Annotated in this window: 28 protein-coding genes and 3 pseudogenes; 26 read left to right on the forward strand and 5 right to left on the reverse strand. The window is 52.4% G+C overall.

The genetic code is table 11. The annotated features are described in order from the left end of the window. The 6 genes and pseudogenes from JCM10914_RS31030 to JCM10914_RS26030 form a co-directional block, all read left to right on the forward strand. Positions 1–213, forward strand: a 213-nt coding sequence (locus tag JCM10914_RS31030; protein WP_036720218.1) for a hypothetical protein, incomplete at its 5' end; no start/stop codon positions are given. Between the two features lie 142 nt (positions 214–355). Then, positions 356–1,623 (forward strand): annotated as a pseudogene (gene purD, locus JCM10914_RS26010) (phosphoribosylamine--glycine ligase). 678 nt (positions 1,624–2,301) lie between these two features. Beyond that, positions 2,302–3,612: a maltose ABC transporter substrate-binding protein gene (locus tag JCM10914_RS26015; protein WP_023966636.1), complete on the forward strand. Its 1,311-nt coding sequence runs from the start codon at positions 2,302–2,304 to the stop codon at positions 3,610–3,612. A gap of 106 nt (positions 3,613–3,718) precedes the next feature. Beyond that, entirely contained in the window at positions 3,719–5,032 is a 1,314-nt protein-coding gene (locus tag JCM10914_RS26020; RefSeq protein WP_023966638.1) for a carbohydrate ABC transporter permease, read from the forward strand. Then, the gene (locus JCM10914_RS26025) at positions 5,032–5,874 is read left to right on the forward strand and encodes a sugar ABC transporter permease (RefSeq protein WP_023966640.1); all 843 of its coding nucleotides are present in this window, start codon (positions 5,032–5,034) and stop codon (positions 5,872–5,874) included. The genes JCM10914_RS26020 and JCM10914_RS26025 overlap by 1 nt, the downstream gene beginning before the upstream one ends. 130 nt (positions 5,875–6,004) lie before the next feature. Continuing rightward, a complete protein-coding gene (locus JCM10914_RS26030) occupies positions 6,005–8,044 on the forward strand; it encodes a methyl-accepting chemotaxis protein (protein WP_023966642.1) in 2,040 nt (679 codons plus the stop codon). 106 nt (positions 8,045–8,150) lie between these two features. Here the strand turns inward: JCM10914_RS26030 and JCM10914_RS26035 are convergent. Further along, positions 8,151–10,291 (reverse strand): annotated as a pseudogene (locus JCM10914_RS26035) (alpha-amylase family glycosyl hydrolase). A 495-nt stretch (positions 10,292–10,786) separates the two neighbouring features. Between JCM10914_RS26035 and JCM10914_RS26040 the strand changes: the two are divergent. The 18 genes and pseudogenes from JCM10914_RS26040 to ilvA all read left to right on the forward strand — a co-directional run bounded on the left by JCM10914_RS26040 (position 10,787) and on the right by ilvA (position 36,177). After that, entirely contained in the window at positions 10,787–11,881 is a 1,095-nt protein-coding gene (locus JCM10914_RS26040) for a serine hydrolase (RefSeq protein WP_023966648.1), read from the forward strand. 57 nt (positions 11,882–11,938) lie between these two features. Next, the gene (locus JCM10914_RS26045; protein ID WP_036720225.1) at positions 11,939–12,892 is read left to right on the forward strand and encodes a GNAT family N-acetyltransferase; all 954 of its coding nucleotides are present in this window, start codon (positions 11,939–11,941) and stop codon (positions 12,890–12,892) included. Positions 12,893–12,942: 50 nt separating this feature from the next. Continuing rightward, entirely contained in the window at positions 12,943–13,647 is a 705-nt protein-coding gene (locus JCM10914_RS26050) for a PIG-L deacetylase family protein (protein ID WP_023966652.1), read from the forward strand. 556 nt (positions 13,648–14,203) lie between these two features. Next, complete coding sequence (locus tag JCM10914_RS26060; protein WP_023966655.1) at positions 14,204–15,445, forward strand: sugar ABC transporter substrate-binding protein; 1,242 nt, start codon at positions 14,204–14,206, stop codon at positions 15,443–15,445. A gap of 103 nt (positions 15,446–15,548) precedes the next feature. Beyond that, complete coding sequence (locus JCM10914_RS26065; protein WP_023966658.1) at positions 15,549–16,454, forward strand: carbohydrate ABC transporter permease; 906 nt, start codon at positions 15,549–15,551, stop codon at positions 16,452–16,454. A 45-nt stretch (positions 16,455–16,499) separates the two neighbouring features. Further along, positions 16,500–17,318, forward strand: coding sequence for a carbohydrate ABC transporter permease (locus JCM10914_RS26070; RefSeq protein WP_023966659.1), 819 nt, complete (start codon positions 16,500–16,502; stop codon positions 17,316–17,318). 41 nt (positions 17,319–17,359) lie between these two features. Then, complete coding sequence (locus JCM10914_RS26075) at positions 17,360–18,367, forward strand: LacI family DNA-binding transcriptional regulator (protein WP_023966661.1); 1,008 nt, start codon at positions 17,360–17,362, stop codon at positions 18,365–18,367. Positions 18,368–18,578: 211 nt separating this feature from the next. Beyond that, complete coding sequence (locus tag JCM10914_RS26080; RefSeq protein ID WP_023966664.1) at positions 18,579–21,962, forward strand: GH36-type glycosyl hydrolase domain-containing protein; 3,384 nt, start codon at positions 18,579–18,581, stop codon at positions 21,960–21,962. A 262-nt stretch (positions 21,963–22,224) separates the two neighbouring features. Continuing rightward, positions 22,225–22,860 (forward strand): alpha/beta hydrolase, encoded by a 636-nt coding sequence (locus JCM10914_RS26085; protein ID WP_023966666.1) that lies wholly within the window; start codon positions 22,225–22,227, stop codon positions 22,858–22,860. Between the two features lie 85 nt (positions 22,861–22,945). Next, positions 22,946–23,893, forward strand: coding sequence for a carbohydrate ABC transporter permease (locus JCM10914_RS26090; protein WP_023966667.1), 948 nt, complete (start codon positions 22,946–22,948; stop codon positions 23,891–23,893). 69 nt (positions 23,894–23,962) lie between these two features. Then, positions 23,963–24,751: a carbohydrate ABC transporter permease gene (locus JCM10914_RS26095; RefSeq protein WP_052019929.1), complete on the forward strand. Its 789-nt coding sequence runs from the start codon at positions 23,963–23,965 to the stop codon at positions 24,749–24,751. A 69-nt stretch (positions 24,752–24,820) separates the two neighbouring features. Continuing rightward, complete coding sequence (locus JCM10914_RS26100; RefSeq protein WP_036720230.1) at positions 24,821–26,197, forward strand: ABC transporter substrate-binding protein; 1,377 nt, start codon at positions 24,821–24,823, stop codon at positions 26,195–26,197. A 102-nt stretch (positions 26,198–26,299) separates the two neighbouring features. After that, positions 26,300–28,111, forward strand: a complete 1,812-nt coding sequence (locus JCM10914_RS26105) for a sensor histidine kinase (RefSeq protein ID WP_023966673.1) — start codon at positions 26,300–26,302, stop codon at positions 28,109–28,111. Continuing rightward, positions 28,104–29,723 (forward strand): helix-turn-helix domain-containing protein, encoded by a 1,620-nt coding sequence (locus tag JCM10914_RS26110; RefSeq protein WP_023966675.1) that lies wholly within the window; start codon positions 28,104–28,106, stop codon positions 29,721–29,723. The genes JCM10914_RS26105 and JCM10914_RS26110 overlap by 8 nt, the downstream gene beginning before the upstream one ends. Positions 29,724–29,745: 22 nt before the next feature. Further along, positions 29,746–31,584, forward strand: a complete 1,839-nt coding sequence (locus JCM10914_RS26115) for a heparinase II/III family protein (protein WP_023966677.1) — start codon at positions 29,746–29,748, stop codon at positions 31,582–31,584. After that, a complete protein-coding gene (locus JCM10914_RS26120) occupies positions 31,581–32,717 on the forward strand; it encodes a glycoside hydrolase family 88 protein (protein ID WP_023966679.1) in 1,137 nt (378 codons plus the stop codon). Before JCM10914_RS26115 ends, JCM10914_RS26120 begins: the two co-directional genes overlap by 4 nt. 73 nt (positions 32,718–32,790) lie before the next feature. Beyond that, positions 32,791–34,646 (forward strand): annotated as a pseudogene (locus tag JCM10914_RS26125) (DUF2264 domain-containing protein). Between the two features lie 262 nt (positions 34,647–34,908). Continuing rightward, a complete protein-coding gene (ilvA, locus tag JCM10914_RS26130) occupies positions 34,909–36,177 on the forward strand; it encodes a threonine ammonia-lyase IlvA (protein ID WP_036720234.1) in 1,269 nt (422 codons plus the stop codon). 74 nt (positions 36,178–36,251) lie between these two features. Here the strand turns inward: ilvA and JCM10914_RS26135 are convergent, their stop codons facing one another. The 4 genes from JCM10914_RS26135 to JCM10914_RS26145 all read right to left on the reverse strand — a co-directional run bounded on the left by JCM10914_RS26135 (position 36,252) and on the right by JCM10914_RS26145 (position 38,281). After that, a complete protein-coding gene (locus tag JCM10914_RS26135) occupies positions 36,252–37,205 on the reverse strand; it encodes a hypothetical protein (protein ID WP_023966685.1) in 954 nt (317 codons plus the stop codon). Between the two features lie 76 nt (positions 37,206–37,281). Continuing rightward, positions 37,282–37,692, reverse strand: a complete 411-nt coding sequence (locus JCM10914_RS31035) for a hypothetical protein (RefSeq protein ID WP_023966687.1) — start codon at positions 37,690–37,692, stop codon at positions 37,282–37,284. 14 nt (positions 37,693–37,706) lie between these two features. After that, a complete protein-coding gene (locus JCM10914_RS31040) occupies positions 37,707–37,943 on the reverse strand; it encodes a hypothetical protein (RefSeq protein ID WP_023966690.1) in 237 nt (78 codons plus the stop codon). Between the two features lie 5 nt (positions 37,944–37,948). Then, a complete protein-coding gene (locus JCM10914_RS26145) occupies positions 37,949–38,281 on the reverse strand; it encodes a PadR family transcriptional regulator (RefSeq protein ID WP_023966692.1) in 333 nt (110 codons plus the stop codon). Positions 38,282–38,695: 414 nt separating this feature from the next. On the opposite strand from JCM10914_RS26145, the gene JCM10914_RS26150 reads away from it, so the two are divergent. Continuing rightward, positions 38,696–39,523 carry a S9 family peptidase gene (locus JCM10914_RS26150; RefSeq protein ID WP_023966694.1) on the forward strand — a complete coding sequence of 276 codons (828 nt, stop codon included), beginning with the start codon at positions 38,696–38,698 and terminating at the stop codon, positions 39,521–39,523. A gap of 76 nt (positions 39,524–39,599) precedes the next feature. Then, positions 39,600–40,376: a class III extradiol ring-cleavage dioxygenase gene (locus JCM10914_RS26155; protein ID WP_023966696.1), complete on the forward strand. Its 777-nt coding sequence runs from the start codon at positions 39,600–39,602 to the stop codon at positions 40,374–40,376. Positions 40,377–40,525 lie beyond the last annotated feature (149 nt).

A 40,525-nucleotide genomic window follows, 5' to 3' on the forward strand; every position in this document is an offset into this window, starting at 1 on the left:
TGGAGCGTGAGCAAGTCCTCAGAGGGACTTATGGAGCGCGAAAGCGCCGCTCGGAGCGTAGCAAGTCCCTCAGAGGGACTTATGGAGCGCGAAAGCACCGCCCGGAGCGTAGCAAGTCCCTCAGAGGGACTTATGGAGCGCGAAAGCGATGCTCGGAGCGTAGCAAGTCCCTCAGAGGGACTTACGGTGAGCAAAAGCGCTGCTCGGAGCTGAGCGAGTCCCTCACAGGGACTTATGGAGCGCAAAAGCGCTGCTGGGAGCGTAGCAAGTCCCTCAGAGGGACTTGTGCCTCATCATTTACACTGTGAAAGATAAATGAGATAAACCAACTTTATATGAACAGGGAGGGAATACCATGGATATATTGGTGATCGGAGGCGGCGGCAGAGAGCATGCTATCGTGTGGGCGCTGTCGAAGAGTCCGAAGACAGGGAAGATTTACTGTGCACCCGGCAACGCGGGATTGGACAGCTGGCGGAATGCGTGCCTATCGCTGTATCGGAATTTGAGAAGCTGGCCGCATTCGCGCAAGAGAAGCAAGTGGGGCTGATCGTCGTCGGTCCGGACGACCCGTTGGCTGACGGAATCGTGGATGCGTTCGATGTGACAGGCATTCCTGTCTTTGGTCCACGCAAAAATGCTGCCGAAATCGAGGGAAGCAAAACCTTCATGAAGGATTTGCTCCAGAAGTACAGCATTCCGACCGCTACCTATGCGAAGTTCGACAACTACGAAGATGCGCTTGCCTATCTGCGCCAGCAAGGCGCGCCGATCGTCGTGAAAGCGGACGGGCTTGCGGCAGGCAAAGGCGTTACCGTTGCACGCACGCTGGAAGAAGCGGAGCAAGCGCTCAGCGACATTATGCAATCGAAGGTATTCGGCGACGCCGGAAGCCGGGTTGTGATCGAAGAATTCATGGAAGGCCAGGAAATGTCGATTCTCGCCTTTGTTGACGGGGAGACCGTGAAGCCGATGTCAGCCGCGCAGGATCATAAACCAGCCTATGATGGGGATCTCGGCCCGAATACGGGGGGGATGGGAACCTATTCGCCGTTGCCGCACATCCCGTCGTCCATTATCGATGAGGCGATCGAGACGATCATCAAACCGACGGCGAAAGCCATGGTAGCTGAAGGGCGTCCATTCCGCGGCGTACTGTTTGCCGGATTGATGATTACGCCGGATGGCAGACCGAAGACGATCGAATTCAATGCTAGATTCGGTGACCCGGAAGCCCAGGTCGTGCTGCCACGACTGAAAACCGACCTGCTGGAGGTATTCCTGGCTGCGGTGGATGGCACCCTGGCTGAGCTTGAGCTGGAATGGAGCGATGAGGCAGCGGTCTGCGTTATTCTTGCTTCCGGCGGCTATCCGGCCTCCTATCCGAAGGGGATTGCGATCTCCGGCCTGGAAGACGAGCAGGACGGAACGGTTGTATTCCATGCCGGAACCGCACGCGATGCGGATGGAACGTGGAGAACGAACGGCGGACGCGTGCTTGGGGTTGTCGGACTTGGCCCAGATATCGCATCTGCGAGGGACAAGGCCTATGAACGTGCGGCGGGCATAACTTTTGAAGGGAAGCAGAACCGTACGGATATTGCGCTGAAGGCGCTCTTATAGTTCGACAGATAGTGGTGGAGCTATGCTCCGCGTTGCACACTCTTCTTCAAACAGACGGCTCCTCCCACCAGGAATGGTGGGGGGAGCCGTCTTTGTCTGTCCGCCAAAAACGAAAGGAGTCGAACAGAATAAGCAGAATTCGGCTGTGCAGCGTTGCCGCCGTGATATTTTATCATGCAAAAGTGGTTTGATTATATGCGCAAACGTTTGTTCAACATTTCACTATTTCGGATGAAATAACAGTGCGCTTTTGCCATAAAACAGCTGTACGGCACAAGAAATATATAGCAATTTTTAAGATATTATGTGAAATAACACGAAAATAAGAGAGAATACTGGATTATATGCATATTCTGAGGAAAAATGATCTGTGCAAACGTTTTTACATTCGCAATGGAATGTTGTATGATGTTTTCAGTGAATGAAGCGCTTTCTCTACGAATATTTTCCACGGTGACGGCTTGATTGTTACATAGAAAGAGATAAGTTGAAAATTTTCTGAAATCGTTTGCGCAGAGTTCCAATTGTAATGTGCGATATCCAGGCTTTTGGTTAATTGGGGAACGAAATCGGCTCGCTGGTCTCGCTATTTGATCGACCGCGAATGCGGACTGGTTTCAAGGGAAACTCGTTCATCGGCGTTTTCTTATTATTTATTTTGAGAGGGGTAATCACGGAATGAAGATCAAAAAGTTCCTTACGCTAGCTGCAACTTTTACGTTGGCTCTTTCCATTACGGCGTGCGGAGGTAATACAGCTGCTCCTCCTGCGGAGGCACCTGCTGAACAACCACCTGCACAGGAAACTCCGGCAGAAAATACAGAAACACAGGAACTCAAGCCTGAAGACGGGGCTAAGTTGATCGTATGGGAGAGCAGAGACGAAAGAGCCTATACGGATGCTGTTATCAAGGAATTCACGGAGAAATATGGCGTGGAAGTAACGGTAGAAGAAATGTCCCCGACGGATCAAGTAACCAAGCTGGCACAAGATGGCCCATCCGGACTGGGTGCTGACGTTGTACTGTTCCCGCATGATAACCTGGGCAAAGCAGTAGCGACGAACCTGGTATTCCCGAACGACTTCTATGAAGAGAAAACAAGAAGCAGCAATACAGAAGCAGCAATCCAGGGCGTAAGCTACGATGGCGTATTGTACGGATACCCGCGTGCTGCCGAGACGTACTTGATGTACTACAACAAGGACCTGGTGAAAGAAGTTCCAACCACGATGGAAGAAGTGATTGAGTTCAGCAAGACCTTCACGGACAAGGCGAACAACAAATACGGTTTCATGTTCGAGACAGGCAACCTGTACTTCGCTTATCCGTTCCTCGCTTCCAATGGCGGATATATCTTCGGTGACGGCGGTGCAGATATCAATGACATCGGCTTGAATAACGAAGGGGCCATCAAGAGTATGGAAGTGTTCGCAAGCTTGAAAGAGATCCTGCCTGTTAATTCCGGCGACATTACACCGGATATCAAGCGCGGATTGTTCACAGCCGGTGATCTGGCAATGGATATTAACGGACCTTGGGAATTGGGCGGATACAAGGAAGCACTTGGCGACAAGCTCGGTGTAGCTCCAATCCCGTCGATTGGCGGTCAGCCTGCGGTATCATTCTCCGGTATCAAGGCATGGTATGTCAGCTCGTTCACGCAGTACCCGCAAGCGGCTCGCTTGTTCGCTGATTTCGCAACCTCCAAGGAAGCGCAACTGCAATTGAGTGCACTCGTCGGTTCCGTACCAACGAATAACGAAGCGCAAGAAGATGCACAAATTAAGGATGACGAGTATGTATCTGCATTCACGGAGCAGTTCAAATCTTCCCAGCCGATGCCTTCCGTTCCAGAGATGGGTAACGTGTGGTCTCCTGTAGGCGCTGCACTCGCTGAGATTTGGGATAATGGCAAAGACGTTAAGGAAACGCTGGATAAAGCTGTAACTCAAGTGAAAGACTTGAACGGCGGCGGAGACGGCAAGTAATCGTTATAAATGAACCATAGCTGTAATCATACGAGAACGAAGATATTCACCCGCCGTTTAGGCGGGTGATTCCTCGATTGTACGAATAGAGGAGAACGGAGGGAGCATGCGTCAACATCGTACGACAGCGGCCGTATTATCAGCCATCTGCATGGGTCTGGGTCAGTTATATAACCGGCAATGGATCAAAGGCACTCTTTTACTTATCGTAGGCATATCCAGTTTATATTACTTCATCAACAACCTTGGAGATGCCATCTGGGGCATGACAACGTTGGGCGAGCAAGGAAGCCGGATGGAGAAAGTGAACGGCTTGACCCAAATGGTAGCTGGTGACCATTCCATCAACCTGTTGATTGAAGGATTAATCACCATGATTCTGCTTGTACTCTTCTTGATTGCTTATTATGCCAATATCAAAAACGCATATAACGCTGGAAAACAGAGGGAACAGGGGATTACCCCCAACAATTTCAGACAAACCCTTTACTATATGTTTGAGTGGAAGTTTGCGCAGTCTTTCCTGGTCTTGCCTGCCATCGGGATTTTATTCTTTACGGTAATGCCAATTATCTTCATGATCATGCTGGCATTTACCAACTATTCTGCACCGAACAACTTACCGCCGGCCAACCTGGTTAACTGGGTAGGATTCCAGACCTTTACCAATCTGGTGGCGCTCAAGACATGGAGCCATACGTTCTTCGGCGTTCTGACGTGGACGATCATCTGGGCCGTGCTTGCAACGGTTACGACTTATTTCGGCGGCGTTCTCGTAGCTCTGCTGATTCAGCAAAAAGGAATTCGTTTCAAAGGCGTGTGGCGCGTCATCCTGATCATCCCTTACGCTATTCCGCAGTTGATCTCTTTGCTTGTAATGCGCAATATGTTTAACGGCCAATTCGGACCGATCAACCAATATTTAAGATACTTTGGACTAGACGGGTTGCCGTGGCTAACGGATCCAATCTGGGCGAAAGTCACCGTTATCATCGTCAATATGTGGGTCGGCATTCCGGTCTCCATGCTGCTTGTGATGAGCGTGCTGACCACGATACCGAAGGATCTTTACGAGGCGGCAGAGGTGGATGGAGCGACAGGCTATCAGAAATTCAGAATCATTACGCTGCCGATGATCCTGTTCTCCACCGCACCGGTTCTGATTACGCAATTTGCCGGTAACATCAACAACTTCAACCTGATCTTCCTGCTGACGAACGGTAACCCGGTTGTAGGAGATTATCAATACGCCGGCGCTACCGACTTGCTGGTAACGTGGTTGTATAAACTTACGCTCGACCAGCAGCGGTATAGTATGGCATCGGCGATCGGGATTATTATTTTCATGATTATTGCGACCTTCTCCATCTACAATTATCGCCGCACCAGATCCTTTAAAGAGGAGGATATGATCCAATAATGGGAATGAAAACGAGAAATGCGATTCGATTGACGCTAAGTTATATTATGCTGGTTATCATCGCGATTTGCTGTATTTACCCGGCGCTCTGGATTGTTCTGGCTTCTTTCCGTCCCGGAAAGTCGCTGTACAGCAAAAGCCTGATTCCTGAAAGCTTTACGCTTAGTCACTATCAAGAGTTATTTACGTCTCAAAGCTTTCTGTTTACGACATGGTACATGAACACGTTGAAAATCGCGGTATTCTCGATGATTCTTGGCACGATTCTTGTGCTACTTACGAGTTATGCCGTATCCCGGTTCCGCTTCAAGGGCCGTCAGAATGCCCTTTCGGTTATTCTGATCCTGGGCATGTTCCCGGGGTTCATGAGTATGATCGCGCTATACATTCTGCTTCACTCCCTTGATCTGCTCAATACGCATGCAGCGATGATTATCGTATATGCCGCGGGGGCGCCACTTGGCGGAACGCTGATTATGAAGGGCTTCCTCGATACGATACCGCGAAGCCTGGATGAAGCGGCCAAGATTGATGGCGCGACGAATTTCCAGATTTTTCGCAAAATCATTCTGCCATTATCCAAACCGATGATCACTTATATGGGACTTACGATGTTCGTGGGTCCATGGGTTGACTTCATCTTCGCAAGACTGGTGCTGCGTACGAAGGAAAACTGGACGCTAGCCGTGGGCTTGTGGGATCTGGTTAACTCCACCCAGGACAGTAACTTCACCTTGTTTGCTGCCGCATCGGTGCTGATCGCCTTGCCGATCACGCTCCTGTTCATCTTCCTTCAGCGATTGCTGGTGGACGGCATGACGGCAGGGGCAAGCAAAGGATGACCGGTAGTTCACGAACGTAAGCCAACGTAAAACATACGGCCAATCGCACACGATCCATGACGACATCCAAGAGACACAGCCCATGATTTGCGGCTGTGTCTCTTTGTTATTTTAATAGGGGGATCTTTATATGAACATTAGCAGGCGTCTTCACATCAAAACGGTTGGCATGAAGCTATTTCTTATTTTCTGTGCCGCGATTCTTGGTTTATCCGCAGGTCTTGGCTTCATATCGTATTTCATATCCAAGGATACGGTGATGGACCAGGTGTCGGAAGCGACATCGGGGCAGATGATTCAGGCGGCGGATAAGCTGGACTATCTGCTCTCCCAATATGAATCGGTATCGAGGCAATGGGCGTTGGATACGGTGCTTCGCGAAGATTTAGTCACGGTGAGTAGGGCGAAGAGCGATATCCGGAATAAAACACAGGCCGAGAACCGTATTCGTGAGAAGCTCAATGGCATAACCTCATCGGATAAGAGGCTCCAAGGCATGCGGCTTATATCACCGGGTCTTAGCGCACAGAGCTCATATAATTCTAGCGGAAGCAGCGGGCCATCATCATCGGAGCAGGTGAAGCAGAAGATTGATCAGATCGTGAAGGCGGATGGAGAGCCGATCTGGTTCCCTACCGAAGCGCGGGGATTCATGGAGAACGAGAAGGCTGCAACCATGACGATGGGCAGACTGCTGAAGAATCTGAATGAACCGCAAGCAGCATATATCCTCTTAATTGATATCAAGGACACCGCGATTCTGGATGTGCTGTCCAATCTGAAGATCGGCCAACACGGTCAGATGCGGATCGTAACTGCTGACCAGCGTATCGTTCACGATTCCGATCCGGTCCAGTTGATGCAGGTATCCGCCATTACGGTGCCAGAGCAAACGGAAGAGGCAAGCGGAAGCTACATTAGCGATGATGGGCAGATGGTGGTCTATACGCCGCTGCATACGGCGCCCTGGTATATGATCGGCTTTGCGCCGGTGAGTGATTTTGTCCAGGCGACGGACAAGCTGTTAACGCTGACAATTGTCGTAATCGTGACTGCGATCGTCATTGCCGCATTAATCGGTTTATACATTATGCGCAGCGTAGCCAGACCTCTGAACGATATCTGCATCTTAATGGAGGAAGGCGAGAAGGGGAACCTGGCGGTACGGACAAGTTATCACCGTACGGACGAGATCGGCCGCTTGGGTGAGAGCTTCAATGCCATGATGGGGCAGATTTCAGAGTTGGTAGAGTCCAGTCATGCCTCGGCAAGACAGGTGCTTGCCACCGCGGAGGAATTAACGGAAGCCTCACGCGGCACCTCACAGTCTGCGGGCGAATTGGCGGCGGCGATGGAGCAGATTGCACAAGGCAGCGGAAGTTTGGCGCTGGAGATGGAACGGGAGAACCAGTTGACCGAGCATATTGGGCGTCAGATGAGTACCGTCTCCGCGTCCAATACATTGATGGAAGCGGCGGCAGACCGTGTGCTGCATGTTACGGGGCAAGGAACGCGTCACATGGATCGGATGGTGGAGAAGACAACTCGAATCAATCAGGTCAATCGCAGCATCGTCCGTAACGCAGAGAAATTGAAAGAGAATACGGCATCGATACATAAAATACTGGAGTTAATGTCAGAGATTACGCACCAGACGAATGTGCTATCGATTAACGCAACCATCGAGGCTGCGAGGGCCGGCTCCGCAGGCAGCGGCTTCATGGTAGTAGCTAACGAAGTCCGAAGCCTTGCTGATCGTTCCAAGGAGTCGATCCAGACGGTAGGCTCCATGATTCAGGATATCCGAAGTGAAGTGCAGCATTCCGTCGATGCTTTGCAATCCGCTTCTCCGCTCTTCGATGAACAGCTTGATTCGGTAGAGGAAGCGCAAGGGGTGTTCCGGAATGTACGGCAAGAGATGGATGCACTCTTGAACGTGATCAGCGGTTCAACACAAGCCGTATCCAAGCTGATTGAGACGCAGCTTACGTTGACGGAATCGATCTCCGAAGCAGGAGCCGTCGTGCAAGAGACGAGTGCAGCCACAGAGGAAGTATCCTCGATGTCAGAAGAGCAACTGAAGGTGAGCGAGAAAATGGTGGCGCTGGCAGCGCAGTTGGAGGGGCTATCGGATACGCTGAATAAGTCGTTGATCAAATTTAGAACGTGAATGTACATTAATCAACAAACAACTCTTTCATAAGATAAACAAACAAGCCGATGCTGAGGTTGCCCACAGCATCGGCTTTATGCATGTCGATTAGGTCAGATTTGCATTATGGCTGCCAATTCACGTTGATGGTGGCCGTGCCGCTGGTCGGCGTTGTAAAGGTACGGTTGCTGCCGCCTTCCCACGTGACGGTGGAGCCTTGTTTCTTCAGGAATTTGAATTCGATCGTCTTACCGGCCGGTACGCTGACATCGTAGTACCAAGTCGGATATTGATAAACGACTTGGTTGTACATAGGGCCAATCGCTTTATCCGGCGCCCAGTTGCCAAGCTCGCTTACATTGCCGGACAAGAAGACGTTTTGTCCAAGCGAAGTTGTTGCATTATTGATTACAAAGCGGACGCTGACTTGATCACCGGTCAACACCTCGAAGTTGTCGTAGATATTACTCGACACGCTGCTGCTGTTCGCAATTCTTACATTATAGATGCCACCGGCAACGGTTGGGATTTTCACTTTAATCTGAGTGTCTTCCCATGCCGTAATATTAGCGCCGGTGACAGCCGTCGTACCGAAGTAGACGGTGCCTTTGCTGGAGCCGAATCCACGTCCGTCAATCGTGATCGTAGCACCTGGCTTCGCCATCATCGGTCCGACATGACCGATCGTCGGCGTGGTCGTAGCTGCGCTGTACTGCCATACGGCCGTACCGCCAGCTGCCAGCGTGAAGTTCGAAGCTGCCCCGCCGGAACCGATCGTAAGTGCATTGCCGTTCAGTAGCCCGCCAAGCACATCCGTGTAGTTGCCGGCAGGCAGCGAAGTGCTAAGGCCTGTGATGGAGGCAGGGGCGTTCGTGTTACGGTTAATAGCGATCACGGCAACGCTATTGCCGAATTTGCGCTCATAGATCAGTACATCATTGTTGATCCAGCGTTCTTGCGTGCTGCCATAAGCAATCGCCGGATTGGATTTGCGCAGCGGTGCCAGCTTCTGGATCACTTGATAAGCGGTTGTCGTGGTGGAGAATGAAGAGATCCGTGCCCGATTGTCAGGATCGTTGCCGCCCGCCATGTACTGCTCTGTTCCATAATAGATGGCTGGTACGCCACGGGAGGTCAGCGTAAGCGCCAGTGCCTGTTCCAGCTTTCTGCGGTTGGCACTGCTCGTATGGAAGCGTTCCATGTCATGGTTATCGATGAACGTGACTTGATCCTCGACTTGGGCGTAATCAACAGCCGAGCCCTCCAGCATGGACTTGAGACCGTACATATTGTCGGTATTGTCGCGCAGCACTTGACGGACTTTCTGCGCAAAGCGGAAATCCAGCAGGCTCATCCCTGATTCGTTCGCGAATTTATGATTCTCCTGCTAATCTCGTTGACGCCAAGGAACCATTCGCCGAAGGTGAAGACAGGCTTGTAATTATTAATGGTGGCCATGAAGCTCTTCTGCCACCCGAACGGCATATGCTTCACCGCATCCATACGAATGCCGTCGATTCCAAGGTCCAGCCACATCTTAATGGCGTCTTTCATGTAAATATCGACGGTGCTGTTGTTATGGTTCAAGTCAGCCAAGTCATAAAGATTCTTATAGATGCCGTTCTCGGTAGTGGAGAAATCGGTACCGCCATTATGGTGGAATAAATTCTGCGTATCATTCGTGTATCCACCGAGCAGTGTACCGTTGTTGTACAGCTTGCCGTTCTCCGCGAACGACGGTTGGTCCGAAGAAGCCGGGGAGGTATGGTTAGGCGCGAAGTCGATAATGACTTTGATGTTCTTGGCGTGAGCGGCGGCGATCAGATTCTGAAAATCCGTCATCGTGCCATACGCCGGGTTGGTCTTCTTGAAATCTCTGGCCCAGTAGCCGTGATAAGCGGTGTTGTTTACCCCAGAATAATTGATAACGCTATAAATGTTCTCAACCGGTTGGGAGATCCAGATCGCTGTAATGCCCATTCCGGTAAGGTAGCCGTCGTTGATTTTGTTAATAATGCCCTGCCAGTCACCGCCGCAATACAATCGCAGGTTCGTGCAGCTGCCATCGAATGCGGCTCCGCTCGGATTATTGGACGGGTTGCCGTCCGAGAAGCGGTCGGTAAAGATCTGGTAGATGACATCCGTGCTGAAATTCTGCTTATTGGTTACGGATGTGTCAGGAGCAGCTTGAGCCGGGCTCAACAGACTTAGGGTCAGGGACAAGCTTAAGGCGAGCGAGGTCGCTAATTTATACAACTTCTTCATAATAACCTCCGATACGAGATGAGTTTAAAAGAAATGAGGATAGGCATAGATGCATTGTTTGTGATGAGCGTAGCGTGCTCTGCATCACCTCCATGTCGAGTGACAAATCAGATCGAGACAACAAAAAACCCCGGAATCTCGTATTGAGAGACCGGGGTTGTTCCGAGACCGCGGGGCGCAGTCGTATCGGAATGCATAGCCCTTAAATTAGCGCAAGTATGATTTCAAATTCATTGTAAATGAAAGCGGATTCATATGTCAATATATAACATTCATTTTAAATCAGATTGCAAAAATAGACATGAATCCAAACAAAATAAAATTTCACAATAAACATTATTAATTGAAACATAATTTCATAGGGCATATAATACAAAAAAGCAAACGTTTACATGGATACTTGGTTGCATTCGATCAATACGTACCATGAGGAGGGATATTCGTGATAACGAGGTGTCAACAAGGCGCGGATGAACTGGCTTAAGCTTCCGCGGATTGCATGCGGCTTGCAGTGCGATCGAGAGGGAGCTTCAAGCCGGAACGATGCCAGGGTCCGTGCTTGGCGTGCTCTATCAGGAGAGGCAATGGATTTATGCTGCAGGCTACGCCAACCCCAAGCCAGAACAAGCACACGCTTCTCCCTTGTCTGCCAGCGAGGAAACCTTGTACGATTGCGCTTCTCTAACCAAGGTGACAGTAACACTGCCCTTAATCCTAAGGCTGATCGATGAAGGCATGTTAACGTTAAGCACAAGGGTGTCTGACATCTTGCCTTCATTTGGCCAACAGGGCAAAGAAGAAGTTACAATCGGCGAGCTGTTAACGCATACGTCGGGGCTTCAGGCGGATATGAATCTGCATGCGCATGGCTGGACACGGGAGCAGATGTGGGATGCGCTGTATGCAGCCCCGCTCGTTACGGAGAGCGGTACGGAAGTGATATATAGCGATATCGGATTTCTGGTGCTGGGGCGATTGATTGAGACGCTGCTGCAGATGCCGCTCGATGAGGCGGCTGACAGCATGATCTTCGAACCGCTCGGCATGAACAGTGCGACATTCAGACCCTTGGTGCGACAAGCAGCGTGTGCGGCAACCGAATACGATGATGCCACGAAGGGTCATCTCAGCGGCGTCGTTCATGATGAGAAGGCACGTGCTCTTGGCGGAGCGTGTGGCCATGCGGGACTATTCGCAACGGCTTCCGATCTGCTGCGATACGCCAGGATGTGGCTGCGGTATGGTCTGGCACCAAGTGATGGAGCTGCGGAGGCAACGGGAGGTCCACTGCGAGTTGTGTCGCAGGGAGCGGTACGTCATGCCATCCGGTGCCACACCGCACCGATCCCAGAAGCCTATCGCGGGCTCGGTTGGGTGCTGAAGGGCGATAAGATGGATGCTTCCGGTGATTGGATGAGCCCCCGTTGTTACGGCCATACCGGGTTCACCGGCACCAGCCTCTTCATCGATCCGGATCATGAACTGGCGGTCGTATTACTCACGAACCGGGTATACGGAGGAAGAAGCACCAGTGTAGCCTCATTGCGGGCGAGGGTACATAATGCGCTGACGGCTGCGGTTAGCGGCTGAGGCTTGTCGTTGTTGCCTATTCCCCAATTACCCAATTCAAAGGAGGTATGTATGACGATGAACAGCTTAACCTACCGAACGTACCAGCCCGGAGATGAAAATGGCATCATATCGCTATGGAACGATTGCATAACGGGAGATCCGATCACGCCGCTTCGGTTCCGCAAGCTGGTTCTGCTGGACCCGAATTTTGATTCCGAAGGATTGCGGATTGCGGAATCGGACGGCAGGATCGTGGGGGTGCTGTATGCGCTTCGGCGCAGGCTGCCGATGATTGGCACGGACCTGGAGCCGGAGCATGGCTGGATTACGTTCTTCTGCACAGATCCTGCCGTGCGCAGGCAAGGAGTCGGAACGCGGCTGCTGCGGGAAGGAGAGAGCTTCCTTCGTCAGCACGGGCGCAGCAAAGTCTTCTTCTCCTCTTATGCGCCGAATTATATCGTGCCTGGTATGGATGCCGAGCGGTATCCTGAGGGTCATGCCTTCCTCACCATGCACGGGTATACCCGCAATTATACGGCGGTGGCGATGGATCGTTCGTTGACGGACTTTCAGATACCGCAGGACGTAGCTGAGCTGAAACGGCAGCGCGAGCAGGAGGGTTACAGCTTTACGCTCGCACAGGATCGTGACCTCGTAGAACTAATTGCCTTCGCAACCGATGTGTTCAATCCTGACTGGGGCCGGGCCATCCGGGAAGGTTTGCTGCAGCAGCTGCGATTGGAGCAGATCCTTATTGCGCGTGATCAAGGGAAGCTGGTCGGCTTCTGCCTGCATGGCGCGTATGAGGGTGTAGCCGAACGGTTCGGTCCATTCGGCGTGGATCCATCGCAGCAAGGGAAGGGGATAGGCAAAATCCTGCTGTACGATTGCCTCGCCTTGAAACGGGCCCAGGGCTTGCACGGTTCTTGGTTCCTCTGGACGGGCGAACAGAGTCCGGCAGGACATCTGTACCGGAGAGCCGGATTTCATGTCACGCGTCGGTTCGACATTATGAGCAGATCATTGTAACGCGGGCGATGGTTCATACTTCAAACTTCATCTTATAAGGAGTGTTTGGAATGACAGAAGCGAAGCAGCATATTTTGGCGATCGGTGGACATGCAGGCGATATGGATCTCACGGCAGGTGCCGTCATTGCCAAGTATACGCAAGCGGGACACCAAGCGACCTTTCTTCATCTGACGCCCGGCGAGAAAGGCCATCCCCGGTTAACACCCGATGAATACGCGAAGCAGAAGATAGATGAAGCTCATCAATTTGCCGATATTGTAGGCGCGGACGTGCGTTTCCTGGCTTATAAGGATGCCGAATTGCCGCTCAATGACGAGGTGAAGTACCAGGTGGCCGACGTGATCCGCGAGGTGAAGCCGAACATAATCATTACGCATTGGCGAGAGAGCATTCATATCGATCATGCGAATACGCATCATATCGTGGAAGATGCCCGGTTCTATGCCGGATTAAAGACGATTGAACGCGAGCTCCCGGCACACTATGCCCAGCATTTATACTATGCGGACAATTGGGAGGATCCGTATGATTTTCAGCCGGAGGTGTTTATCGATATTCCCGAGGAAGCCTATGAGACATGGGTGAGGGCCATGAACGTGTATGCATACGCTCGCGGCGAAACCTACGGCTTCCCGTTCATCGAGTATTATAAAGCGCTAACGATTGTCCGCGGAGCGCCTGTCAATTTCAAGCGGGCACAAGCCTTTGCCGTTCCGCGCGGTGCTTTAACCAGACGATTACAATTCTTCTAAATATATGATTTTAAATCCATTCATCTGGAATATTATCTAATAAAAACACCGAAAAGTTGTGAGAAATACCAAATTATCCACTGACACAACCATGATCTTTTGATATAATGAGGGTTGTTACGGGGGAACACGTACGGATATCATATAGAGAACACAGTAAGAGGAGATGCTTCTTGATGAGGCGTCTCCTCTTGTATTTTTGCGGCAGGGGTCATTTAATCAGGGGGGGGAAGAGGGAAAACCGGCAGTTGTCGCCAAAAATAAAAAGGATGTTGAAATCGCTCTCAAGGGAAGCTATAATAAACTCGAAACGTTTCGAAATATTAGTGAACTGATTCATCTCCAATGTATTAATAAGAGTAACGATTAATCATGGAGGAGTATGAAAGTGCTTTAAAAGAGGGATTAAAGGGAAAAGAGTTTAAAAGCAAGTGAATAAGCGTTGCCTTTATTTTTTGAAACAAATTCGAAACGTTTCGAAGCAAGTGCTTACATTTTGGCATGATTCATAACGTTTCGCATGGTTTGTAAACATTAAAAACGGGGTGAATGGAAGATGAGAAAAAAATCATTATTGTGGACGTTGGCAGCTGTGCTCATGTTCTCGGTCGTATTAGCCGGATGCTCGGGCGGATCGGAGAACGCGGGCGGTAGTGGTGAGGGCAAGAAGGAACTGAAAGTGTGGTTGATGGGCGATGAAACGGACGAAACCCTGATCAAGCAATACGAAGAGGACAATCCGGGCGTGAAGATCAGTGTGCAGTCCATCCCTTGGGGAAGCGCGCATGACAAACTTTTGACAGCCGTCGCCTCTAAGAGCGGTCCAGACGTCGTGCAGATGGGCACGACCTGGATTCCTGAGTTCGCGCAAGCGGGTGCTCTGCTTGACCTGACGCCGTACCTTGAACAATATCCGAACTTGAAGCCGGAAAATTATTTTGACGGTGCCGTTCAAACGATGAGCTACGATGATAAGGTTGTCGGTATCCCATGGTACGTCGAAACGCGCGTATTGTTCTATCGCACCGATATTCTTGCTGAGATGGGCTATCCGGAAGGTCCGAAGAACTGGGATGAATTGAAAGATGCCGGCGAGAAATTGGCAGCGAGAGGAAACGGCAATTACGCCATTACCATCGACGCAAAAGATATGAACTATCTGTCCATGTTCGCGTGGCAGAATGGGAGCGTTATGATTGACGAGGACCGACAGCCCCATTTCAACGAGCCGCCATTCGTGGAAGCCATGGAATTCCTGAAAAGTTTCTATGATACGGGCATGACGCCGCTTGCCAGCGATCTGGACCTGTTCGCCGCATTTAAGGATGGGCAATTCCCGATGTTTATCAGCGGTCCTTGGATGATTCAGGGCATCAAGGACAAAGCGCCCGAGATTGAAGGCAAGTGGGCAACGACTGTTCTTCCGGCAAAAGAAAGCAATACCTCGTTCCTGGGCGGAGCCAACATGTCGGTATTCAACAGCACCAAAAACGCGGAGGAAGCGGTTAAATTCATATCTTTCATGAGCGAGCAAGAATCGCAGCTGACCAACTACGACGTCTCCAAGAACCTGCCTGCCATCAAGAGTGCATGGGAGGACGAGCGCTTCCAGGATCCAATCTTTGCTACCTTCGGAGTACAGCTTGAGAACGCCCAGCCAGTGCCGTTCATTAAGGAATGGGACGCCATCTCGCAGGAAGCCATCGGCGCTTTCGAGCGAATCACGGTTGGTGGTGCAGATATTCAGAGCGAAATGGATCAGTTGAATGCGAAGGCTACTAATTTACTGTCCAAATAATTGAAGCTCAAGGGCACGTCCGGCTTGTTTCTTCAGACGATGATGAAACAAGCCGGACTGTTTCAGAGAGCTTACGCTCGCAACCTATTCTTGCAGGAGGTGAATGACGTTGCAGAATTTGATCAAGCGCATGAACCGCTATAAGTACCCTTACCTGTTCATTGCGCCGGCGCTGGTGCTGCTCCTGACATTCTCGATCATTCCGATCATCATTGCGCTTGTCATCAGTTTTACGAATATCGATCTGGCGGGCCTCGCCAATTATTCCAATATCGAAGCGGTGGGCTTCGATAATTTCGTCAACATCTTCAAGGACCCGGTGTTCTTGAAATCCATGTTCAACACGATGTTCTACGTGGTGATCGGTGTCCCGCTTGTCGTCATCCTTGCCTTGAGCGCGGCGCTGTTACTTAATTATGGCACGGGCTGGTTGTTCAAGACGTTCCGCGTCGTGTACTATATGCCTTCCATTACGAACATTGTGGCGGTAGCGGTGGTTTGGGGCTACCTGTACAATAGCCATTACGGCCTTTTCAACCATATGCTGTCCTGGTTCGGCATTCCCGCGCAGCAATGGCTGAACGATCCGGCGCTTGCCAAGTTGTCTTTGATTCTATTGGCGGTGTGGAAATCGATAGGTCTCAATATGATCATCTTGCTTGCAGCGCTGCAAGGGATTCCGCGTTCTTATTATGAGGCGGCGGAGATCGATGGCGCAGGCAAATGGAAGAAGCTCTTCTATATCACCATCCCGCTGCTTAGCTTTGCGACGTTCTTCGTCGTCATTACGACGTTAATCGGCTGGATTCAGTTCTTCGAGGAGCCGCTGGTCATGACCGAAGGCGGTCCGCTGAATTCGACGATGTCGATGGCCCTCTTCATTTATAACAACGGCTTCCAGCTCAGTAATTTCGGTTATGCGGCCGCAGGATCGTTCGTGCTGTTCTTCATCATCATCGTGGTGACGATTGCGCAGTTCGCAGCCAAGAAAAAAGACGTTGAGTATTGATAATTAAGCGATGTTCTTCATCGTAAATGAAGGAGGTCATAGCCTATGGCAGCTAAGAAAATGGAAAAAACCGTCATGACGTTGCTGCTCGTCGCAGGCGGACTATTGATGATGATTCCGTTCATCTGGATGATCACGTCCTCGTTCAAGCCGGAGAATGAATTTACCGCGGTGCCGCCGACGTTACTGCCCAAGCATTTTACCATCAACAATTACGTGGATTTATTTACGCGGCTGGATTTTCTCGTATACTTAAAAAATACGCTCATTATCGTGTTCTGGTCTTTTGTCGGTCTATTCCTCAATGCGCTTGCGGGATACGCCTTCGCTAAATATGAATTTCCCGGCAACAAGAAATTGTTCTATCTCGTGCTGGCTACGATGATGATCCCGGGGCAGGTCACGATGATCCCGGTCTACCTGCTGGTTAATACCATGGGTTTGACCAACACCATGGCAGGAATTGTGCTGCCGGGTCTGGTCGGGGCGTTCGGTATCTTTCTGTTCCGGCAGTTCATGTCCACCATCCCGACCGATCTCATTGAAGCCTCCAGGCTGGATGGCGCAGGCGAGCTGCGAATCTTCTTCCGTCTGATCGTACCCATCACGAAACCCGTATTTGCGGTTCAGGGCATACTGGCCTTCATCGGGGCCTGGAACAGCTTCCTGTGGCCGCTCATCATGGCGAATGATCAGAAGTTATATACGCTTTCCGTAGGACTGCAGCTTCTAAAGGGGCAGCATGGATCGGATTTCGGCCTGCAGATGGCCGGTGCTGCGTTCATGGTCGTCCCGATTATTATCGTATTTTCTTTTTTCCAAAAACATATTATTGAAGGATATACCATCTCAGGCATGAAATAAGATAGATAGAGTTTTTTTAATTAGTAGAGGGGCGAAAGGAAATGGCAACGATTAAAGATGTGGCAAAACTGGCGGGCGTCGCTTTGTCGACGGCATCCTATGCGTTAAGCGGCGACAGCAGGGTGAGTGCCAAGACGAAAGTGAAGGTACTCGAGGCAGCAAGGCAGTTGAACTATCGGAAGAACGGGTTTGCCATGGATTTAAAGCGGAGCCGCACCAATACAATCGCTCTCATTCTGACGGATTTATCGGGACCTTATTACTCGGAATTGATCCGCAGCGTGCAGGAAGTGGCGCTGACGAACGGATACGATCTGATTGCCTGCAGCTCGATGGGCGGCAGGGATTCGACGGCGGTTAAATTTTTGCGGGAAAAAAGGGCGGACGGCGCTATCATCCTTGCGCCCAATATCCGCGATGACGTGCTGATCGAGACTTCCGGTCCCCAGTTTCCGATCGTGGTCATGGATCGTCCGTTGTCCAGCGATTACCTGGTCAACGTGCTGGTGGACGGGGAGCAGGGAGGATATACGGCGACCCGTTACCTGCTGGGAAAAGGTCATCGGCATGTGGCTTATATTAGCGGTCCTTCAGATTCGTACGATAATCATTTGCGTTATCAAGGATATTTGCGGGCGCTCGCGGAAGCGGGACTGGAGGAACACTCGAAGTGGCGTCTGAAAGGAAACTTCGTGCGCGAGGGCGGCTATCATGCTACCAAGATGATGATTATGCAGGGGGCGCTCCCATCCGCGGTATTTTATGGCAACGACGAGATGGCCATCGGCGGGATGAAGGCATTCGAGGAAAGCGGAATTGCCGTTCCGGATGATGTATCCGTGATTGGATTCGACGATATCCAATTGGCCGAATACGTGCATCCGCCGCTTACGACCATTCGCCAACCCAAGGGTGAGGCGGGTTCCCTGGCCACTCATTTGCTGTTCCAGATCTTGGGCGGCGAATCCGTGAAACCTTCTTACATGTTGACCACGGAATTGATGGAACGCGGGTCTGCGGGGATCGTTGCGGATGTAAGTAAGCCCTAGCTCTGAGTTTCAGGGAATAAGGACTTAAGAAAGCACTGTGCAGGAATTGTGAAAGTTCAGGAAGAGCAGGGTTTTTGGACCGTAACATGCAGCCCCCAGCTGGATGAATCGTTCCAGCCCTGAGTTTGCTTTTCTAGAAATCGAAACGTTTCGATTCAAGCTAATGCCGCAAAGACATACATCATTTATACAGAATAGGAAGTGAGAGATTATGACGGTCCGTCATGTAACCAACAATGCTAAGGTCGTGCTTCAGGCAGGGGAGTTGATATTTTCTTTCCTGCCGAGCGGCGAGCTTTACCAAGCCGTGTACGGCAAGACGATGATCAATCAGTTGCTCTCCAATCCAATCGACGGCTCGCTCCAGAATCTTTACTTGAGAATCCATACTGAAACCGGCATCGAAGCCGTTCCCATGCTCGGGGTCCGCTCCAACAGCGTGGTCACATATGGCGATGACTGGATGTTGTGGGAGGGAAGCGCCGAGGGCGTAAGCTATGCGGTGCGGTTTATTGTGACCGGACAAGGTATGTGGTTCTGGGATGTTCAGCTCCAGGGAGAGGGGATTCAAGCGGATGTTATATACGGGCAGGATATCGGCTTGGCCGACCCGGGTGCCGTTCGCAATAATGAGGCTTACTTGTCCCAATACATCGATCACGCCGTCTTCCAGAAGGAAGATCGGGGTTATGTGGTGTGCTCCCGCCAGAACCAGCCGCAGCGAGGAGAATTTCCGTATCTTCAACAAGGCGCGCTGACTTCGGCGGCCGGTTATGCTACGGATGGCTTTCAATTTTTTGGCCTTACTTATAAAGAGACCAATCAGGCGGAGGTTTTGTCCAAGCTGAGTTTACCGAATGAGGTATATCAGTACGAGTTTGCCTATACCGCCCTGCAGTCCCCTCGCGTGGAACTGAAGGGCACTTCCCGATTCGTATTCTACGGCTTATTTAAAGAACATCATCCGGAGGCCGTTGGGTCACTGGAATTTCAGGATGAGCTGCATGCTGCCTGGCAGAAGGTAGACTCTCGCGATTGGAACGAGAAGGGAGATCCATTGCCGACAATGTCGTGGGCGAAACGCTTCGGGGAGCCTCTTCAAACCGTGCCGATGACGGAAAGCGAGTTGGCAGACTTATATCCTGTGCGCCGCCAAGAGGAGCGAGATGGAGAAACACTGCTGTCGTTCTTCACGGATACGTATGAGCATATCGTCCTGAAGGAAAAAGAGCTGCGTGTAGAGCGTCCGCACGGCCATATTCTGATGAGTGGAAACAACGTCAAGCTGGGCAGCCCTGTTATGACGACCACCGCCTACATGTATGGTGTGTTTCATTCGCAGTTGGTCACGGGGAATACGAATTTCAATAAAATGATCAGCCATGCCCGCAATGCGCTCAATGTGCCTAAGACGTCCGGACTGCGAATCTACGTGGATATGGATGGGACCTATCGTCTCTTGACGATGCCGTCCGTGTTCGAGATCGGGTTCAACTATGTTCGCTGGTATTACAAGACCGCAAGCGATACGCTGATCATCACGAACTTCACATCCGCCACCGCACCGGAGGCTACGCTCCAGGTACGCTCAGATAGCGGTAGACTCTACCGCTATCTGGTCACCATGCAGGTCACGATGAACGTCAACGAGTACGAGGTTCCGTTCCACATGAGCCAGGACGGGGGAGTCCTCACGTTCCGCGCCGATTCGGCTTCGCTCAGCGCTGACGTGTATCCGAACCTGCATTATCGACTTGGTGTGACAGGTACGGAATTAAAGGTCCAGGACGAAACCCTTCTGGTAAGCGGCACCTTGCCTGGCAGCGCCTCACTGGCTGTGCTCGATCTTGGCCAGAGCGCGGAGTGGGCCATGACGGTGCAAGGATGTCTGGAAGCTGCGAATGCTCCGCTTGCCGCTCGGACAGCCGAAGAAGAAATGGCAGGTTACCGTGCGTTTCTAGCCTCCGTGATGAACGGATTCCGTCTGGGCATGAACAGCGGGCAGGATGACGGCTTGTTCAAGGTCAACGCGTTGGCCTGGTGGTACACGCATAATATGCTGGTGCACTATTCGGTACCGCATGGCCTGGAGCAATACGGCGGCGCGGCTTGGGGCACGCGCGACGTATGTCAGGGACCCGTGGAATATTTCATGGCCACCCATAAGTACGAGCCGGTCCGCGATATCCTGCTTGAGGTTTACGCCCACCAATACGAAGACGACGGAAACTGGCCACAGTGGTTCATGTTCGATCGGTACGCCCATATCCAGCAGGAGGAGAGCCACGGCGACATCATCGTCTGGCCGCTCAAGGTGCTCGGCGATTATCTGGCGGCCACGAACGATTACGGCATACTGGAGGCGTCCGTACCGTACACAAGGAAGCAGGGCTTCGATTTCACGGAGCGTTCGTACCCGGTGTTGGAGCATGTGAAGCAGCAGATAACTTATATTCAGCAGCATTTTCTCCATGATACCCATCTGTCTTCTTATGGCGACGGGGATTGGGATGATACCTTGCAGCCGGCTAACGCCCAGCTGAAGCAGTTCATGGTCAGCAGTTGGACGGTTGCGTTGACGTATCAAGCCCTGACCCAGTTCTCCCGCGTTATGGCGGCGGAGGATCAGGCGCTGTCCGCAGCGATGGCAAGCCTGGCCGAAGGCATCCAGCGGGACTTTAATACGTATATCCTGAACACGGGAGTAATTCCCGGGTTTGTCTATATGGAGAACAAAGAGGAGAGCAGATTCTTGCTGCATCCATCCGATCAAGAGACGGGAATCACGTATCGGCTGCTCCCGATGACGCGTAGCATGATCAGCGAGCTGCTCACGCCCGAGCAGGCGGAAAGCCATTATGAGCTGATTCGCGAGCAGCTGTTCTGTCCGGACGGCGTGCGGCTGATGAATCGTCCAGCCGTCTATGCGGGCGGCGTCAGCAAGCACTTTAAGCGTGCGGAGCAGGCAGCCAATTTCGGCCGGGAGGTCGGCCTGCAATATGTGCATGCGCATATCCGTTACGTTGAGGCCATGGCCAAGCTCGGCAAGCATCATGAAGTGTGGAGCGGTCTTGCGCGCATAAACCCGATCGGCCTTGCCGAGGAGGTGCCGAATGCGGAGCTGCGTCAGAGCAACGCCTATTTCAGCAGCTCGGATGGGAAGTTCAATACGCGGTATGAGGCGCAGGATGGATTCGAAGCGCTGCGCAGCGGGCGCGTGCCGGTCAAAGGAGGCTGGCGCATTTATTCCAGCGGCCCGGGAATCTATATGAATCAGTTGATCTCCCATGCGCTCGGCATTCGCGAAGCGGGCGGAGACCTGGTGATCGATCCGGTTCTGCCGCTGACGTTAGACGGTCTGGAATTCCGGTTTGCCTATGCCGACCGACCGGTTATTTTCCGTTATCATCTGGATTCTGCCGGTAATACCCGCGTCAAGATTAACGGACGGACAGCGCCGACGGATGTCGTTGCCAACCGCTACCGCGCAGGCGGGGTTCGTATTGCCCGTGAGAATTTCTTGCAGTTCGCGGAAGTACACGAGCAAGAATGCATCATCGATATTTATGCCGGCGTTCAGGAACAGGAAGCTTAACACAATGATGGCGCGATTGACGCGACTTTACCAACCGTCCCCGGTTCATTGCCGAGGACGGTTGGTTTGCCTTACGAATCGATACATCATACATCACGGCAGAGGTTGCTTTTTTGGCTCAAGATGGTATGATGTAAACAAAAGAATCTTAATTTAAAGATATTGTACATGGGTGACGGCTTGATCGGATATCCTGAATGATACGTAGACGGATGGAAGAGGGAAGAATAATCCCAAATGATAAGACAAGGGAGCGAACGATATGGAGCATACACATATTTTCCGTCAGGGGACTTCCGAGGAAGCCCCGACGTTACTCTTATTACACGGCACAGGAGGAAATGAAGAGGACTTGCTGCCGCTTGCGGAGCTGATCTCTCCCGCATCGAACGTGCTTGGCGTACGCGGCAACGTGCTGGAGAACGGAATGCCGCGATTTTTCCGGCGACTCGCAGAAGGGGTATTCGACGTGGAGGACCTTGTGCAGAGAACCCATGATCTAGGCCAGTTCCTGGACTGGGCGGCAGTGGAATACGGCTTCGATCGCACCCGAGTCTTAGCGATCGGATATTCCAACGGCGCCAATATCGCGGCCAGTCTGCTGTTCCATTATGGCGATGCGCTGCAAGGGGCCGTTCTTCATCACCCGATGGTTCCACTGCGGGACCACAAGCTGCCAGACCTTAGCGGGGTTCCCGTATTCATTGCGGCAGGTCGACTCGATCCGATGTGCACGCCGCAGGAAAGCGAGGATCTGCATGCGCTGTTGCTCGGTGCCGGTGCGGACGTGAAACTTCACTGGGAGAACGGCGGACATCAGCTAAGCCGTTCGGAAGTCGGAATGGCGGCTGCTTGGTTCAAAGAAAAGTTCCAAGTGAGTCAAGGAAGTAAAAATTAACGTGTATATGATCAAAATACCGTCAACTTGTTGGCGGTATTTTTTTTATACTTGAGCCATCGAAAAATAATCGAGGTGTTCAGACATGGCGCGAACGATACAATCCATCGCCAAGCGAGGTCCGCAGTTAACAGACAGGCGCAAGGAAGGACAATCATTGAAGCGCGGGGAGACGCTATGGGGCTTCGTATTCGTAAGTCCGATGCTGCTCGGAGTAACGGTGCTGGTCCTGTTCCCGATCGTAGCGACGCTCGTGCTGGGCTTCGCCGACTGGAATTTTGTACAGGGCTGGGACGGCATCCGCTGGGTGGGGCTGCAGAACTTTCAGCGATTGCTGGAAGATGACATCTTCATCAAATCCGTACGGAACAACGTCTTGTTCCTGCTTACGGTACCTGTCTACATGATCATCTCCATGCTGCTTGCGATATGGATCGATCGAGTCGTGTATATGAAGGGGTACTTCAAGGTAGCTTACTTCATGCCCTACATCTCGAATATCGTGGCGGTTGCCGTCGTATGGCAGGTTCTGTTCCAGCCCTCCTACGGACCGATCAATGAGCTGCTGCGCAGCATCGGCTTCTCGAATCCACCGAAGTGGATTGCCGATCCGAACTTCGCCCTAGTGTCCATCATGCTGATCACGATCTGGATCTCCATCGGATTCAATCTGATTATCTATATCGCGGGATTGCAGTCGATTCCCAAGGATCTGTATGAGGCGGCGGATATTGATGGGGCTAACGCGTGGACGAAGTTCAGGAGGATTACGCTGCCGCTGCTCTCGCCGACTTCCTTTTTCCTAATGGTGACGGGCATCATCTCCACGTTCAAGGTATTCGATATTATTGCCGTGATGACGCAGGGCGGGCCAATCGGTTCAACGACGATGATGGTATGGTATCTCTACGATACGGCATTCGTGAACCTGAAAGTAGGTTATGCTTCCTCGATCGCCGCTGTCCTGTTCGGATTCGTCATGCTGATTACGTTAGGTCAATGGGCGGCTCAGAAGAAATGGGTCAATTACTAGGAAGGGAGGGACGCTGGCGTGGAAACTCGGATTGGCCTGGACTGGCGCAGACTCATCGTAACGATCCTCATGTTCGGCATCAGCCTGCTGTTCTTGCTGCCGTTCATATGGATGCTGATTACGTCGTTTAAAGTGGAGCGGGACGTGTTTGTGTATCCGATCCAGTGGATTCCCCGCGAGTGGAATGCTGCCGCGAATTATCGAGAGGTCTGGTTCGGAGACTATCCCTTCTACCTCTATTATTGGAACTCCATCAAAGTAAGCGTGCTGACGACCGTTATTTCCTGTATGGTATCTGCGCTGGCTGCGTACGGGTTCTCGAAGATTCGGTTCGCCGCCGGGAACTGGCTGTTCATGATCGTGCTGGTGACCTATATGATCCCGGGCCAAGCGATTCTCATTCCGCAGTTTATCCTGTATCGCAATATCGGGCTGTTCGACAATCACTTCGGCTTGATTATGCTGGGCAGCTTCAGCGTGCTCGGAACGTTCATGCTCAGGCAGTTCTTCATGGGCGTGCACCAGGAGTTCATCGAATCCGCCAAAATCGACGGGGCGAGCCATCCGCGCATATTCTGGTCGATCGCGCTTCCACTCGTGAAGCCGGCCGTTGCGACGTATGCCATTCTCCGGTTTATCTGGACCTGGAATGACTATCAGAATCCGCTGATCTTCCTGCGCACGGATGGACTGTTCACGATTCCGCTGGCGATGCAGAAATTCACGTCCTTGAGCGGAGAGTTCTATTCACTGATCATGGCTGCCGCCGTATCGGCGATATTCCCGCTGCTGATCGTGTTCATCATCGGGCAGAAGAGCGTTATCGAAGGGATTGCGCTCGGCGGGGTGAAGGGCTAAGTAACGACATCAAGATGGCCATAATCCATACAATGATTGATTATCCATTTGGGGAGGGTTATTGAAATGATGACGAACAAGAAATGGTGGAGCGGCCTGCTTGCCGGGGCGATGGTGCTGGGTCTGTTGTCCGGCTGCGGCGCAGCGGGGAACGAAGCGAGCGGCACTGACAATGAGGGGGCAGCCGGAGGGGAAGCGGTGAATCTCAGGTTGTACACTCATGGCACGGAGGAAGCTTACAATTGGAAGAAGACCATTCAAGCCTATCAGGACATCACGCCCGGCGTGACCATCGAACTGGTCCAGCTAAGCGAGAAAGGCGACAGCCAGGAAGCGATGAAGAAGATGGACCTTGAAGCGGCCTCTTCCGCTCAGATGGATATCCTGATGTTCAGCGATCCTGCCGGGTATGCCCAGCGTGTGGCGCTTGGCATGGCCGAACCGCTTGATGAATATATAGCGAAAGACGGATACAGCGTCGAGACGGATTATAAGGTGGATACGCATCTGGATGGAAAAGTGTATGCGCTGCCGGGTAAATTTAACCCATGGTACGTACTGCTGAACAAGGATCATCTCGATGAGGCGGGCCTGCCGGTTCCGACAGACTGGACCTGGGATGACTATGCCGAGTATGCCCTGAAGCTGACCCAAGGGGAAGGAGCGACCAAGCGTTATGGCACCTACTTCCACGGTCCGCAGGGCGGCGGATGGATGGAGTTCCTGAAGCTGAAGATGGCGAACCAGCCGCAGGACGCCGATTTCCTCAAAGCCGACGGCTCTTCCAATCTGGACAATCCGACCTTTCGGGAGACACTGGAACTGAGATTGAAGATGGAGCAAGAGGATCAATCCTCGGTTCCGTATACGGATATCATCTCGCAGAAGCTGAACTACCGCACCCAGTTCTTCAACCAGTCGGCGAGCATGATTACGATTGGAAGCTGGATGAATACCGAGATCGGCGGAACCGACAAAGTGCCGCTAGAATTTAATGTAGCCGTTGCCCCTTACCCGAAAAATAATGCAGCGGATCCGATCGGCCTCACCTCGGTATCCACCGATTATTTGGCGGTAGCCGCGAAGTCGAAGCATAAGGAAGAAGCTTATAAATTCGTCCGCTGGTATACCACGGAAGGACAGATCGTGCAGGGCAAGAACATTCCTTCCTGGCAGCAAGTGAAGAACGATCAGGTGGAAGAGATTATCGATACGATTCTGTCGGGCACCAAGAGCCCTGAGAAGGTCGACAAACCATCCTTGGTGGATACGTTGGTTGTATCAAAGGCTTCGGCTATCGTTCCTCCATCGTCTTATCAGGCCGAGGTATACGAAGCGGTGAATGAGGAATACGAGAAGCTGATTCTCGGTAATCAAGATATCGATGCCACGATCCAGAGCGTGCAGGAACGGGTGAACAAAATTATCGATTCGAACAAAAAATGATCTGGTATAATAATGAAAAAGTCAGGGGCGAGCTTTCGCCCCTTTTGTCGTAAGGAAAGGCAATCTTAAAGATTTGGACGTTATTTGCCCGAGGTGAACCCTATGCTTGAACGCCTGCAACGATTCGTGTCCGGATCGATCCGCCATAAGCTAGTCGCAGCTTCGATTGTGTGCATTGTCGTACCGGCGATTGTTAGCCTGATTCTGTACAATTCGTTGACGAAGGAAGCGCTGAAGCAGCAGGCCGTCTCCAATGCCGAAGATGCACTGCAACTCGTTCGCGGTTCGGTCACGAATCTGCTCTTGAGCAAGCTGAATATCGCGAACTACATTCAAGTGAATTCGACACTGAACTCGTATTTCAAACAAGTGGCCTCCGGCAATGAGGATGAGGACCCATATCGCCGGTTTATCGAATCCCATCGGGTGCTTGAGCTGCTGGACAGCTTGACCGTGGTCGGCGAGCATAGTTATGTGACGGTATTGCTTACGAACGGGTCCTATTACATGAACTATTCCGTAAGCGATTACAATCCATTGGAATACCGGGAACAATCTTGGTTCGCGGGCATTCGTGAGTTGAGGGGATTGGAATCGTTGTGGACGGGACCGGAAGAGACCGTATTCCGCTCCGATCGGATCGATCGTCCGTATCAATTGTCGGTCGTACGCACATTGCGGCTTCCGGATTCGGAGATCTACGGTTACGTCATCGTCACCTTTACGGAAGATCAGATCAGCGGCATATTCAACTCGCTCTCCGACGGCAGTGATGTGCTGATGCTCGATGAACAAGGGACGATTGTGTCAAGCAGTCATCCGGAGGATATCGGCAGTACGTTCGACTATATGAACGACGGAAGTTCCGAACCGTATTCGATTGTGCCGATGAACGGAGAGAAGTATCTGATGGTACAGCAGGACATCCCGTCGGCTGGATGGCGATTGGTGCTGATGCAGCCGTACAAGGATGCGATCGTGAATATCAACGCTATTTTTACGCGGGTGTTTATGTTTCAGATGTGCTTCTTCCTGATCTTCATGCTGCTGTTGATCAGCCTGGTGCGCACGTTCACAAGACCGCTCGTCCGTCTCGGTAAGGTTGTAACGGCAGTTCAACGCGGGAATCTGGAGGTTCGCTCGAACATAAACGGCAATGACGAGATCGGCCGGTTAGGCCACTTATTCGATGATATGCTGGAGCGGTTCAAGCGGATGATCGCCGAAATATCCGACAATCAGAACCGCAAACGTACCGCGGAGCTGAAAATGCTGCAGGCGCAGATCCATCCGCACTTTCTATTCAATGTGCTGAATTCCATTCGGATGAAGGTCATGAAACGCGGGGACCGCGACAGCGCTCAAATGATCGGCTCTCTATCGATGCTGCTGCGCATGACCATCAGCCGGGAAGAAGATGAGATCGATCTGCACGAGGAGATTGAGCTGATCTCGCATTATGTGGCACTGATGAATCTGCGGCAGAAGGAGGAGATTCGGCTCATCTTGAATATTGCACCGGAGGCCATGCTATTCAAGGTTCCGCGGTTGTTTCTGCAGCCGATCGTTGAGAATGCCCTTATCCATGGATTGCACAGGCAGGCGGGGACGGTTGAGATCACGGCAGAGATGCAGCCATCAGGGATTAGGCTTAGCGTCCAGGATGACGGGGTTGGCATGGACGACAAGGTATTGGAGTCCATCACCCGGAAGCTGGAGAACCTGCCTTCGGTGATAGCGAAGGATGAGGCGATGGGCGGCAGCTTCTCCCGCATTGGGCTGCAGAATGTGATGGAGCGCATGCGGATGGTGTTCGGGGAGCGGTATCAGTGCAAGGTTTATAGTAAGCCCGGTCAAGGAACGGTGGTCGAAATGCTCATACCTGAGAGAGGGAAGGTCGATGCCGATGTATAACGTAATGCTGGTGGACGATGATTACCCGGTTATCGAATTGTTATCCGAGCACATTGCTTGGAGCGAGCTGGGACTGAATCTGATGGGCAGTTATGAGAATGGCTGGAGTGCATGGGAGCATGCCCGGCTGGCACCGCCGGATATTCTGATTACGGACATTGGCATGCCGAGGATGAACGGGCTGGAGCTGTCGGCTCGCATTAAAGAGGTGAAGGCGGATGTGAGAATCGCGATCCTCTCTTGCCATAACGAGTTTCAATATGCTCAGCAAGCCATGCGACTTAACGTGCAAGATTATCTGCTCAAGGATGCGCTGGACCCGCAGGAACTAGCCGAGCTGCTGTTGCGTTTCAAACGATCCATCGATGAGGAGACCCAGCAGGGCTGGGAGCGTTCGCGACTGACCCATCTGGTGGATGAAACGCGGGAGCTGCGCAAGGAGCAGCGTCTGAAGAACTTTATACATCAGCCCTTGTTATCGTCGGAGCAATGGCAGCGGGAATGGCTGGAATATGGGGTGCTGGCTCAGGATAACCACTGCCTGCCCGTGATCGGTTACGTGGAGGACTTTCGAATCATTAAACAGCGATTTGCTTCGGACCAGACCCTGCATTTCGCTATCGGCAATGTGCTGCGCGAGGTGCTGCACGAGTTAAAGCCGGAAGCGGTGCATATCGGTTATGACGTGAAGACGTCACTGCTATTGTTCACGTGTAAGCCGGGTTTGAAGTTTAATATATACGCCGAGGTGTCAGCCGGTCTTCAGCGTATACAGTCCGTCCTTGAACGAGTACTCAAGGTACGCATGTCGTTTGTGATCGGTCATCCGTGCGATGATCCAAGCTCGCTCAAGGCGGTGCTGAATCAACTGCTTGGCAACGAAGAACAGCGGTTCTATCTCGAGCCGGGCCAAGCCGTGAAAGCAGCCTTTCGAGATGAAGAAGGGCAGGGACATGGCGATCTGTTTGCCTACTATGATCAAGCCAGTTCGGAGCTGCGGGACGCATTGCTCGGCGAAGAAGCGTGCCATGCTACACATCAAGCGATTGAGCGATGGATCTCGTTCATCCGCAGCAACGGATATGCGCCGGAAACGGTAAAGGATTGGCTGCTTAAGCTACTGCTCGATCTGAAGCTGAAGCTCCAGTTATTGCAATCGTTGTCGCCATCTTATACGGCCGATACCCTGCATAAGGAAATGGTCGGGATGGATTCCTTGAACGAACTGCGCACTTGGTTGATCATCCATATGGATGCGATGGCCCAGCGCTTGAGCAGCGGGTTCGCAGGCAGTCGCAGAGCGGAGGTCGCCGAGGCATGCAAATACGTATCGCTCCGGCTGCATCAGCGGATCACGCTGGATGAGGTCGCCGGATTCCTTCATCTGAATTCCAGTTATTTCAGCCGGATGTTCAAGAAGGAGACGGGGGTTACTTTTATTGAGTATGTGACGCGGATGAAGATGGAACGGGCCAAGGAGCAGCTTCGTCAAACCGGACGGACCGTGGCCGAGATCTGTGAGGGTCTTGCATATGACAACGTAAGTTATTTCATTAAGACGTTCAAGGCCAACTCAGGTGCAACGCCAAGCGAGTTCAGGGAGAGATCTTGAAGGATGAGAGGGGAGGTAAGAGATGATGCACGGCTGGGAACTTAAGCTGGATTCTCTCATGAATCGGATAGTTCCGGCGGACGCCTCTTTGTATTATCCGAATGGGGACGGATGCTCATTCTGGGAAGAAGTACGGCATAACGCCAGCTACGAAGCAGATGGGGTACAGCTCCGAGAGGAGGGGAAGCGACTCCTGAACCAACCGATGCCGCTGCTTACTTATGATTTGTTCACCGTGTATGCACGGCAGGGAACGAGACTGGAGTATGAGCGTGTCTATTTCGAGCGCAGGCGACGATTGAATACGTTCACCTTGCTAACGCTGCTGGAGCCTGATGCGGGTACGTATCGTCAGGCGCGAGACGAGATGCTGTGGGCGATATGCGACGAATTCACATGGTGCCTGCCAGCGCATCTAGGCACGGAATCTGCGGCAGAGATAAGGGAGACCATCGACTTATTCAGCGCGGAGACGGGCTTCGCGCTAAGCGAAATCCGGGTGCTGCTCGGAGGGGATTTGCCGCCCTTGCTCGTGTCGCGCATCCACGATGAAGTGTCGCGGAGGTTATTTGATCCTTACCTGCGGCATACGTTCGGCTGGGAGACGGCCACTCATAATTGGTCGGCGGTATGCGCGGGCTCGATCGGCGCTGCGGCACTGCTTCTGCTTGACGACCGTGATCGGCTGAAGGAGATTCTGCTTAAATCGCAGCAGAGCATGGACTATTACCTACAAGGCTTCGGCAGCGACGGGGCTTGCCTGGAAGGGCTCGGGTATTGGAATTACGGGTTCGGATATTTTGTGTATTACGCCGATCTGCTTAAACAGCGTAGTAACGGGGAGATCGACTGGTTCGGGAAAGAGAAGGTGGGCAGGATCGCGGCGTTTCAGCAAAGCTGTTACCTTGGCGGGAAGCATGTGGCGAATTTCTCCGATTCTTCGCCGGAGGGGAGTTTACATATTGGTCTATCGCACCGATTGGCCGCACGTTATGAGGACATCGACGTGCCGCTGGAGCATCTTCGAGCCCCGTATGTTGAAGATCACTGCAGCCGCTGGGCACCTGCCTTACGCAATTGGATATGGCGAGACCCCGGGCAGCAAGGCCAGGATTGGGCAGAGGCAGACTATTATTTGCCCGATGCGCAGTGGATGATCTCCAGAGTACAGCATGAGGGCGAAGGTTATGCCTTCGCAGCCAAGGGTGGTCATAATGCCGAGCCGCACAACCATAATGATCTGGGGCATTTCATTCTGTATGGAGCCGGCGCGATCTGGTGCGCAGACCTTGGCTGCGGCGAGTATACGGTGGATTATTTTGGAGAGGGGAGATACGGCTACGACTGCAACGGTTCGCAAGGGCATTCGGTTCCGATCATTGACGGACATTACCAGGAAGCGGGCGGAAGCAGTCGCGCGGTCGTGCTGGACGCTGTGACCGGGGAGAAGCAGGTCATGTTGAAGCTGGATCTGACTTCGGCTTACCGTGTACCGCTGCTTCGCAAGTATACGAGAGAGTTCCAGTGGAATAAACAAGGTGCAAGGCCAGAACTGCGAATTCAGGATCGCTTCGAGTTCAGGGAGACCCCGGGCTGCTTGACGGAGCGAATTGTTACTAGATGGAGACCGGAGCGGTGCTTGGTTGACGGCGTGAATCTCGTTAAACTTGGCGGCGGGCTTGTCATTCATTATGACGGTGCACAAGTGGACGCGGATATCCAAGAGCATTGGTTCCGTGATCATCACGGCGCTAATGCCGCTTGGTACTCGGTCGATCTTCATATGAAGCAGCCGGGCATGGACGTCAGTATGGATATGCGATTTGAATATGCGTCATTGAAGGGAGTAGAGGAGAAATGAAGACAGCGGTGGCATTGGATTGGTTGACGGAAGCGTGGGTAAAGTCGCTTCAGAAAACACAGCGGAATGTACGACGCATCGGGGATGGGTTCCCGCATGCGAGCCAGAACGGGCGCTATCAATTGGAGGCACCGCACTGGTGGACGGCTGGCTTCTGGCCGGGCCTGCTATGGCTGCTCTATAACGACAGCGGTGAGCCGGAACTAAGAGAGGCCGCCGAGCGCTGTGAACTTAAGCTGGATGAGGTACTGAACGATTATGTGAGACTGGACCATGATCTTGGTTTCATGTGGACCCTTACGAGCATCGCTGCCTATAAGCTAACCGGAAATGAAGCGTCTAAGGTGCGTGCTCTTAAGGCAGCGAACTACCTGGCCGCGCGCTTCAATATCAAGGGTCAATACATTCGGGCGTGGAACCCCTGGTCTGAGAGGGAGGACAATGCAGGTCTGGCCATTATCGACTGCGCCATGAATATGCCGCTTTTGTTCCTCGCTTCCGAGATTAGCGGCGATCCGCGGTATCGGCATATAGCGGAAGCCCATATGGACACGGTAGTCAGAGACTTCGTCCGCGCGGACGGCTCGGTCTATCATATCGTGCGATATGATCCGAATACCGGTGAGCGCTTGGAAGGGATTGGGGGACAGGGCTTTGCACCGGAATCGGCCTGGTCCAGAGGAACGGCGTGGGCGATTTACGGCCTGACACTGGCCTATCATCACACGGGCAAGCCGATGTACCTGGACACGGCCAAGACGGTCGCCCATTTCTTCCTGGCGAATCTGCCGGACGATCATGTTCCGCTCTGGGATTTCCGGGCACCGGATGAGGCGCGGACCTACCGTGATTCCTCGGCAGGCGCTTGCGCCGCCAGCGGCTTGCTGCTGCTGGCTGACAAGGTGGATGCTGGGGAAGGCGCGTTGTATCGCCAATCCGCGCTGCGGATGCTGGAGTCGCTGTACCGCAATTATGGAGCCTGGGACAACGATGAAGAGGAGGGGCTGATTCTGCATGGCACCAGCCATTATCCGGAAGGGCAGAACATCGACGTGCCGCTAATCTACGGCGACTTTTTCTTTGTGGAAGGCTTGGCACGGCTGAGTGAGAAGGGGCCTTTCTACTGGGAATAGGATCGAACTTGTCTATCAAGGAAGGAGTCTAGGTATGGACCAGCATAAGATTCAGCGGCATCCTCTCGGTACGATGTATCATCCGGTCGCTTTTAATCCACTGCGGAGCAGGAAGGACGTGCAAGTAGCGCTCGGAGAATTGCTTCTGCCTTTGCAGCCTTATTACAGCAAGGGCCGGGCCCGCTTGTCCATCGGCCAGGCGAGTGCGGCTTACTCCGCGGATATCGCGGAAATGGAGGGCTTCTCCCGCGTGTTATGGGGGCTCGTACCCGCTGTAGCCGGCGGGGAGTTCGAGCAGCAGTGGGAGTTATGCTGGATGGAATTCGGGCGGGTACCGATCCGGATCACGAAGAGTATTGGGGCGCAGTGTCGGATTATGACCAGCGGCTCGTGGAGATGGCTGTATTCGGTCTGGCGCTGGCCTTGGTGCCGGATCGGATTTGGGGTCCGCTTAGTAAGCAGGAGCGTTCCAATCTGTATGCATGGCTGAACCAGATCAATCAGCATCCTTGTTACGATTGCAATTGGCTGTTCTTCCAGGTGCTTGTCAATGTCGGGTTTCATCAAGCAGGCTTGCCTTACGATGCGGAGCAGATGGAGCGGAATCTGGAACGCATCGACGACTTCTATCTGGCCGACGGCTGGTACAGCGATGGTCCAGGCGGCCATTGCGATTATTATGGTCCATTCGGCATCCATTATTACAGCCTTCTCTATGCGAAGCTGATGGGGGATGAAGATCCGATACGGGCGGAGCGCTATATGCTGCGGTCGGCTGCTTTTGCCAAGGACTTTATCCATTGGCATGCCCCTGATGGGGCAGCCATTCCTTATGGTCGCAGCCTGACTTACCGTTTCGCACAGTCAGCCTTCTGGTCGGCGGCGGCTTTCGCTGGGCTGGATGCGTATTCGCCAGGGATCATGAAGGGACTTGTGCTTCGGAATCTTAGATGGTGGCTTCAGCAGCCGATGTTGGATCGGGAAGGGATATTGACGGTTGGGTATGCGTATCCGAATCAGATCATGTCGGAGAATTACAATTCTCCCGGCTCTTCGTATTGGGCGTTGAAGACTTTTCTAATATTGGCCCTGCCGGAGGAGCATCCTTTCTGGATGCAGCCGGAAGGGGAGCTGCCCGCATTGGAGCGCATTTCGGTACAGAAGCCTGCTCATCTCGTCGTATGCCGTCAATTGGAAACCGGGCATGCCGCTGCCTTTAATACAGGTCATCCTACGACGAATGAACATACGCATACGTCGGCGAAATATGAGAAATTCGTCTACTCCAGTGCGTTCGCCTTCAGTGTTCCAAGAGCCGAATGGGGGCTCGCTCAAGGAGCCTATGATTCGATGCTTGCCTTAAGTGAAGGCGATCAGCTCTTTCGAGCCAAACGGCGTGCGGAGGAGTCATGGATTCAAGATCATGTGCTCTATGCCAGATGGAGACCATGGGCGGATGTCGAGGTGTCCACGTGGATCGTAGCGGGACTACCTTGGCATATCCGCATTCATCGACTCCGCACGGCGAGGGTGCTGGATGCTGCCGAGGGAGGTTTTGCCGTTGGAATCGGCGATGATGGTTGTAAGGTAACGACGAATGGGACGGAGGCTTCCGCCGCCACCGTTTGGGGAACGAGCGCGGTGCGCAGCCTTCTCGGTTATGATGACGCGGAGGTCATCCATGCGCAAGCGAATACCAACCTGCTGCATCCTCGAACGGTCATTCCGACCCTAAGGGTCAAGCTGGCGCCAGGAACACATTGGATCATATCGGCTGTATATGGAGAACCGGCAGGCTGCGATTTTGAAGACTCTTCCGTTGTCGGGTATGGCAGTCCCGCGCTCGATGAGCTTGGTGTCAGTATTGACGAGAATAAGGTGGAGATCTTGACCGTTTCGGGGAAAACGATGGAGCTTATTATGGAATAGACGCAGCGTGTCATACAATCAGGGTTGGGGTGTTTCCCCAGCCCTGATTTTTATATAGATTAGCCCTGTGCCATGCTACCTCGCATGATTGCAGAGGGACCGCGAGATGCAAGAAACCGACTAGGCTTAATGCGCTGTGTGTGAAAACAGTCAGAAAAGGGCGAGATATTTTCAAAAAAAATGATACAATGAAAGAAGAGATATATAGTCAGCAGGATGAATGAACGCATACCTGGCAGCGAAGTGGAGTGTGATCGGGAGAATGGAAGAGACGCATACAACGAAACAAGCAGTTAGCATGGAGGACATCGTACGTGCACACCACGTGCTGCGCGAAGTCATTGTGCGGACACCGCTGCAGCGAGATGCTGTATTATCGGCCAAATATGATTGCGACGTTTATCTAAAGCGCGAAGATTTGCAAGTGGTCCGCTCCTTCAAGATTCGGGGAGCCTACAATATGATTCGCAATCTGTCCGAGGAAGAGCGCAATAAGGGCATTGTGTGCGCAAGTGCCGGGAACCACGCGCAAGGCGTGGCTTTCTCCTGCAATGCACTTAATATTCAGGGGAAAATCTATATGCCGAGCACGACCCCGAACCAGAAGGTGAAGCAGGTCAAGCGCTTCGGCGGCGGCAGCGTTGAGGTTATCCTTACAGGCGATACGTTCGATGATGCTTACGACGAGGCGATTAAGGCATGCGAGGAGTACGGCATGGCCTTTATTCATCCGTTCGACCAGGCGAAGATCATCGCCGGTAACGGAACGATTGGCATGGAGGTTATGGAGGAACTGGATGCGCCAGCCGATTATATGTTTGTCACGATCGGCGGCGGCGGGCTCGCAGCAGGCGTGGCGACGTACGTGAAGACGGTTAGTCCGGCTACGCAAGTGATCGGGGTCGAACCGCTTGGGGCGGCATCGATGATCCAGTCGAAGAACCAGGGCGAAGTCGTGACCATGAACGAAATCGACAAGTTTGTCGACGGGGCCGCGGTAAAACGAGTGGGCCAGCTCACCTATGAGATATGCAATGAATTGGTCGACGATATCGTCACGGTACCGGAAGGCAAAGCGTGCACAACGATTCTGGAGCTGTACAACGAGAATGCGATTGTCGTGGAGCCGGCCGGGTCGCTGCCTGTGGCAGCGCTTGATATGAATCGTGACCTGATCCGCGGGAAGACGGTGGTCTGCATCATCAGCGGCGGCAATAACGATATTGACCGGATGCAGGAGATCAAGGAGCGTTCCTTGATCTATGAAGGATTGAAGCATTATTTCATGATCAACTTTCCGCAGCGTGCGGGGGCGCTGCGGGAATTCCTCGCAGAAGTGCTGGGGCCGGATGATGATATCGCCCGGTTCGAATATACCAAGAAGCATAACAAGGAAGACGGGCCGGCGCTGGTTGGCATCGAGCTCCTCAGACCGGAGGATTATGGACCGTTGGTGGAGCGGATGCAGCGTAAGGGTTTGGATTATACCGAGCTGAACAAGAATATGAATCTGTTCAATCTGCTGATTTAACAAGAATGGCGTGCACAGGGTAGAGTCCCGATGCACGCCATTTTTACGTGGAATAAGCTATGGGTTGGATCAGATCATACGTCGAGCGGCACGGCCTTGGACCGATGTTGCTGGACTTCCTCTGTTAAGCGGTCTTGGTTAGCTTTGAGCACATCAGACCATTCTTTCAATTTGCTCAGGAAAGCGTGGTCGGCAACATCCTTGCCCGCTAACGCCTTGTCCAGCGCCTGACGCGCCTTCGGGTCGAGTTGATTGTTCTCATACATAAACAGCGGCGTGTTATTGTAGCCATAGAACAGGCTTAATTCGGTGAAGCGAAGCATGCGCTCTACGTCCGCCACGCGGTTGGATTTAGGATAGGATTGCAGAAAATTCTCCTGGGCTACGCCACGCTGAATCACTTCGGACCAAGAAATCACCAGGGCGCCATCGTTAACGGCGACTTTCTCGGATTCAACGACCATGATGTCGATATAGGCTCGGATATCTTGATTGATGTAAGGCTTGTAGATCTCCAGGCTCTTATAGTCGACAATGGGGAACACAACCCCTTCGGTTGTATGCAGCTTGTAGCCGCCATCTCGTAGATTGATCAGCATCTGTTTCAGGGCGTCATTCTTTATTTTGTTAATTGTGGTTTGAATCGATTCACCGTACTTGTACAGCTTCATCAGTTCGTCCTGAATGCCAATCTTATAGATCGCATCCGTTTTGGCTGAGAGTGCCTTATCGATGGCGTTCTCCAGCTTCAAGACCAGCATGGTTGCCTGATACGGCGTGACACTGCGGATATGCTTGGTAATATACGCTTTGGCATAGGCGACGTCTTGTTCTTTCAATAACTTCGTCGCTTTGTTGTAGACGGCATTGCCAAAGGCGGTTGCTTTGTTTGAAGATGCAGCCCCTTGCGTGGCTTCCGCTTCATTGACAGGTGCCGCGTCAGCAGCATTAATAGTAGATAGAATCCCAGCAGGAAGAGTGAGGGTAAGTGCGAGAATGGCGGCTGCCGCGGATTTGTTGGCTTTCATAATATTATTTCCTCCTTTTACCACACATTACCCTTATCCTATCATTTATTGCTGCCGGGCGAATGACGAGTTTGTATTATTTGCTCGAAAACAGGAATTTCGTCCCGGCGATTCCGACTAGAAAAATAACAAGGCTAACCCAAGGAGCTACCGTCAGCACTGGGAGCAGTCGTCCGAGGAACACGCCTACGATCAGAATGGCGACGGTAATGGCCACATAGATCCCCATATCACGCACATTGATTTTGCGCTGCTCGTTCTCGGGCTGAAACGTATCGTTCTTCATCCAGCGTAATAGGGCATGGATCAGGACGTACGAGCCGCCTGCAATCAGAACGAGCGTGGAGATGCGAATCTGTGTCATCCGTTCGACGGGGCCGCCCGCCCAGATCGTTATGAAGCCGACCAGCGCTTGCACGAAGAAGAACCATGTGAGTGCAATCCAGGGGATCATCAGGTGATGCTGCAAGCTGCTTAAGCCTTTCATTCTGGGCAGATGCTCTACGAGTTCCTGACAGTAGCTTTCGGGTCGTCGCCAAATACCTCCTGCGCCGTCTTGCCCTTGGCCTGCGCTTCGAGCAGATGTTCGGCCAACTCTAGCAGCAGCTCCTCACCCTTGGCTTCCTGAATGGCACTGCTACGAATATAGACAACCATATCCTGGTAGTAATCCAGATTGCTCGGTGTCATTTCATCTTGAAGCTTGTTGTTCTGTTTAATCATCTGTTTCGTATTCATTACGGTTATCCTCCGGATGTTAAGATGTGATCGACGCTCTCTTTCAGTGTTCCCCAATGTCGTTTGAATTGCAGCAGAACGTCCCGGCCTTTATCGGTCAGCTGATAGTATTTGCGCGGCGGGCCCCCTGCGCCGGGAGCTGGCCGGATCGTGCCCGCGATCAGTTGTTCCTTCTGCATCCGCAGCAGCAATGGATAGATGCTGCCTTCGCTTACAAAGTGAAGCCCGCTGTCTTCCAGGAGCGTACTTAACTCATAACCGTATATTTCGCGGTCTTCCATGAGGGCGAGTATGCAGCCTTCGAGAATACCTTTTAGCATCTGACTCTGGGTCGTCATCGATGGGTATGCCTCCTAACTATATGGTAATACAAGGTAATTGGACGCACAGGTTCATGGGACGGAAACGATGTAGGGCATGCGATAGTTGTGCATCGACTGACTGATGTATCGAGTTAGAGCATAGTAGGCTAGGCACGAGTGAAAAGGATCGCTTGATTCGAAGTTTTGTTCATAAAAAGGATCAGATGGCCTGCTAGCTTGCAATGCAATATATCATACGACAGACCATCTTGCCATGCAAGTTAGTGTGATCAATGGCGTTAAGTTACGGTGAGTTCGCCGGTTATTTAATAGCCGCTGCAGGCTCAGTAACCCTCGTTGACAATCTATTTATACGGTGATAAGATTAATCCATATTAAACTTATCGGAATTATTAATATTAACATTGCGCATTTCGAGGAGGACTGGACATGGAGCGACAAATTACGATCCGTCATCAACAGGAGGAGCTGACAGCGACTATACATTACCCGCCGGAAGCGGGGGATCAAGGCAACGGCTGTCGCAGGGTCCCGCTCGTGATTATCTGCCACGGCTTCGTGGGGAGCCGGATTGGCGTGGACCGGTTATTCGTGAAGGCGGCGCGTGCCTTTGCAGAGGATGGCAACATGGTCATTCGCTTTGATTATATCGGCTGTGGCGAGAGTTCCGGCAACTATGGCAGCGAAGGCTTGGAGTCCATGATTGCCCAGACGCGGACGGTGCTGGAGTATGGACTCAGCTGTGCTGACGTCGATTCGAAGCGCATTACGCTGGTGGGACATAGCCTGGGCGGCGCGGTAGCTCTACAGACGGCGGTCCGCGATCGGCGCGTGAAACAGCTGGTTCTCTGGTCAGCGGTAGGCTATCCATTCAATGACATTGTCAAAATCACAGGAAGAGACGTGTATGATACTTCCGTCAATTCGGGTTCGGCCGACTATCTCGGTTATGAATTCACGCCCGTATTCTTCGATTCCTTGGCGCAGGGACAGCCGTTCCAGGAGGCGATCAAGTTCTCGGGCAACGTACTCGTGGTGCACGGCACCTCGGATGAGGTCATTCCAGTCGACTATGCATTCCTGTTCCAGAAGGTGTTCTGGATGCGTCCGGAAGGCCGCTGCGATAAGGAGATTATTTTTCAGGCAGATCATACGTATTCCGCCGGACCGCAGCGCGAGTTGCTGCTGGAGCGCACTCGGAATTGGCTGGGTGAGCAAGTGCAGATCGAGCAGGAGTGGCAGCATTGGATGATCTAGTAAGTTACTTGGCATCTTGGGCGGTTTAACGTTACAATAGAGATGTCCCTTGATATTGAAGCTGGAGGTGGCATCAATGACGTTACCCGCTCTATTCATTGCCCATGGTTCGCCGATGATGGCCATGGAGGAGAACGAGTACACCCGTTTCCTGACCGACCTGGGACGGGAGTTGCCGGTTCCTAAGGCCATCGCCGTATTCTCCGCGCACTGGGATGAGCCGAATCAGCGGCTAACCGGCGATGAGAAGCATGAGACGATGCACGATTTTTATGGTTTCCCAGAGGAGATGTACCGAATTAAGTATCCTGCACCGGGCAGTTCAGCGCTTGCTGAAGACATAGCCCGCAGGTTCGAGGCGGGGAATCTGCAAGCCCAGGCGGTACATGGCCGTGGACTCGATCATGGCGTATGGGTGATCTTGCAGATGATGTATCCGAATGCGGATATTCCGGTAGTGGCACTATCTGTCGATTCCAAGCGTTCACCCAAAGAGCAGTACGCGATTGGCGTGATGCTAGCGGAGCTGCGTGAGGAAGGTATACTGATCATCGGCAGCGGCGGTTTGGTGCACAACCTGCGCATGGTCCACCAGAGCGAGGAGCCGGATGCTTGGGCTGTGGCGTTCGATGAGTGGATCGGGGCTCAACTGGCCGATTGGAATCTGCCTGAGCTGTTTGCCTACGACAAGAAAGCACCCCACGCCCGTGAAGCCGTGCCATCTTACGGAACGGAGCATTTCGCGCCATTGTTCTATGCGATGGGGGCGGCGGATAACGGCCGTCAGGCGCAGCGATTATTTCAAGCTTATCAATACGGCAGTCTGAGTCTGAACTGCTGGTCATTTAAATAAAAGGAGAAGCCGGGCTTGGTCGTCAAGCCCGGCTTATTTATTGTGGTAGCGCAATCGCGCCGCCGGAACGTAGCAAGTCCCCGAGAGGGACTTGTGGTAGCGCAAAAGCGCCGCTGGAGTGCAGCAAGTCCCCGAGAGGGACTTGTGCA

Source organism: Paenibacillus sp. JCM 10914, from assembly GCF_001315105.1.
Taxonomy (GTDB): domain Bacteria; phylum Bacillota; class Bacilli; order Paenibacillales; family Paenibacillaceae; genus Paenibacillus_AQ.

Coding starts and splice junctions, on each gene's coding strand:
- JCM10914_RS26015 (WP_023966636.1), top strand. CDS start 2,302: ATGAAGATCAAAAAGTTCCTTACGCTAGCTGCAACTTTTACGTTGGCT.
- JCM10914_RS26020 (WP_023966638.1), top strand. CDS start 3,719: ATGCGTCAACATCGTACGACAGCGGCCGTATTATCAGCCATCTGCATG.
- JCM10914_RS26025 (WP_023966640.1), top strand. CDS start 5,032: ATGGGAATGAAAACGAGAAATGCGATTCGATTGACGCTAAGTTATATT.
- JCM10914_RS26030 (WP_023966642.1), top strand. CDS start 6,005: ATGAACATTAGCAGGCGTCTTCACATCAAAACGGTTGGCATGAAGCTA.
- JCM10914_RS26045 (WP_036720225.1), top strand. CDS start 11,939: ATGAACAGCTTAACCTACCGAACGTACCAGCCCGGAGATGAAAATGGC.
- JCM10914_RS26050 (WP_023966652.1), top strand. CDS start 12,943: ATGACAGAAGCGAAGCAGCATATTTTGGCGATCGGTGGACATGCAGGC.
- JCM10914_RS26060 (WP_023966655.1), top strand. CDS start 14,204: ATGAGAAAAAAATCATTATTGTGGACGTTGGCAGCTGTGCTCATGTTC.
- JCM10914_RS26065 (WP_023966658.1), top strand. CDS start 15,549: ATGACGTTGCAGAATTTGATCAAGCGCATGAACCGCTATAAGTACCCT.
- JCM10914_RS26070 (WP_023966659.1), top strand. CDS start 16,500: ATGGCAGCTAAGAAAATGGAAAAAACCGTCATGACGTTGCTGCTCGTC.
- JCM10914_RS26075 (WP_023966661.1), top strand. CDS start 17,360: ATGGCAACGATTAAAGATGTGGCAAAACTGGCGGGCGTCGCTTTGTCG.
- JCM10914_RS26080 (WP_023966664.1), top strand. CDS start 18,579: ATGACGGTCCGTCATGTAACCAACAATGCTAAGGTCGTGCTTCAGGCA.
- JCM10914_RS26085 (WP_023966666.1), top strand. CDS start 22,225: ATGGAGCATACACATATTTTCCGTCAGGGGACTTCCGAGGAAGCCCCG.
- JCM10914_RS26090 (WP_023966667.1), top strand. CDS start 22,946: ATGGCGCGAACGATACAATCCATCGCCAAGCGAGGTCCGCAGTTAACA.
- JCM10914_RS26095 (WP_052019929.1), top strand. CDS start 23,963: ATGTTCGGCATCAGCCTGCTGTTCTTGCTGCCGTTCATATGGATGCTG.
- JCM10914_RS26100 (WP_036720230.1), top strand. CDS start 24,821: ATGACGAACAAGAAATGGTGGAGCGGCCTGCTTGCCGGGGCGATGGTG.
- JCM10914_RS26105 (WP_023966673.1), top strand. CDS start 26,300: ATGCTTGAACGCCTGCAACGATTCGTGTCCGGATCGATCCGCCATAAG.
- JCM10914_RS26110 (WP_023966675.1), top strand. CDS start 28,104: ATGTATAACGTAATGCTGGTGGACGATGATTACCCGGTTATCGAATTG.
- JCM10914_RS26115 (WP_023966677.1), top strand. CDS start 29,746: ATGATGCACGGCTGGGAACTTAAGCTGGATTCTCTCATGAATCGGATA.
- JCM10914_RS26120 (WP_023966679.1), top strand. CDS start 31,581: ATGAAGACAGCGGTGGCATTGGATTGGTTGACGGAAGCGTGGGTAAAG.
- ilvA (WP_036720234.1), top strand. CDS start 34,909: ATGGAAGAGACGCATACAACGAAACAAGCAGTTAGCATGGAGGACATC.
- JCM10914_RS26135 (WP_023966685.1), bottom strand. CDS start 37,205: ATGAAAGCCAACAAATCCGCGGCAGCCGCCATTCTCGCACTTACCCTC.
- JCM10914_RS31035 (WP_023966687.1), bottom strand. CDS start 37,692: ATGAAAGGCTTAAGCAGCTTGCAGCATCACCTGATGATCCCCTGGATT.
- JCM10914_RS31040 (WP_023966690.1), bottom strand. CDS start 37,943: ATGAATACGAAACAGATGATTAAACAGAACAACAAGCTTCAAGATGAA.
- JCM10914_RS26145 (WP_023966692.1), bottom strand. CDS start 38,281: ATGACGACCCAGAGTCAGATGCTAAAAGGTATTCTCGAAGGCTGCATA.
- JCM10914_RS26150 (WP_023966694.1), top strand. CDS start 38,696: ATGGAGCGACAAATTACGATCCGTCATCAACAGGAGGAGCTGACAGCG.
- JCM10914_RS26155 (WP_023966696.1), top strand. CDS start 39,600: ATGACGTTACCCGCTCTATTCATTGCCCATGGTTCGCCGATGATGGCC.